Source organism: Prosthecobacter dejongeii (genome assembly GCF_014203045.1).
GTDB lineage: Bacteria > Verrucomicrobiota > Verrucomicrobiia > Verrucomicrobiales > Verrucomicrobiaceae > Prosthecobacter > Prosthecobacter dejongeii.
Genome location: NZ_JACHIF010000001.1, coordinates 1,266,747 through 1,324,417, shown reverse-complemented (window position 1 = coordinate 1,324,417; position 57,671 = coordinate 1,266,747). Strand labels below are relative to the sequence as shown.

Below are 57,671 nucleotides of genomic sequence, written 5' to 3'. Positions count from 1 at the left end.
CCTTGCCACCCACAGTCCAGGTGCCTTAACTTCCCGAGAGAATCTGATTCCAAAGGGCAAACAAACCATCCCATAAAAAAGCGTGCTCAATCTTTGCAGACTGAGCACGCTGAACCAGAACAAGGGCGGAGTTAACCGACCACCGTCAGATTAGAACTTGAAGCGAACGCCGGCTTGAGCACCGAAGACGTTGTCGAATGCTTCGCCATTATCCAGGCCTACGTTACCACCCACGAAGAGGTCCACCTGGGGAGCCACTTCAAACATGAGGCGAACGAACGCATTGTATTCAGAAGTGACGAGGTCATTGCTGTTGTAAGTCACACCGACGTGAGTTTCAAAAGCACCGAACTTCATGCGGAAATGTGGGGTCACATAGACACCCCAGTCATCGGTTCCGAGGTTGAAATCCGCCAGAGAAAGGTCGGCATAGCTAGCCCCCACTTCAGTGGCGAAGTGAATGTTTTCCGTCAAAGGAATGTAACCGCCGATGCCAGCATTGCCCTGCCAGTAATCGAAGTCCACGCCGACCAGATCGATGTCTGTCCAAGACCCGCGCAGGGCCAAATACAGATGATTCACTGGGCTGAATTCCACGCCGATACCTGCGCCGTGACCATCCACATCCACGCCGAGGAAATCGGCAGATGTGTAGTTATAACCCAGGGAAAGATTGGAATAAGAAATGAGGTTTTGTTCCACCACGGTTGGCTCGGGGGCCACCGGGGCAACGGGAGTCCCCGCGTAAACGGAGGCGGCAGCCAGCAAGCTGGTCAGTGAGGTGAGATAGGTTTTGGTCATGATCGTCTGAGTTGGTCGGTTTTGGGTTTAGCCCGCTACTGAAAAAATTTTGAACAGTCGCGGGACAGACATGATCTAATGAATCACGCCTGCATCCATAGGATCGCAGGAGGCATCCCTATCTGGATGTATCTTTTTATTGAAAAAGATCCGATTAAGCTGCGATGTGATCCACTTCCGGCAGACTCAGCACTGATAAAATGGTTCGCCGTAATTGATTCATCTCGATGGGTTTGATCAAGTGTGCGTGAAAGCCCGATCTGCGGGAACGGTCCACATCCTCCTCCATGCCATATCCACTGAGGGCGATGCCCCTCAACCCATGCTGGCTGCGAAGTTTCTCCATCAGTTCATTGCCGCTACCATCTGGAAGACCGAGATCACTGATGACTAGGTCAAAACGATTGGCCTCTGCCTCAGACTGGGCAGCCGTGATGGTGCCCACTGAGGTCACCCGGTAACCCGTGCGGATGAGCAGCCGCGTGAGTACCTGAAGCGTGGCCTCGTGGTCTTCGACTAACAAAATGTGTAGAGGTGGTACGCTGCCCATTTCCTCTGGCATCAGCGCTTGTGGAGAGTTCCCCATTTTACGTTCCCCACTGTTGCTGATGCCTGCTGGAGCTTCCGTGGCTCCAGGTAGCTCCACAATGAAAGTAGATCCGCGATCCGTCCCACCGCTCTCGGCACTGATGGTGCCCTGATGCAGGTCCACAATCGCCCGAGCAATGGATAAACCGAGACCGAGCCCCCCAAAGCGATGTTCCCCAGATTCATGCGCCTGCTCAAAGGGCTGAAAAATGCGTTCAATGGCGCCTTCCGTGATCCCGATGCCCGTGTCCTTCACCTCAATGCGTAGCCGCGGGGTTTCGCCTGGCTCACCCTCATCCCGTGTGCGGATGGTGATCTTTCCACCTTTAGGGGTAAATTTCACCGCATTGCGCAGCAGATTCCAAATCACCTGCTGAAAGCGCGAAGGATCTGCCATCAGGCCACATTTCTGTGCATGAAACTCACGCTCTAGCACCAGTCCTTTTTCTTGGGCATCATCTCGCACGATCTCCATCGCCAGACTGATCAAGGAGTGGGAATCACACAACTGAGGCCGCAAAGGCAGCTTCCCTTTGGCGATGCGAGTGAGGTCTAACAAATCGTCAATCAAGCGAGCTTCCAGACCGATGTTGCGCTCGATCATGCTGAGCTGCGAACGCACCTCCTGTGGCAGGCGCTCATCCTCACTCAAAGAAGTCGCTGCCATCAGCACCGGGGTGAGCGGTGTCCGCAATTCATGGGACAGAGCCGCCAGGAAATTATCCTTGGCACGGCTGGCCTGCTCCAGTTCACGCGCGCGCTCCGCCAGCATCTGGTGCCAGTGCAGCGTCTCCACCATCAAGCCGCACTGGGCTGACACCCATTCCAGCGTGCGGAAGTTATCCTGCGTCCAGTGCATCTCCTTTGTGCTACACACGAGCAGCACCCCATGGGTAGCGCCTGCCATGCGCACCGGCGTCGCCAGCACGGAACGAACGACACCTTCCGCCATGAACGGCGCTGCCAGCTCCGGTGCCTTCACCAGATCCGTCACATACGCGGTGCGGTCTTCCTCTAACACGCGCCCAGCGAGAGAACTCTCCAGCGGCCACGCTTTTGGCAGCTCCGTCAGCGGGCCTACATAGGCCTGGGCCACGAGGTCCAGCATGTCTCCATTCCGCTGCAAAAGCGCGACGGCCACGGCAGGTTCCCCCACCACCTTCAAGGTTCGCTCGCAAAGGCTATTCAAGGACTGTGCCTGCGATTCCTGATTCCGCGTGGCATCTAACATTCCCTGCAAAATATCTTCGCGATTGCTCAAGCGCTGGTTGGCCTCCACCAACTCCTCATTCTGCCGAGAGGCCTCCTCCGCCTGCGATTCGATCTCTTCCTTCTGCTGCTCCAGCTCCTCGTTCTGGGCTTTGATCTCCTCGTTCTGCTGAAAAAGCTCCTCCGTCTGCGCTTCCAACTCCGCATTCTGCGCACTGATCACCGCATTCTTTTTCTCCAATCGTGCACGCAAACGAATGATCCCATGAATCATTGAAGCCCCGACCACATTGTTAAAAATCGTGGCGGCGAGAAACCACTTCTGCTCGTCTGGACTCAGCACATGATCGGGTAGGATCCAAAACGTCTTCGCGATGGAAGCCGTGATAAACATTCCTGCCATGGCCCAGACTTGCCAGGACAGCCGCGTCCACACACACACCATCAAAGGCACCACGTAAGTGAGAGGCAGCACCATCTCCCGAAAAACATAAGTGCGGATGTAAATCCAAAGAAAGCCAACCGCGAAAGCAGCCAGCGTGGCAGGTAAAAGAGTGGGGCGGGACAGGCTCATTTTCCGTGCTTTCCTTTCTTCTGATAAAGGCATGGGGCCACACGGATGAGCCCGAGACCCGGCGGTGGATAGTCTGCCTTGCCCACCATGAGATAACCCCCAGGTCTCAACTCCGCCACCAGGCTTTGCCAGACCGGGTAAGCCGCTTCACGTTCCAGATAAATCGCCATATTTCGCCAGAGAATGAGATGCCAGGGACCTGACTCCGCCCCAGCAAAAAGATCCGCCTGCTTCCACCGGATCACATCCTGCAGGTCCTGCCGGATGAATGCGCCCATCCCATCCCGGCGGAAGTGGGCGGCCCTCACACGTTCAGGCAGGCGCTCCATCTCCTCATGGCGGTATCGGCCCGCCTGGGCGCGGTGGATAGCATCCGCACGAAAGTCCGTCCCACAAAGCTCTGCCTGTGGCAAAAAACCCATCTCAGCCATGAGGCTAGCCATGGAGTAAAGCTCCTGCCCATCGGAGCAGGCCGCGCTCCAAACACGGATTTTTCCCTGCGCCAAGCGCCAAGCATCGCTCAACACTTTCCGAGTCTGCTCAAAGACATCTTGGTCACGGTAAAAATCCGTCACGCCTAGAAGGACCGCGTTGAGGATCTCCATTCGCGCCTCAGGGGACTGCCGCAATTTAGCAATCGCAGGCCCGACTTCATGCACTTGCAAAAAACGCAAGCACGCCGCCAGACGTCGCTGCAAAAAACTGAGTCGGTAGGCTCCTCTCGGTAGTCCTGTCAGCTCAAACAACTCGCCAAAAAAGAACTTCGCCTCCTCGCTTTCAACCTGTGTCCCTGCGATTCGCTCTGGCACTGCCGCGCGAAGCTGGGTCACCCTCCCGGTTTTCGGGAGAGCGATCGTTCCTTCAAAAAACAAGTAAGCAGACATCGTTTTAAAGATAGAACCAAGCGGACACTTTCGGGTCACCCTCCCCAGTCTGATATAAGTTGCAAATCATATCCAAAATCTTGGAAGGCATTCCCGCAGCCGCTTTAAATCTTCATCCGCCCCTCCTCCTGGCGTTTCATCATATCGCGGATCTCCGTCAGTAAGGCCACGTCTGGAGGCATCGCCGCCGGGGGTTGTTCCTTTTTAAGCATCAAGTCGAGCAGCTTATTCGTCGGCTTCACAATGAGGAAAAAAACGATCATGGCCGTGATCATAAAACCCACGGTTGCCCCCACAATGGAGCCGATGTCTAAGAGCACCGGCACCAGTTTTTCAGTCTTCACTTCCTTTCCGTTCACTTTTTCGGTGATGGTGGTCATCCGTTCCCAGATTTTAAATTTGAGATGGGATGTGCCGAGATCGTTGCCCCCAAAGATGGCCAGGACCGGCTCTACGATGCCCTTGGTAAAAGCTGTGACGATGTTGTTAAAGGCCGAGCCGATGATCACACCCGTGGACAGACTAACCACATTTCCCTTCAGCACGAATTTTTTAAATTCATCCAACACAGGAGGGGAAGCGAAGGGCGGCATTCTCATGGGCAATTTTTAGAGTAGAAAGGCTCCTTTTTTCCAAAAGAGGAGCACCATGCCATCGCATGCCATCATGTCGCTGCGTGTATCCATTTTGTGGCAAAACACAGTTTCTTGCACGTCCGTTCGCCGTCAGCCTCCCGAATATTGAGGAGAATGAATATTCCTCCGCATTCGTTGACTGGTAAAGTTGCTCTCATCACCGGTGCAGGCTCAGGCATTGGCAGGGCCTCGGCCATCGCTTTATCACAGGCGGGGGCCTCTGTAGTCCTGGTAGGTACCACCTTGGCAAAGCTCCAAGACACCGAAGAACACATCCGTCAGGCAGGCGGGCAGGCCCTGTCTGTAGAGGGCGATGTCGCCTCCGCCAAGGACATGCAGGCAGCCATCCAGGCCTGCTCTCAGAAGTGGGGACGACTGGATATCCTGCATCACAATGCAGGCACGAACGGCACCTGGGCTCCCTTTGAAGATCTCCAAGAAGCTGAGTGGGACGCTACACTTAACACCAATCTCAAAGGCACCTTCCTGACTCTCAAACACTGTTTCCCACTTTTACGGGCGCAGGGCGGGTCCATCATCGTCACCGCATCTGTCAATGGCACTCGCATGTTTAGCAATGCTGGAGCCTCTGCCTATGCCTGCTCTAAGGCAGCTCAACTAGCCTTGGTGAAAATGCTCGCGCTTGAATGGGCTCGCCATCGCATCCGTGTCAATGTCATCTGCCCAGGCACCATTGACACCGCCATCCATGATGAAACCGAGCAGCGGGATCTGGACCGCATCCGCATTCCGGTGGATTTTCCTCAGGGCAGCATCCCTCTCAAAAAGGGCGAGGCAGGCAGCTCTGAAGAAGTTGCGCAGCTTGTTTGGTTTTTGGCCTCAGAACTTGCCAGCCACATCACAGGCACGGAGGTATTTATTGATGGCGCACAATCTTTGATCGAAGGCTGACTAACCAACTTTATGTCATCATGAAAGATTTCTTCGCTCAAATGGCCTCACGGGCGGCACGCGCCTTGGGTCACCCTTTTGCTTTCTTACTCGCCACCGCTGTGGTCATCGGCTGGGCATCTCTAGGGCCCTCCCTCGGCTACTCCGAAAACTGGCAACTCGTCATCAATACGGGGACCACCATCATCACCTTCCTCAGCGTCTTTCTCATCCAGAACAGTCAAAATCGTGAGTCTCTGGCCATGCAGTTGAAACTCGATGAAATCATCCGGGCCATCAAAGATGCACGCAACGAGATCATTGATCTCGAAGACCTTCCTGAAGAACAGCTCGAAAAATTGGCCGCCCAATTTCGCCGCGCAGTTCCAACAGAAAAAACATCTTCCGCAACTTCCCAACAACCATGAATTCACACCCCCTGTTCTCCCTGGTAGCAGGCTTGCTTAGCACGCTGCTCATGGTCTCCTGCGCCGGATCAAAGTCTTACCCGCCACTCGCCACCGTGCCTGAGGTGAATGTCCAGCGCTATGCGGGGCATTGGTATGAGCAATTTCGCCTGCCCAACAGCTTTCAAAAAGACGGAGCCAGCGCCGAAGCCCAATACACCCTCCTTCCAGATCAAAGCCTGCGGGTGGTCAATACTGAGACGCGAGCAGACGGCCGCCAGAAAACCGCCACTGGTCGCGCCACCGCAGTGTCAGGCAGTAGCAATGCGCGTCTCCGGGTAAAATTTGAAGGCTTAGCGTCTCTGGCCCCTGCGGCGGAAGAAGGCAACTACTGGATCCTCCAGCTCGCTCCTGATTACTCCGCCGCCTTGGTTGGCACCCCAGACCGCAACTACCTGTGGCTGCTTTCTCGCCAAGCCAATCTCCCCGATTCCACCCGCCAAAAGTATGCTGATGAAGCGCGCCGACTCGGCTTTAACACCACGCGTCTTCTTTACCGTCCCCGTTAATTTTCACCTTTAAATTCTCACCCTATGAATCCCCACGCCCACCAAGAACCCACTCCCGAACAGGCCCCTGATCTGGATGAATTGCCCATCCATCAACCCGATGAATTCGAAGACGTGCCTCTTCCCCGCAAAGTCACACGTGAAACGGATGCCCTCAGTGACCAGGAAGACCTGAACCATGGCGACGAAGGCATTGATGACCCCGCACCTGAGACCGACGAAATGGGCGACTGATTCACGCTTTAAACAAAAAAGGCGGGCTCCAGATGGGGCCCGCCTTTTTTTTGTTTTCGAATCCACTCAACGCAAAAAGATCACAAGCAAAACGATGAGGAGAATGAGGCCACCGCTCGGGTAATAGCCCCAGCCTGAACTGTAAGGCCAAGTGGGCAATGCACCGATCAAAAGCAAAATCAAGAGAACGAGTAAGATTGTATTCATAGTTAGGCAGGGGTTTCACTTTGAAATCGCTTTCTCTTGGCGCATTGGATGCCACACCCAAACCAAATAAAAAATGACTGCGACCATTGAGCGACTAACAAACGATCTAGTTGTGTTATGAAACCCTCTCTCGGTAGTAAACATGTGGCGATCTTGGCGACCAATGGCTTTGAGCAGTCGGAACTCGAACTGCCGCTGCAAGCACTAGAAAAAGCTGGCGCTAAAGTCAGCATCATCTCTCCTGAAGCCGGGGAGATCCAAGGTGTGCACCACGATGAAAAGGGGGATACCTTCGCGACAGATATCCGTCTAGATCTAGCCGACCCTCTCGACTTTGATGCCCTACTCCTACCAGGGGGCCTAGCCAATCCCGATACCTTGCGCGCGATGCCGGAAGCCATTGATTTCGTGCGGGAATTTGGGCTACAAGGGAAACCTATTGCAGCCATTTGTCATGGTCCGTGGCTGCTCATCGAAGCAGGGCTCGTGGAAGGGCGACGCCTCACCTCCTGGCCAGCGATCCAGACCGATGTGCGAAACGCGGGTGGCGAGTGGGTAGATGCCGAGGTGGTTGTGGACCAGTCCCTCATCACCAGCCGCCAGCCAGAAGACTTGCCCGCCTTCAATCTTAAAATGATCGAAATCTTTGCTCAAGGCGAAGGCACCGTCGTGGGCGTAGGCGCGGTGGCTCCTGAAGAAGATTAATCCTCACCCTCTCACATCTTATGAACTCCGAAGAAGATCCTGTCCAATCATCCACCGCTGAAGCCCTCAACGAACAGATCGAAGTCCAAGCGAAATTGAGAGTTGGTGGAATGTCCATTCAATCAGCCGATGAAATCACTCGCCGCATCGAGGCTTTGGATGCCGAATGGGATATCGAACGCTGGCTAGGTTGCCAAGCCTCTGCCCTGGCTCTGTCAGGTCTTTTGCTGGGCCTTGTCCGTCATAAAAAGTACTTTCTCCTACCTACTTTGGTTCTGCCGCTTCTTCTCAATCATCACCTCAATGGCTGGTGCCCGCCCTTAGCCGTTTTCCGCCGCCTTGGCATTCGCACCCGTAAAGAAATTGATCATGAGAAGTATGCCCTCAAAGCCCTTCGTGGTGACTTCGCCAATATTCCTCCTTTCAATGCGACTGGAGAGCAAAATGCAGCCGCTCAAGCATGGCAAGCCGCCCGGCCATAAAACAGGTCAAGGAATCTCACCTCATCCTTTTTTGGAGAATGTTAAACGCGGATGGGCCTCCACACGCGAATCCTAAAAGATGTCTTCTCCAACTTTTTCCAAAGCTACCACCAGAACCATCATGCGCATCGCGGTGGTAGATGACCACTCCATCATGCGCGCCGTGTATCGGAGCTTGATAGATGACTGCCCAGAACTTCTCATGGCCTGGAGTGCCTCCAACGTTGAGGAAGCGCGGCTGCATATCGAAAAAGACGAGATACCAGACGTCATGATCATGGACGTCACTCTCCCAGACGGTCTCGGTTATGACCTTGTGAAAGAGATCCTTCATCAACATCCCGATTTGCCCATCCTCATGGTCTCTGCCCATGATGAAAAGTCGTACGTCACGCAAGCCTATGAAGCAGGGGCACGAGGTTACCTTGTCAAAGATTCCTCACCTGCAGAACTGATGGATGCCCTGGAGACCGTGATGAGTGGCGAAAGCTATTTCAAACCCGCTCTCGACGCTTAGTCGGCTTATGCCCCAACCTCTGACTTTTCATAATCATGTCCATCAGCAGTCTTTGGCAGGATTTTAAAAAAAGTCAGCCAGGAGAACGATTCGAAGACTTCTATCGTCAGCGCCAGGCGGACCGTAGCTCCAGCTTTCCCTGGAAACGAATCCTGTATGTTTTCTTGGGCATCATTCTCTCCATGGGTGGTGTGGTGCTGTTAGGCATGCCTGGACCTGGGCTGCTGGTCATTGCGCTGGGTTTAGCCCTGGTGGCTGGTGAATCCCTCACTTTAGCCAAAGGCATGGATAAATTGGAGCTACAACTCCGGAAAAAGAGCCAACAATTCAAAGAATGGTGGACTCGTTTGCAACCCCTTCAGCGCGGTCTCGGCATTGCCGCCTGCGCCGCGCTATTAGTAGCCCTTGCAGGTTGTGCATACAGCCTGTGGCTCTAGGCCAAGGGAGTTGTTTATGAGGAGGCTGTGACCCATCACGACCTCATATCACTCTTCATGATCTGCCAGGCCAAAGAGAGGCCCCCGCCACAGGCCAGAAGGAAGAGCAGCATGGCGAAACCGGGGTAGCCAAAAATACGGAAGCTGGTCTCGATCCTCATCAGCATGGAGGCCCCCACGATGAGCGAGGCTAGAATGAGACCTAATGTGATTCGATTGGCCACTTTTTGCAGTCCCGTCATCACCACTTTTTCATCAATCGTGTCGAGATGGATCTTCAACTTGTTGTTAGCCACCACTTCCAAAAATTGGTTCAGGCGCCCAGGTAGTTTTTCGATCAATTCCTTCGCATCCAACAAAGAGTTCAAGAGGTTGCCAGGGGAAAGGCTCTTGAAGGTCTTCGCGCGCATGAGTTCAGCCGAATTGCGGCGAATGGACTCATTGGGATCAAAAGTAGGGTCCAGCGTGCGTCCTACCAAATCTAGATTCAGCAGTGTCTTGCCCAGCATGGTCAGCTCTTCTGGCAAGCTTAGACCAGTGCGTGCGGCGACTTGAGTCACGTGCATGACGATCTTACCCACTTCCAGATTTTGCACCGTTGCGCCTTGTTGCTGACTGACGATTTCCGCAATATCCCGAAGGAAACTAGCCTCATCAAAATGATCTTTTTCCGTTCCCATCGCCTGGGCCACGGCCGCAGCACGGTCACTCTGACCTTCACTGATGGCCAGCAGCAGCTTCAGCAACTGATCCTGCATCTGCGGCCCTACGCGGGCAATCATGCCGAAGTCTAACAAGGCCACCTTGCTATTATCTGCTGTCAGAAAAACATTCCCTGGATGCGGGTCGGCATGGAAGATTCCCAGGATCAGAATTTGATGCAGGTAGGAACGAAAGACTTCCTCAGCCAGAGCATGCCCATCCACCTCCATGCGTGCGATCGGGTGCAACTTGGTGATCTTGCTGCCGTCCACATACTCCATGGTCAGGACCCGGCCTGAGGAGTAGTCATCCACCGGTGCGGGGATGACCAAACGTTTGAAGTCAGAGAGCTTCTCCCGCATGAGCCGCATTGTCTGCGCCTCCTCACGGTAGTCCAGCTCCCTTAGCAGCGCCTTGCGCAGTTCACTGACGATCTTGGTGAATTCAAAACGCTTCCCCGTCTCTGTATGCTTATCCAGAAATTCGGCGATCTCCCCAATCGCAGCCAAGTCTGTGGCCACCTGCTCTCGCACATCAGGCCGCTGCACCTTCACAGCCACTTCCTGCCCGCTACGCAGCACCGCATAATGCACCTGCCCCAAGGATGCAGCCGCCATCGGAACTGGATCAAAGGACTGAAACGCCTTCGAAATCCGTGCGCCAATCTCCACATTCACAATCGCTTCCACCTTCTCATACGGGAAGGGTTGGATGTTATCTTGAAGCATGCTCAGTGCCTCCATGTATGCAGGAGGAATGAAGTCTGAGCGGGTCGAAAGGAGCTGCCCCAGTTTGATAAAAGTGGGTCCTAGCGCTTCCAGATCTTTGGCCAGTTCTTTCGCCCCAGGTGGCACGGGCGGCGGGGGTGCAAAGTCCAGCGGATCATCCACAATCGGAGCACTTTTAACGAGGTCTCCATGGCCATACTTGACCATCAAAGTCAGCACTTGCTTGTAACGCTTCAGGTGTTCTGGATTGAGGGATAGAGTCATGGTGAAAAGGCGTGCATTTAGCAATCGCCTCTCCCCTCTCCCGTGGTCGTACGTAGCTTCTGAAGCTGCCTCCGTAGCAAGGAGATGAGCGCATTTACATCCGCAACGGCGAAATAACCCATGCTGCAAGGGGTACCTTCCCCAGCTTCATCCCAGCGCTGTTGACCTAACCTTTCATGCGTATGCTCCGCCTCCCACATTTCGCTCCATCCCTCTTTGAGGATGAACCTCAAAGCACAGGGCACGGTCTGGCCACACTGGCTCTCACTGCCGCGATTAGCGGCACCCTCGCCGTCATTATCAGCAAGAACTTCCTCGAAACTGAGAGGAAGATCACACATCATATAGAAACTGACTACGGTGTCTGCGATGAAGCCTTCGCGCGCACCATGAGTCACCTTCTCGGCCCGCCATTGGTCGCTGGGAATAAGGTCACTCTCTTGCAAAACGGAGCCGAAATTTTTCCCCGCATGCTCGAGGTCATTCGGCAGGCTAAGTACAGCGTGACCTTCGAGAACTTCGTCTGGACAAAGGGACGGATCGTGGATCAGTTCTCTGCGGCTTTTGCCGAATGCGCCCGACGCGGAGTTAAAGTGCATTTCCTTCAGGATGCCATGGGCTCCAATTGCCTCGACAGCCGCTGCATGCAAGACATGCGTGATGCGGGAGTGGAGGTAGAAATTTTCCGACGCTACAACCTAACTAACTTTAATCATCGCACCCACCGCAAGCTCTTGGTTGTGGATGGTCGCATTGGCTTCGTTGGTGGAGTGGGTATTTCAGACCTGTGGGATGGCCATGGCAACCAAAGTGATCACTGGCGAGATACTCAGTATGAAGTGGAAGGGCCCGTCGTCGCCCAGATGCAGCAGGCTTTCTTGGATAACTGGATGCAGACGCGCGCCCGGGTGCTGCATGGAGATCTTTATTTCCCAGAACTATTCCCCTGCGGCAATACGCCCTGCCAGATCTTCAAGAGCTCCGTCAGTGAAGGTGCAGACAGTGCACGACTCATGTTTCTGCTTTCCATCGCTGCCGCTCGGCAGTCCATCCGCATCGTCAATCCCTATTTCATTCCAGACATGCTCGTGCTGCATTTGCTCAAGGAGGCCAGAGAGCGGGGTGTCAGCGTGGAAATCATCGCCCCGAGTGAGCGTATTGACCAGCGCGTGGTGCGCTATGTGGGACGTGCTCGTTGGGGTGGTTTGCTGCGCAGAGGAGTGCGGTTCTATGAATTCCAGCCGGCCCTGCTTCACAGCAAGTATTTTGTGGTGGATGAACAATGGGTCTCCGTGGGTTCTTGCAATTTAGATGATCGCTCCCTTTGTCTGAATGAAGAGGCCAATCTCAATGTCTGGGATCGTCAATTTGCCCAGCAACATTTTGAGGTTTTTGAAGCTGATAAAAAGCGTTCTCGTGAGATCACCTGGCAAGAGTGGCGTCAACGTCCTCTTCGGGAGAAGATCCTCGGCCATGTGGCGGGTATCTTACGGTCCCAACTTTAACTTCACGGTTCTACGCCTCGCTATTCAGCACCAAGTCCGCAATCAACGGTAAATGATCGGACGCTACCTGAGTCTGTCGATTGTTGGGCACTTCTACTTTCCGGGCGGTGAAATGCCGATTCATAAAAATATAGTCTAACCTCGTCACTGGCCAGCGCGATGGAAAGGTAGAGCGCGGCCAAGAGCGCAACGTCCAGCGCTGCACATCCTTGAGCTGTCTAGTCAGCGTGCGATAGACCAATGACCCCGGCAGAGCATTGAGGTCCCCACACAGCACAAAAGGATGCGTATTGAGACTACCCTTCATCCAGTCGGGCCCTAAAAGGGCTGTGACCTGAGCCAAACGCTCACTCCAACTCAGCCCGAGATGCGTGTTCAATAAGTGCACCGGCCTCCCCTCCACCTCTAGCTCCACCAGCAAAGCTCCGCGTGGCTCAAAAGCTAAACGTGAAGAAGATGTGGGCAGCATCCCTTGCCGCAGCAACGTCATCGGCAGGCGACTCAGCACCGCATCTCCATACTGCTCTGAAAGATGATGCAATGTGGGATGAAAATGATACTCCATTTTCAGAGAATTGGCCAAATGTCTCACTTGATGAACACCCCGGCTGCGTCGGCGCTCCACGTCCAACTCTTGCAGAGCTACCACATCTGGAGCTGCGGCCGCAATGACCGCTGCGATGCGGCTCTCATCCAAAAAACCATCCGTGCCCACGCAGCCATGCACATTATAAGTCATCACTCGCAGGCACCGGGCTTGCACTGGCACGGCTTCATTCATATGCTTTGTCCCTCAGGTGGCGCAGTAGGGCTAGCGACTGCTGGTGGAGGTGCCATTTCACCCATTTGTTTCAGAGCTTCCTCACGATCTTTATCAGTGACGCGTTGGCGATCGTCCTCCACAGCAAGGTCAGCCGCGAGCTGCTCAATCTGATCGGTTCCGCCTAATTGATCCAGTTCGTCTTTGGAGTTTTGATGGGACTTCGTTTTCATGGTGGAAAGGGTTGCCTTAGGATTCGTCATCCGCTCCCTTAATGGCTCTGCATATTTTGTTATACTGCATATCGCCCGGTCTGCATAAAAGTACGTCCAAGCTAGGACGGCATGGCGAATTCATGCTGTAGCAGCCGTGCCTCAAAAACCCAAGAAGTGCGGCAGTCAATAACCCCACCCCAACAAAAAATTCAGTTATGAAAACATCCTTCCTCACCGCAGCTTTTGCAGGTCTCGCTATGCTGGCTACTTCTGTTTCCGCAGCCGACTCCAAGAGCTCCCTCACGCCTGCAGATGAAAAATTCGTCAAGGCCGCTTCACAACATGGCATGGGCGAAGTTCAAATCGCCGCACTGGGCGTCAAAAAAGGTGCTCGTGAAGATGTGAAAGCCCTGGCCGAAAAAATGGTCTTGGCTCACACCACCATGAACACTGAACTGACTGCCCTGGCCAAAGCCAAGGGTGTAGAGCTTTCGACCGTCACAGATCCTGCAGACACCGAAATCCTTAAAGAACTGGAAAACACGAATACAGGCGAAGCCTTTGACAAGGCTTTCTTGAACCGTCTGGAGGCCGATCACAAAGAGGCGATTGATCTCTTCACGGAAGCTTCTGAAGACTCCAAGGATGCCGAAGTGAAGACCTGGGCAGGCAAGGCTCTGCCAGACCTTCGCAATCATCTGGACGCCGTCCAGACCGCCATTAAGAAGTAACCTTCACCTTCAAAAAGAAGCCTGTAGTGCTTCACCCAACTGGCGGTGATGGAGGGACTTTCAGGCCCGGCCATCACCGCCAGCTTCATGTTAAAATTGAACGCTTCTTTGGTTATGCCCACCTTTCTACCCACGAAAAAAACAGCCGCACTGCTCACCCCCGTCTTTGCCATGCGGCGTGCCAATGACATGGGCATTGGCGATACCCGTGCCGTCTTGGAATCCATTGATTTCTGTGCCTCCCACCAGTTCGGCATTCTCCAACTCTTGCCTATTCATGAAACGGTGGGTGACCACAGTCCCTATAACCCCATCAGTTCACGCGCACTATCGCCAGCCTTGTTGACCCTAGAGCCGGACTGGGTGCCTGGACTGACCCAAGAGACTTTAGATTCCCTGGCTCCAGCTTCGTGGCTGGATCAACTTCGTGAGGGACCAGTGAAGCATCTTTCCGTTCATCCACTGAAACTTCAGATCCTGCAGGAGGCCGCCGACCACTTTGAAACTCAGTCAGATCATCCTCCTGAATTGCTGCAGAGTTATGCAGAATTTCAGCTTCAATCTTCGACTTGGTTACCCGGCTACACCCTGTTTCGAACCCTGGTGCAAGAATACGGCGGGAATGCCCACTGGGAGCAGTGGCGGCCTGAACATCATACCGTCGCGGGGGCTGAAAACTGGCTAGCCACCCACCCGGAACGCGAGCGTTTGGAGGCTTGGCGGCGTGGCTTTACCTTCATCCAATGGGTGGCCTGGCGGCAATGGTTGGAAATCCGCCGTTATGCGGACAAAAGGGGCGTCCTTCTCATGGGCGAGATGTCCTTTGGTGTGTCCAGAAATAGTGCGGATGTGTGGCTACACCCCACTTTGTTTGATAGAGACTGGAGCATGGGCACACGGCCAGTGTCGTACTTTGATACCAACAAAGATTCGGAACGCTGGGGGCAGAACTGGGGCCTCCCACCTTATCGGTGGGAAAACCATCGGTCCGAGGACTTTGCCTGGCTGCGAGGGCGCCTGCAATCCGAGGCACAATTTTTCCACCTCTGTCGTCTCGACCATCTGCGCGGCTACTTTCGCGGTTACATGTTTCCCTGGCAGGGTGGTGCGCAGCATGCCGAATTCGCCACCTTAACCGAAGAAGAGGTGAAGCTGAAAACGCACGGGCTGCTGCCACGTTTTGTCCCCGGACCGGACGAACAAGAAAACACCGCCCAGATGAATGATCTGCAAGGGCGTGAAATCATCTCTGTGATGCAGGCGGCCGCTGGAAATATGGGCTTGATCGCTGAGCTCATGGGGCTCATGCCCCCCTACATGCGTCAGGCGCTGGATGACCTGCAAGTGCCGAACCTTACCTTTCCTCTCTTGGAAAAGGACGCCGATGGAAAATTGCTGCATCAGGATACCTTTCGCCCACTCAGCCTGGTGGCGTATGGCAACCATGATCATGCCCCTATCGCAGCGGTTTATAGCCGACTGCATGAACAAAACGGAGAAAACGCAGGCCCGTCCGATGACCTGAAGAATCTTCTGCAGTTTGCCCACTGGGATGAGCCAGCACCTGAAAGCCTCAACAGCCCGCTTCTTTCCGCCCTGCAGAAATCTCTTTTTGAAACCCCCTGTTTGATCGCTGCTCTCATGTGCATGGATGTGATCGGCACGCCCCAACGCTTTAACCTCCCCGGCAGTTATGGCAGCCTCACCTGGTGTGAACGTCTACAAATGCCGTGGGCTGAGTTAGAGAAACATCCTGTGTATGGCCCGCGTATCCAAGAAGTGGAACGGTGGATTCAAGAAACAGGCCGTGCACCCGTGGCATGATCTGACCCTTACCAAAGGTTTTTTCGCAGGCCATACATGCATGAATCCACCGTGCTGCGATTTTGGGTGAAGGCGTAGAACCACCATTCACTCGCTCTACCGTCCTTTACCTTTCTGACCATGTCCCAGGCATCCCATCCGCCCAGCACCCCTGCGCCCAGCAAAGCGACTCAACCCATCCCGGTTGTGTCCGGTTTGCAACGGCAGGCAGGCAAAGAACATTCAGCCTCCTCCCTCAGCGCCCCTCCGCTGGTTTTGGTGGTGGATGACCAATCTAGGAATCTGCAAATGGTGAAAAAAGTGCTCTCCAGTGATGGCTTCCAAGTCGTCACTGCGGAGAGTGGCGAAGAGGCCCTGCGCTGCATCAGCAACCATTGGCCTGACCTCATCCTTCTGGATGTAGCGATGCCTGAAATGGATGGATTTGAAGTCTGCGAACAAATCAAAGCCAATCCGGCCACGCAGAACATCCCGATCATCTTTTTGTCGGGCGATGCGGGCCACCAGTCGGTCATGACCGGTTTTGCCAAAGGCGGCATTGATTACATCTCCAAGCCTTTTAACAAGTCCGAGTTGCTGGCCCGAGTGCGCACCCATGTGGATCTGCACCGCAGCCAAGTGCGCAACATCATGCAAGTGCAGGAAAGGCGACGCACCTTGGATCTCATCGCTCATGAATGGCATAAGCCACTTCAACGCATCTCCCTTTTTCTTTCCACCGTCTATCGGGACATGGAAGAAGCAGATCGTCCCGGCAGCATGCTGGCCCTCAGCAAAGAAGCCATGCGGGAGACACATCGCATGCTCAGCTCGATCGAAGGTTTCCTTCATGAGGAATCTTCAAGCGCCAGTGCATTCCAAGACGGGTCCAGCCCTCAAGGACTCACCACCGACGATTTAAAATCCATGGTGGGCAAATGGTATGTAACGGCCAAGCGCAAGCTGGTGGAACTTGCCCTCACAGCTCCCAGCCGTCCCCTCCCTATCGCGGGTCTTTCCTTTGCCGTGAACCAGATCGTGGATGCAGTGCTTTCGAACGCCGTCAATTTCACCCCTCATGCAGGCCGTATCGAAGTCCGCATCTCTGAAGCGGATGGCCTCATCATCCTGCGCGTGAAGGATAACGGACCCGGTTTTTCAGATGAATACCTGCGCCGTCAGTTCCAGCCCTACATGCATCATAAGGACGGTAGCACCCAGCCGAGCCTAGGCGTCGGCTTAGCTTCCGCGAAACGCATTGCCGACCGTATCAAAGCCACCCTCACTCTTGGCAATCGAAAACGCGGAGCTGGAGGTTACGTCACCGTCACTTTTCCGAGCACGGCCACTAAATTGTCTGATCTCGAACCCACAACGGAAGAGATCCCCGCCTGATTGGAGACCTCTTATCTGCATTGAGTCTGCTCCATCGCCCCATCAATTCGGTGGGGCGACTTCTACCCCCGCAGCATGACCAATGACGGGCAGGCGACCGCCCTCATGGTACGGCCATACAGCGTGGCATTTACGGCAGTAGAACTTTTTGTTAAACAGGCCGAAGTTACTCGCCCACTCAAGCAGCAGTGGTGTGATGAAATACTTCCGTGTAAACTGCGGATACTCCACCGCGAGAGACCCACACTCTGGGCAACTGAAGATGTGGCGGCAGAGAGGCTCATGCCGGTCCTGCATGTCTTGGATCACCCCCACTGCCTGCGCATAATCTTCTTGTAGGACCTGCACGATGGAGAAGGCTTTGGGTTTTGAGAGGAAGATGAAACGCTGGATGTCACTTTCATCATGTGTACGGGCTTTGATACCTGCGTGGCTTAACGCATCGGCTAGGCGCTCAGCTTCATGCATGCTATCCAGAGTGGCGAGATTGATAAAATTCATGATCGTAAAGGGCTGTTTAACAATAATCGCAATCCCAGACCTGCTTGAGCTTGCCCATTTTTGGCACGACCACCTGAAGTGAGTAAAACGATTCGCGTTTTACAAGGTGCACGATTTCAGCCTTGCATTTCGTCAGTACTCTGGGCGGTAAGCACGGATCGCCAAAAACATAAATCGTTGGTTATCAACGAAAATCGAGTTTGGCTCGGGTGGGTATGGGGTTTGCAATGAAGGGAACTGTCACTGCGCACTCACCTTCAGCGCAACCCCTGAAACCCCTTCCGCTACCCATCTTATGAAAATCGCCCCGACCTCCTCCTTCACTGACATGGACGACGAAGCCCTCATGGCCTGCCTCGCAGCCAAAGAGCCAAACGCTCTGTGGGTAGTGCATCAGCGTTATCACTCCATTTTGAAGTCCATCATCATCTCCGTCATTCATGACGAAACCGAAGCTGACGACGTGCTTCAAGAGGTCTTCATCCAGATCTGGACAAATGCAGCCAACTACTCGGTCGAAAAAGGCAAGGCTGCTGGCTGGCTCATCACCTTGGCACGTCGCCGCGCTATTGATCGCCTCCGCCAGCGTCACTCCTACCAGATGGCTACTGAGCGGTTGGAAAAAGCCTCGAAGCCATCGAATGCTTACGAAATCGAAAGCGCTCAGCATGACATCGAGAACCACGACATCCGCAATTATCTCAACAGCCTGCTGCAGACACTGCCGGTCGCGCAGAAGGAAGTCGTCGTGCTCGCCCACCTTCACGGCATGAGCCAGCGGCAGATCGCCGCCGCCATCAGCCTACCATTAGGCACGGTGAAAACCCGCCTGGAATTGGGCATGCGTAAGCTCTGCCACATCGCGGGTGGAATGCAGCATAAAGTGATGTAATCACACTTTCCGTTAGTCTTGTCTGACCGGTTTTTGGAATTTGATTCCGGAATCCGGTCAGTTGTTTTTTCCCACCTGCACCAAATAATCAAAAGCACGGCGCGCCCGGGAAAGAGTCTCAGGAATGGATTCATGGGCATTCCCCGCCAGTTCCAGAATAAGAGACCCCTTAAACTGGTGAGTCTTGAGCTCTGCCAGCAGCCAGGGCCAATCAATCACTCCTTCACCGGGATTGAGATGGGCATCATAATTCCCTCGGTTATCATTGGCATGAAGCATTTTCAGGTGGCCCGAGAGTTTATGAACCACGGTACCCAGCTCTCCCGCAAGGTTCGCATGGCCCGTATCCAAACAGGTGCCGACATTGCATTCACGAATCTGCCCCAGGAGATAGAGCATGTCACTCGTATGGCCGAAGAGCAGGTGCGGCAGCATGTTTTCCAGGAGTAAGTTCACCCCCAAGTCCATGCATTTTCGCGCCACCAGATTGAGCGACTCCGCGGCATGATTCATGTGCTGAAGGAATTCCTCCTGGGGTGGGCGTCCTTCACGTTCCGGACCAGGATGTAGCACGACGTTACGCGCACCCATAGCCGCAGCCGCCGTGCAGGCCACGATGAGTTCATTCACCGCTCCGCGCCGGGTAGGCTCATGCAGGGAAGTGATATCAATGTGGTCTGCGAAAGGCGCATGAAAAGAGAATGGATGCAGATCCAGCGCCCGCATCCGCTCCCCTGCCTCCCTCACCATGTCATGCTGATGGTAATCCAAATGTTTGGGAAAGGAGCAAATCTCGATCTGCTTGAATCCGCTTTCAGCGATGCCGTCTAGCACCTCAAAAATACTGCGCTGATAAAAACAGCCAGTGGAAAGTCCGATGGGCCATTGGTTCATAACATAGGATGGGTGAGCAGTGTCTGACGAAGCGGTGCGAGGCAGCTCCCCGCATCGCAGGGTGAATGGCAAAAGCCTTTCTCCCGGGTAGAAATGCAATTGAAGTCAATGAGTTCATCCAGGCCTGTGGCACGCAGGCCTGCAAAGACCCGTGTGTAAAAATCAGCCCGAATGCCAGGATTGTAATCCTGCCAATCCACGCCCCAACCATAAGCGCGGTTTTCAAACTTTGACCGGATAAGACCCGCAATGTGCCGCGGATGCCAACCCCTGGCCAGCAAGCTGCGTGTGATGAGTTGCATGCCAGCAGGCTTTAACAATCGATCATTCGGATCCTCCAACAAAGAGCGCATGCATGGGGGGAGGATGTGACTGGGGGTTTGCTCATAAGTCTCATGCCAGCGATCCTTTGGGTCATGGTGATCTGAATAAAAAAAGTCGTGAAAGCGCCGCAGCGAGGAACTCAGGTACTCGTCCAGCAGCTTCGTCGTCCCGTGTGATTGCTCGGGAATCCGCACACAGGCACGCCGGGCCAGATCGCGCACATCGGCCTCCACCTGACGCACTTGCAGGGCCAGTTTGATATCCATCTCATGCAGCGGCACCACTCGCACCAGGGGGATCTGGTCTCTGACTGAAGGATCATCTGTGAGCCCCTGCATCCACGGTTTCAAATAATAAGAGAAGGGCTGGCGGATCATTCTGGAATACAGCGGGTCTCCATATTCAGAAATATCCAACGATACGATTTCCCTTTGACCCGACTTCCCCGGCCCAACGTGAACTGCAGTGATCTCCACGGGGATCTCCATCAGTGGCGCTGCCTCTTGCTTGATCCTTTGGGCCACGTATTCCATGACCAAAGACTGCGCTGCAAAGGCGCTCTGGGCCAGGGCACCTATCTGGCCTGTAAACGGCTCTGGGACAGAAGCGACGCAGGCGTCCCGCAGCTCAGGGGCTGGATCCAGCATGCTCAGGCGCTGCGCGAGTTCACTGTGGCGATCGATCCTCCATACAAAGTGATGGCCCTGCCCTGTGAGGATGTGCAGTGGCCGGATGCCCCAGTGCAGTAGCAAGCACTCGATCACGCGCACCACGGGCTCCTGAATCTCAAAAGCGCGCACAGGATCTACATGAGCCTCTGCTGGAGAATCGAAATGCACATACTCAATATCAAGATGAAAAATGAGCGACTTCGAGTCTGCCAAAGAGCGCGCAATATCCAGATCACGCTCGAGAAACCAATCCAGCTCCGCTGGAACACGCAACTGAGAGCGGCGGAATTGGCAGCCATCCGAGTGCGTCAGATAGGTAGCCGTCACCTGATCGAGAGTCTCACCACCGAGAAACTCAATCAGCCGCTGTCGGATCGCATCATCCCGATAAAAAGGCGTCATCCAAATGAATCGGATGCGCCGCAGCCTGCGCGTGCGGTTATGAAAGTTTTCTGCCCCGCCGAACCAATATCTCCATACTTTCTCAAAGAAAGCCGATTTAGCTGTCAGTGCGGATTATGCCGTTGCATTTTGCATATCTTAAATGATTGCAAAACGCCCTAAAAACACAATATCCAATTCACATGTTCCCTGTGGAACAGGCTTAAAACCAAGGGGATATGCCTCAAGAAACTCTGGCACAGGCTGTGCAAGGGTTTGAGCATGATAGCCAGTGATCACGGTTGATTGTGCTCCCTGATAGCAGTCCACTCTTTGCTTCACCATGCCCGCGACTTCTAAAAATGACCCGAACGAGTTAAGATCCAAGATCATGGTCGTGGATGATCAGCCCCAGAACGTGAAGCTGGTGAGTGACCTCCTAACACTCGCCATGGGTTACGAAGTGATCGAGGCAGAAAGTGGTGACCAAGCACTGGCGCTGCTGCAAAAAACCGTTCCAGACCTCATCTTGCTGGATGTTTTGATGCCCGAACGCGACGGCGTAGAAACCTGCAAACTGATCAAGGAAATCCCGGAACTCACAGACATTCCCATCATTTTCCTCTCAGCAGCGGATGATAAAAACCTCATCGTGCAGGCGCTGGAAAGTGGTGGGGTGGACTACGTCACAAAACCATTCAGCCGTGCCGAATTGCTCACACGCGTCAGGACTCATCTAGCACTGAAAATGGCGCGAGACTCCCTGAAAGCTTTGGCTGAAGATAAAGATGAGCTCTTGGGCATCCTAACGCATGATTTGAAAAATCACTTGGGTGGTATGCAGATGAGTGCCCAGCTCTTGCACGACCGTTTGGAGCGTCACCCCACGGATGAAAAGTGCGAGCACTTAGTGGGAAACATCCTTTTAAACACCACGCAGATGCTGGCTTTCGTGAAGGAGTTCCTGGCCAATAGCCTCACGGAAAGGATGATTCAGTTCAATGCCGAACCTGTGGATCTGGCACAGGCCGCGAATCAGGCCGTGCGTCAATATCAGTTGGCCGCAGAACGAAAGGAAATCGAATTCATCTGCCAGTTTAACAGCAGCAGCAGCACCATCGAAGCTGACCCTACAGCCTTGAAACAAGTGCTCGATAACCTCCTGTCGAATGCCATCAAGTTCTCCCCAAGCGGTAAAAAAATCCACGTCAGTGTCTCCCCCATGAACGGGGACTGCGTGGAGTGCTGCATCCGGGATGAAGGCCCTGGATTTACCGATGCGGATAAGCAGCACATGTTCCGCCGATACGCCCGATTAACGGCCCGTCCAACGGCGGGTGAACCAAGCACCGGATTAGGCCTGAGCATTGTCAAAAAATTGATCGAGGCCATGCACGGCCATTTACTTTTAGAATCAACTTTGGGTGAGGGTGCCGCATTCACGGTACGCCTGCCAAAGATCCGCCCAAGCAAACGGGCCAGTCTGGAACCCCGTTTCTGACCCTCTTTTAAAACCATGGATTTCCTTGTAATTGATGACGAGAAAAGCATCCGCGATGCGACGTGCATGCTGATAGACGATGAAGGCCACTATGCTGAGCCTGTGGTAAACAGCGCCGGAGCACTGGCCCGGCTGAAGGAGGAAAAGTACGATGCCATTTTGTTAGACTTGAATCTGGGACCTGAAAATGGCCTGGACCTTTTGGACCTTTTGGTGAAACACCACCCCCAAGTCCCAGTGGTCATGTTCACCGCCCAGGGCACCGTCAAAATAGCCGTTGAGGCCGTACGGCGTGGGGCGTTGGATTTCCTGGAAAAGCCTTTTACTCGTGAAGAATTTCGCGCGGTTCTGGCCCGATTGACCCGCTTTAGGCAAATGAGCCAGCGGATCGAAACTTTAGAAAAAGAGGTCAAGGAAGTACGCCAGCAAAGTGGCCCAGAGCCACGTTTTGACTTTGAAACTCCTGTGATGAAGTCCGTCATGGACGTGCTGATGCGCGCAGCACGCGCGCCGGCAGCCATCCTGATCCTGGGTGAAAGTGGCACAGGCAAGAGCGTAGTAGCCAAGGCCATCCACCAGCAAAGTCATCTCAAGGATAAACCCTTTGTCACCGTGAGCTGCCCAGCTCTCTCCAAAGAACTGCTGCAGAGTGATCTTTTTGGCCACGTCAAAGGAGCGTTCACTGGTGCTATCCGGGACACGTGGGGCAAGATCAAACAAGCGGAAGGAGGGACCCTTTTCCTTGATGAAATCGGCGAACTGCCGCTAGAGATCCAGCCACAGCTCCTGCGCCTGCTGCAAGAGCGCGAATATGAGCGTGTGGGCGAAACCGTGACTCGCAAAGCGGATGTGCGCATCATCGCTGCGACGAATCGCGACCTGAAAGAAAGCGTGCGTAACCGCACCTTCCGTGAAGATCTTTTCTTCCGACTCAATGTGATCTCCGTGGAGATGCCACCTCTCAGACATCGTCAGAGTGATTTGCTACGCATCGCTGATTACTACACAGAGCATTTTGCGGCACAGGTGGGCAGAAAGCTTCATGGAGTTTCAGAGGCGGCTAAACGTCGGATCGCGAATTACAGTTGGCCAGGCAACTTGCGTGAACTGCGCAATGCGATTGAACGGGCTGTGATCCTAGCAAATACGGATCAACTGGAAGCCGATGATTTCCCTACTGAAGTCCATGGAGGTAACAGCTCCGCTGGTTCCTCATCCGGAGGAGCTCAAGGAATGTCCAATAGCAATGGGCTAGACTTCAGCGCTTGGCAGGGCATGACGCTTCAGCAGATCGAAGAAGCTTACATCAAGCAGACTTTAGAAACAGCAGGTAGCCTCGCGGAAGCAGCGGTTATTCTGGGCATTGACCAAGCTACCCTCTACCGCAAAAGGAAAAAAATGGGCTTGGATGGCAAAGCGGCGCACTGATTCCTTCCGCCAAAGGAAGGTCTTAAAAAGATAAGTTGCTCTGAATTCCACCATTAAAAAAGCCAGCCGAGTGCACTCTTCAGTGACTCGGCTGGCTTTTTATGATCAGGATTAGCGGGCTGCTTTCTTACGAGCAGGCGCCTCAGATTCGTCTTCTTCATCCTCATCTGAAGCATCGCCATCATACTGGCTCAGGAGAATGGTAGCCACACTGGTGAGTTCCTCATCGGCAGCACCTTCTTCCTCGATGGTTTCTGTGAGGAGGGCGATGTCATCGGAATGGCCAAGCTGCTCCGCAAAAGTACGGGCATTGCCGTAGCCTGCCATTTCATAATGCTCTACACGCTGGCAGCCTGAGATGATGCCCAAGTCGCGAAGGATGTCATCGCCTTCTTCTTCGAGCATGCCTTCACACTCTTCGAGCAGGCCTTCCATGCCTTTGCACTTTTCGCTTTCGCGTTTTTCGTCATGGCTGGCCAAAATGTCGTTGAGGCGTTCGACATGGGTCTTGGTGACTTCAAGATGGGCTTTGAGAGCTTCTTTCAGCTCCTTCGATGCAGCTGCTTTAATGACTTTTGGCAACGCACTTTTGATTTGCATCTCGGCGCTGTGCAGGTCCTGCAGTTCGTGGATGTAGAGGCTTTGAAGGGATTCGAGTTTCATGATGTTTATTGGGTTAGGCTTGAAGAGAGATTAAAGTTCTTCAAAAATCTTTTCGACCTCCACACGCTCTTTACCCAGGCGCTTTTGAACACGGCCATAGAGTTCATCTTCTTTGCCTTCGACATAGAGGAGATCGTCATCGGTCAGCTCAGCATACTTTTGCTTCAGCTTGCCTTTGGCCTCATTCCAGGTGCCTTTGATCCTGAGTTTATTGCCTTCGCTGTGGACTGCGGCAGCAACTTGGTCTTTGAGTTCGATGGCAGATTCTTTGATCTGTTCAGCAGCATCCCGGCTTTCTTGACGAATGACTGCTCTTTCCTTTTGATCACAAGCCGAAAGGACAAGAGCGAGGGCGAAAAGAGTGAGTGTAGTTTTCATGGTGGAGGTGAATCGAGAGCATCTTCTGCAAGATGCATTCCAGATACCTCTTTGCATAAGGGATGCCATCCCCCAGCGCACGACGCCCCCCGTTAATCGCGCCTTCGGTTAGGCCAAAATGCTGTAGCTAGCACGCACGGGCATGCAGACTGCCTCGCAGTTAGCACACTTTACCATCTCAAATGTGCGTGGCCTCGCTTGTGCAAGGAGACAGATAAACTGTCACTTCTTTGTGACCAACCTCCTCCTTTATGAATGCGGACAACCCCCAGCCGCCCGGATTTTCTTCCGGACTTTTAAACTCTTATCCTCCCCGCGCTGCTGCGGCATCCGTGCCTTCAGCAGGGCTGACGGCCCTCTTTCTCAACCTGATGAAAGTGACGCACGATGGCGAGAATGGATTCCAACATGCGGCGGCACATGTGCACGATCGAGCCTTGCGAGATGAATTTCATAAATATGCCCGGGAACGTCGCAGCATGGCCAGTGAGCTATCTCAGCTGATGAATCTGGCCGGTGAGGAAGTGGTGCCAAGCACGGGTTCGACGACGGCGATGTTTCACCGCAGTTGGATGAGCCTGCGAACGGCCTTGTCCGAAGAACCCGATGACCAGTCCATCCTAGATGAAGTGGAACGAGGTGAAAATGCAGCCGAGGAGGCTTTTGAAGAAGCCCTCCAGCCCGCAGAGCAGCTGCCTGAGACAGTGCGGTTTGGCATCCAGTCTTTGGCGCAGAAAGTGCATCGTGCCCATGATCGAGTGCGCAGGCTACGTGACAGTGGGCTGTATCAAAAGCCACGAGTGCCTGGAAAGAACGAACTCACGAACCCCGACGCAGAGAGCTAGGCAGGATGCCCAGGCGGTCTCGATACTTGACCACCGTGCGACGGGACATGCGTATGCCACGGTCTGCCAGGCGCTCGACGATTTCTTTGTCATGAAGAGGCTGAGAGCGATCTTCCGCTTGAATGATTTCCTTCAAGGCAGCTTCTACAGTACGGCCACTCACGGCCTCGCCCGAAAAGGTTGCCATGCCAGAGGTGAAAAAGGAACGCAGCTCAAAAACACCATGCGGAGTGTTAGCAAACTTTCCAGCGACGGTCCGGCTGACGGTGCTTTCGTGGATGCCGATTTCATTGGCAATGTCTGCCATGGTCATGGGCTTTAAAGAAGACGGACTGATCTCAAAAAAATCTTCCTGACGAGCAACGATGTGCTCAGCCACTTTTTGGATGGTCTGCTGGCGCTGTTGCAGCATGTCGATGAAAAAACGACCACGTTTGATGTGGTCGCGGATGAAGTCTCGAACGTCCTTTTTTCCATCAGCCTCAGCCATCATGCTTTTGTAGAACTGGCTGATGCGAAGGGACGGCGTCACTTCTTTGTGAATGGTGACGGTCCACTGACCCGACTGTTTTTCGATGGTCATCTCTGGCTGCACGTGAAAGCCGATGGTGGGTGTTTCATCGAAGTCCTTTGCAGGGCGAGGATTGAGAGCTGTAATGCGCTGAGCAGCATCCTGCACGTCATCAACTTCCACATCAAAGTGCATGGCGATGTCCTCAAATTTACGCCGAGACAGCAGGTGGAAGCATTCATCGAGAATGTGGTACTCCAGGGTCTTGGTGCGTTTTTCCCGCTCGAGTTGCACCATGAGACACTGCCGGAGATCTCCAGCACCTAGACCAGGTGGATCGAGAGTGAGCAGCATGTCTTGGGCAAATTCCAGTTCTTCCAAGGGCCTTCCCTCTTCTGCGGCGATCTCGACCAACGGTTTTTTTAACCAGCCGTTGTCATTCAAATGACCGAGCAGGCGCAGGATGTCTTCTTTCTCTTCGTCATCGAAACGCATGCCTAACAATTGACCTTCGACATGTTCGGCAAGAGTCACTGGCTTGGTCAGGGATTCCATGACGAACTGGCGGCGTTCTTCATCCTCAGGGGTGGCGAGGCTACGCGCTGGTGCAGGGTTCCACTCCTCATCTCGCTGAGCCAGTTTGCTCAATTCCTCATCCCAGGGATCTTCGATGGGATCTTCCGCCGAAGATTCCAAACTGGCATCTATGCCACCTTCGAGCTCCAAAACGGGGTTTTGCTGCATTTCCTGCCGAACAAGGAGATCCAGCTCATGAGTAGGGGTTTGCAGAACAGCAAGTTTCTGCCGGAGTTCCAGCGACAGATGCTGTGACAGTTCTGGGGCTTGCAGGAGGGAGTTGGAAGACACGACGCGTAGAATGGGGATCAGAAACGAAGTCAGAAGACAACCATCTCATTGAGAGACAAATCAATGGCGTATTCGTTTCACAACTTTTGCAAGAATCATGCCCAGCGGATAAAGCTTTGGCAGGGGTAATCCTACAGGCATTTGGGGATGATGAACTGTTTGTTTTGCAAACTGCAAGGGATGGGCGAGTGCATCCTGCAACACCGAAATCATCACCATCGGATGCCTTACGGCACAGGTCTTGCAGTGTTTTTCTCCCCTTACTGCTCCCATGACTTTCAAGATCATCTGTGAACTCGACTACACGGCCACCGCACCGCTGACTTTTTTACTGAACATCCGTGCTCAGAAAAATTCGCGGCAGAGAATTGTGGACGAAACCTTCCACCTCACGCCTTCGATGCCACACGTGGAGCACACAGACCACGTGACAGGAAATCGGTTTGATCAAATCACGGCGCAGATCCCAGGCCTATACCACATTCGTTATGAGGCCACCGTCGAGAATAGCCCAGAGCTGGTTTATCGCCACAATCTGGCAGACACGGAGGTGCATGAGTTTCCTTTGGAGGTGCTGAGCTGTTTGTATGCCAGCCGTTATTGCCAGTCGGATCGTCTCGGAAATTTAGCCGCTCAGCAATTTGGGGACTGTGAGACACCTTTAGACCGGGTGCTGGCAGTGATTAAGTGGATCGAAGAACACATCTCGTATGTCAGTGGTTCCACGGATGCGAGCACTTCAGCCGTGGATTCACTGGTGGAGCGGCGAGGAGTGTGCCGGGATTTTGCGCACCTGGGCATCGCCATGTGCCGGGCGATGAATATCCCAGCGCGCTATTTCACGGCCTATGCGCATGAGCTGAATCCTCCGGATTTTCATGCCTGCTTTGAGACCTGGATCGGCGGGCGCTGGTTGCTGTGGGATGCCACAGGCTTGGCCTCGCCAGACGGGGTGGTGCACATCGGCACAGGACGAGATGCGGCGGAAGTTTCCGTCTGCACCTCGTTTGGAAATTTGCAGTTAGACCGCCAGAATGTGAGCTGCGAGGCACTGGATAAAGATTACCGCAAACTGACGGTGGAAGAACTGCAACGCGTCTTCATCTGCCACACGTAATTCATTGCAATCCCGTCCCGGCGGGATGACCTCAGAGGTTGCTTTTATGAGACGTTTTCACATCGAGCATCGCACGGTGTATCGCTACTCTGAGCCGGTGCGCTTTGGCCTGCATCGTCTGGTATTGAGACCCCGAGAAGGCCATGACATCACCGTGGTGAGGCACGACCTCATCGTTCAGCCAGAGGCGAAGTTTTTTTGGCTGACCGATCTGTATGGCAACAGCATCGCCATCGCTGAAATGCCTAAAATGGCCGATCGTCTCGAGATTGTGAATCGGGTGATCCTCGAAAGAGCTTCCAGCGCAGAAGATGAGGCACCCAGGCGTATCAGCCGCCCATCTTTGGTAAGCTTACCCGTGGCGTATCCACAGATGGAGCAGCCTGTGGTGAATGGCTATCTACAGCCGGTGTATCCGGAAGACCAACCGGTCATCGGCCAATGGACGGCGGCGCAGATGGAGAGTCATCCCGCCACGACAGCGGTGGCAGCCGTGGCCCATCTGAACCGCTGCATTCATCAACAGATCCGTTATCGGCGAAGGGAAGAACGAGGGGTGCAAACTCCAGCAAACACTCTGACCTTTAACACTGGGTCATGCCGAGACATGGCAACTCTGCTGATGGAGGCCTGCCGTTCTCTAGGATTGGCCGCGCGATTTGCAAGTGGTTACCTGGATGCGGCGGCAGCCACAGCAGGCCGAGGATCTACCCATGCGTGGGTGGAGGTGTATTTTCCTGACAATGGCTGGTGTGGCTTTGACCCCACCGTGGGGGAGGCTTTGTCCCCCAAACACGTGACTTTAGGGGTGAGCGCTCACCCGCGCGGGGTGATGCCTGTCAGCGGGATTTACGATGGCCCACCGGGCTGCTACCTGGGCATGGAGGTGGCAGTGACGATCCGCGAAGGGCCTGGAGATGTGATGCCTGAAGCAGCGGTGAAAGTGACGGGCCTCTCCTGATCCAAGCTGAAGAAGCCACGACTGCAATCAGGATTAGAGTCTTGACGATCTAGAGCTCAAGCTACTTTGGCCGGAGCGGATAAGAGCTCTTTGCGTGTTGGGCCTAACCATGGATTGCACTTGGGTTAGACCGCTCAACAAAAACCGCCCTCCCACCAGAAAATGGAGAGAGGGCGGCTGGGGTTTTTAAAGTTGCGAAAGTGACAGGCTAGGCCGGTTACACCTCTTCGATGTAGCTGCGGATTTTTTCCTTGGTTTCACCCGTGCGTTGCTGGAGACGACCGAGGAGTTCATCTTCCTTGCCTTCTTCAAAAAGAAGGTCGTTGTCGGTGAGCTCAGCGTACTTTTGCTTCAGCTTACCTTTGGTTTCGTTCCAGGTGCCTTTGATTTTGAGCTTGGTCATAATGTTCAAGGGTTGGTGTTTTGAGGGGAAGATTACTTCCCTCAATGCCTCTCTTTTGCTCAAACCGTGCCAGAGGCTTTCCGGCGTAATAAGCCCTTGGTAATCAAGGCTTAAAGAAGTCCGAGATAGGTTATGCAAGGTGCTCTGTTTGCCGAATGCACAGTCTTGGTTAGGTATCTTGCAAGGAAGCAAGAGCTGTCTCCAAGGCTTCGATGCGAACAGGTTTAATCAAATGGGTGACAAAACCTGCGGCGCGACTGCGCACAAGGTCCTGCTCCATGCCAAAACCACTGACGGCAATGCCTTTGAGCGGCAGTTGATCCGCCAGTTCTTTCATGAGTTCGTATCCCGTGCCATCTGGCAGGCCGAGGTCTGAGATCAAGAGGTCAAAGTTATTTTGCTGGGCACATTCACGGGCTTCCTGAAGGGAGCCTGCGGTGTGCACTTCATGCCGACGCCGACGCAGGAGGGAGGAGAGGGCGGTGCGGGTAGGCTCGTGATCTTCGACCAAGAGGATACGCAAGGGCGGACGCGGGGCGGGGGCGGGTTTCTCCGCCGGTGGCAGGGGAATAGGGGAAGAGGTGCGGGAGGGGTGGGCGCTGCTGGCCTTCGAAATGCGGGGCAGCTTCACCGTGAAGGTGGCCCCATGACCGCGACCGCTGCTGGTGGCCTGAATGTGGCCCTGATGCAGCTCGACCAACATGCGGGTGATGGCCAGGCCGAGGCCGAGGCCCCCGAAGTGTTGAGAGCCTCCTTTGAGGGCGTGATCTCCCTGGGAGAAAGCATCAAAGATGCGCTGGATCTCCTCTTCAGTCATGCCGATGCCAGTATCTGTGACTTCCACAGTCACGGCGTCTTCCTCCTCTAGAGCCCGAGCGGTGATCTTGATGATGCCGCTGGCTGGAGTGAATTTGACGGCATTGTTGAGGAGATTCCAAAGAACCTGCTGGAGACGCACCGCATCGGCCAAAATGTCCAGCGGGGTGGGTGAGAGATCAAGCTGGAGGTGGACTTTCTTACCAGCGATCTCGCTCTGGATGGTGGCCAGGGCATCCTGGATGACTTCTTTGAGATCCACGGGCTGGAGATCGAGCGCTAACTTACCCCGGGTGATACGGGTGATGTCCAGGAGGTCGTCAATGAGGCGGGCTTCGAGGTCCACATTTTTGCGGATGGTCTCAAAGTCTGCGCGGGCACTTTCGGGGATGTCGAGGCTTTTGCTGCCTTCACTGGCGAGGAGCAAGACGGGGCTCAGAGGGGTGCGTAGCTCATGAGACAGACGCGCGAGGAAGTCATCCTTTGCCCGTACGGCTTCCAGTGCGCGGTCTCGGGCCTGCTCCAGGTCATGCTCTGCCTGCTTGCGCATGGTGATGTCTGTCAAGACGGTGACGATGCCGACGACTTCGCCTTCAGCATTACGCTCGGGAACGAAGATGACGTGACCCCAGCGGGAGCCGAGGCTCTCATAAGGAATGGCCATTTCAAACTCGACCCGCTCGCCCTTAAACGCGCGCTCCATCATGCTGAGTGCGCTGCGATAGGCACTTTCACTGACGACGTCGCTGGCGTGTTTGCCGATGACGTCTTGGGGCTCGAAACCATAACGCTGGGCGTAAGGTCGGTTGACAAATTTATAGCGGTGCTGCTGGTCAAACTGAGCCAGGAGGACGGGGGCATGATCCGTCACGAGACGGAGCTGCTCTTCGCTAGCGCGCAGGGCGTTTTCGGCTTCGCGACTGTCTGTGATATCTTGGGTGATGATGAGGCCGGCGATGACTTGCCCCTTGCCATCTCGGATACCGACGACGCTGTTTCGCACCCAGACGTAACTGCCGTCTGGCAGGATGTCCCGCTTTTCGATGATGAAGGAGGCGCCGCCTTGGATCATGGCATCAAAGACCGCCATGTTTTGGGTGCGATCCTCGGGATGAGTGATGGCATGGACATTGAGCCCGATGAGTTCTTCACGGGTGCGCGCGACGATCTCACAGTAAGCGTCGTTGACCATGGTGATGCCGCCTTCAAGATTCGTCTGGACGATGCCGGAGCCTGCCTGGGCAAAGATGGCGGAGAGGCGCGCTTCACGCTCACGGAGGATGCTATCCGTGCGCTTGATGTCTTCGATGTCGGTATTGGAGCCGTACCATTTGATGATGTTCCCGCTCTCATCCATGACGGGCATGGCGCGTGTTTTAAACCAGCGGTATTGACCGTCTGCCCGGCGGATGCGGACTTCCACATCCACAATGCTGCGGGTATGGGAGGCCTGATTCCAGGCAGTCTCCATGAGCGGGCGATCCTCTGGATGGACGGCTTCTGTCCAGCCATGGCCACGCTGTTCCTCCTCCTTCCTTCCAGTATAAGTGCACCACTGGGGGCTGACGAAATCCCAGCCGCCATCCGGCGCACTTGTCCAGACTAGATGCGGCATGGCCTCGGCCATGTCGCGCCAGCGGCGCTCACTGGCGCGTAGGGCACCCTGCACTTGCTTGACCTGATCCAGCTCACGCTGGAGGGAGGTGTAGAGCTCTGCATTATCAATGGCGATGGCGGCCTGGGCAGCCATGCCCACAAGCATACTCTCAGTGGCCTCAGTAAAAATGCCCGGCTCTGGGTGACCAAAGAGCATGCTGCCGATGACTTGGCCCGAGTTTGACACGACGGGGACGGCGAGGTAACTGCGTACCGGGAGATGCCCAGCAGGCATGCCCTTGAAGGGGGTATTTTTCCCATAACGAGGGTCTAACAAAATATCATCCACACGCACGACGCCTTCGCCTTTGAAGGTGGGGGCAAACAGTGCCGTATTACGGGGCATGGGGAACTTGGCAAAGGCCTCACGCGGAGCTCCGGAAACGGTGAACAGGGTTAAGGCCTCTCCGCTTTCATTCGTGACGTTGTAAAAGAACGCGCCAAACTGGGCACCGCTGATCTCGCAGCTCGCGTCGGTGACACTCTGCACGATTTTTTCGAGATCTCTTTCTGCGACCAGGGTGCTGCTGACACGGTTCAGCACGGCGAGGATCTGGGACTGCTGACGCAGGGCTTCCTCCGTCTTTTTGAAGGTGGAGATGTCGAGGCTGATGCCCGCCCACTGGATGATCTGGCCTTTTTCATCCCGAATGGGGATGCCACGCGAGAGGACGGGGTGCCAGTGGCCATCCACCCCTTTGAACCGATGTTCTCTTTCCCAAAGACCTCCATGCTGGGAGGCTGCGTACCAATGGGAGAGCGTGGCTTCACGATCATCCGGGTGAAGCGTCTGATGCCAGCCATCATTGGCGCACTCTTGCTGGGTGAGGCCGACGAGCTTGAGGAAAGAATCGCTGGCGTAGATATTGCGGCCCTGGGCATCGCTGACCCAGATGCCGTAGTTGGTAGATTCGCCAATGCTGCGGTAGAGCTGCTCTCTGCGCACGAGTTCCAGCTCGTTCTTTTTCCGTTCGGTGATATCGCGACCGATTTTGGAAGCGCCGATGATGTGTCCCTCGGCATCTTTGATGGGGGAGATGGTGAGGGAGATATCCACCAGAGTGCCATCCTTGCGCTGGCGGATGGTTTCGAAATGCTGGATGTATTCACCCCGGCGGATGCGGTCTAGGATGATAGGCTCTTCATCCTGGCGATCTTGAGGGAGTAAAAGAGTGACCGGCCGACCAATGACCTCATCTGCGGTATAACCAAAAATGCGCTGGGCACCCATGTTCCAACTGGTGATGAGGCCGTCTAAGTTCTTGCTGATGATGGCATCGTCCGAAGAAGTGACGATGGAGGCCAGACGTTGGCGAGCCTCCGAAGACTGCAACTGCTCCAGCACCAAAGCAGCGGAGTGAGTGACAATGCGGATGAAATTCAACTCCTCTGCATCAAACTGAGTGCGGACGCGACTGGCGAACGAAAGGGTGCCGAGGAGCCTGCCACCAGCGATCAGAGGATGGCAAGCATAGGTCTGGATGCCGAGGCTGCGCACAAGGTCCGCTCTCGGATCCTGAGTGTTTTGGATGTCGTTTGCAACGATGCTCTGACAGGTCTGGGCGACGGTGCCGCAGACGGCTTGACCGAAGTTCAGCCGATGCATGGCGCGGGCAGTGGCTTCGCTGATGCCCGCACTGGAGTGCAGCTCCAAGCTATCCCCCGCTGGAGTCACCATGAAATTGAAGTACGTGTCTGCACGGAGGTGCATGGTGACGCGGGAGAACAGCTCGCGAACGACCGTTTCAGGATTCCGCGCGCTGATGAGCTGAGCGAGGGTTTCTGAAAGGAGCTGCATGCGCTCACCCCGCTGCTGGAGATCCTTCGCAGCACGCGCCTGCTCCACCAGAGGCCGCACGCGGGTAATGACGTTTTCCAGCAGTCTCAGCTCATCTTCCCGCCAGCTCCGTGGCTGCGCGGCACCGATGGAAAGCCAGGTGCGCACCTGGCCAGCCTGAGAAAAGGGGACAATAGCGAAGGAGCGGAGGCCGATTTTTTCAAACCGCTCTGTGATGGCCTGGGTATGCGGATGGTGATGGACATCCTCCACGGGAAGGAGGCCCTGCTGAATGGCCTGCCAGAGCTGCGGAGGGATAAAATCCTGCGGCTGAAAGCGGCCTTCTAACAGCGGCATACCTGGGCCAGCCCAGTCTTCTGTGATGGTGAGCACATTTAGACTGTCGTTAGCCTCGATGAAACCACAGCGATCTAACTGAAGGTGATGACCGACCTCCTCTGAGGCGGTGTGTAAGATGTCTTGAGGCTCATTGAGTAGGCTGAGCTGCTGACTGAGGGCGCTGAGAAAAGTGGCGTGCTGGATGGCACGTTGGCGTTCTTCCAACTCTTGCTTGAGCGCCCTAGCCGTGGCGTGGGATGCAGTGATGTCTTGGAAGATATTGATGGCACCGATGATGCGGCCTTCTTCATCCCATAAAGGGTCAATGCTGACGCTGGCGATGAAGCGGCTGCCATCGGCCCTCTCAACCTCGGCTTCTAGGTTGCGAAAACTTTTCCCATGCAGGACGGCATCCGCCATGGGGCTTTGCTCTGGCGGGATGGCAGTGCCGTCTTCATTGAGAAGCCGATGGAAACCGCAGTAGCGTGTCTCTGGAGACTGCAACAGTGGGGTGTGACGCCATAACTCGGCGGCCCGCTGATTGAAGAAAGTGATGAGTCCCTGACCATTGCAGGTGTAAACACCAGCAGGCAAAAGGGTCAAAAGATGCTGGAGGCGTGCCTCCGCCTGGGTGGCCTGGCGGGCAGCCTGCTGGCGCGACTGAGCGAGGGTGAGGTGAGTGCTGACACGGGATAAAAGCTCGCGCCCATCGAAGGGTTTGATGAGGTAATCATCCGCCCCAGCATCCAGTCCCTCCACACGCGCCTCTTCGCCGGCTCTGGCAGAGAGAAGGATGACGGGGATCATGCGCGTAGCGGCATTTTCCCGCAGTGCCTGCAGCAGGCCAAAGCCATCTAAGTGCGGCATCATGACATCCGTCAAGACAAGGTCCGGAGGGTGCGTCTGGATGAGTTCCAGCGCGGCGCGGCCATCGCCCACCGTCTGCACCTCAAAGCGGGCGGAAAGGAGGTGGCGCACATAATCCCGCATGTCCGGATTATCATCCGCTAACAAAATGCGTGGTCGCGACTGGTCGGCAGAGTGAGATGCAGGTACTTCTGATGAGGCGTCTGTTTCTGCGGGAAGCCAGCGCGCAGCTTCCGTGAGGAAGGAAGTATCCACATGCTTGGCATGGGCGGTGAGGCTCTTGCGCAGGTGAGCTGCTGGCAGGTGGGCTTTCCCGCGAGGCAGGCTGACGGTGAAGACACTGCCTAGGCCGGGCTGGCTTTCTACCTTCACGGTGCCGCCGTGCAACTTTACCAGTTCCCCCACGAGGGCAAGACCGATGCCAGTGCCTTCATGGCTGCGCCCTTCAGCCCCCTGCACGCGGAAGAACCGCTCAAAGAGACTGGCCTGGGCTGCAACAGGGATGCCACTGCCGGTATCCGCCACTTTCAGTTCCACACCTTCCGCCTGATCTGTGAGGGAGAGGCGGATGCTACCCTGAAGAGTGAATTTAAAGGCGTTGGAGAGGAGATTGAGGACGATCTTTTCCCACAAGTCCCGGTCCACGTAAAGAGGCTCGCGCAGAGGCGGACACTCGAGGTGATAGTCCAGGCCTGCCCGTTTCATGGCAGGGGAGAAACTTTCTGCCAAGTCCAGGGTGAGTGCGGCGAGATCTACGGGCTCAAAGGCGGCCTCCATGCGCCCAGCTTCAAGACGAGAGAAGTCCAGCAAGGTATTGACCAGCTTAAGCAGGCGCAGACCATTGCGATGAGCCACAGAAATGAGTTCTCGATAGCCTGGCGAGCTAGGCGGCTCTGCCTGGGCAAGGAGATCTTCCAGAGGCCCGAGCATGAGCGTCAGAGGCGTGCGGAACTCATGACTGACATTGCTGAAAAAGACCGTTTTGGCATGATCCATGGCGGCCAGTTCCTCAGCCCGCTGGCGCTGCCTTTCATAGGCTCGTACATTGCCCAAAGCAGCGGAAATTTGACCGGCCAGGAGTTCGAGAAAGCCCTGATAGGGAGCGTCCAGAGGGCGGTAGGGGTTCAGGCCCACCACCAGGTGCCCGGCTGGCTGGTCTGTGCCTTGCTCATGAATGGGAATGAGGGCGGCTGTGGTGGAAGGCTTATCCCAAGCCGTGAGGGGCAGGTCTGTAAAACGGGAGCCTAGATCCTCCAGACACATGAAGGTAGGGCTCAGCGGCCAGACGTTTTCACTCGCCCCCAAGGTGAGGCGTTCAGGGGCAGCCACATGGCTGGAGGCCAAGCCCTGACAGCAGGAAAGGCGTGTTTCCACGCCGTCGGCCTCGGCAAGGTAGATAAGAGCAAAGGGAAGATCTTGCGGCTGCTGCTCGATGCAGTGCTGAAAGGCCGCGCACAGCTCTGCCTCACTGGTCACGCCAGTCAGTCGAGTGGCTAGGTCACGCAGGAGGGAAAGGCGGCGTTCACTGATGATGCGCTCCGTCTCTTCTGTGACGACACAGAGCATGCCGCCGATGGCACTCCCCTCCCCTGGGATGGGACTGTAGGAAAAGGTGTGGTAGGTCTCTTCCGTGAAGCCACTGCGTTCGAGAAAAAGCTGCAGCCCTTCATCCCAAGTGGCCATCCCTGTGCTGACGACCGAGGTAGCGCGTGAAGCCACCGCCTCCCAAATCTCTTTCCATACTGCAGATGCAGGAGCGCCTAACCAATTTTTCTTCAGGCCTAACGTTGGCAGATACGCGTCATTGCAAAAGAACCAGAAATCCTCTCCCCAGCCTACCCACATGGCAAAGCGGGAGTTCAGCATGAGGCTGATGGTGGTGCGAAGACTCTGGGGCCAAGTCTCCAAAGGCCCAAGGGGATGCTGTGACCAGTCAAACTCCCGGATGCGTCGCCCCATCTCACCGCCCCCTTGAACCCAGGAGGTGGGATTTGGCTGAAAGGGAGGCTGGGCAGATTCCGTCTTCATGCCGCAGCGACCAGGACTGCAGATTCCTTTGGCAAAGTGAAGAAGAAGCGCATGCCGCCCCCTGCCACCGGTTCACAGCCGCAGCGCCCACCCTGGAGTTCGACCAAGCGCCGTGCGATGGGGAGTTCCAGATTTTTAGCACTGTGACCTTGATGGAGTTTTTCAAACGGCCAGAAGAGGCCCAGCCGCTGCTCCTCCTTCAATTCAGGTCCCTGATCCTGCACGCTGAATTCATACTCCGCGGGGAGTTCCTTCCACTGCATTTCGACCGTCATGCCAGAGATGCTGCGCTGCACGGCCTGCTGGAGCAAATTCGCCCAGATGATTTCCAGCCAAGCTGTGACACCCTGGATGTGTGGCCACGTCTCCGCTTCCTGAAGCCTCACACCCGCCTTCATGGCCTGCCGCTCCACGGCCTGCCGCCCGGCCCAGGCCACCTGCCCCATGTCGGCCGTTTCTTTGGGCCGTGGCTCGACCGTGGCCCTGGCGACCTGACTTGTGCGCTCAATCAGCCTCAAGACGGCCTGCGTGGAGTCAAACAGCGGCGTGGTCAGGGCTGCATCTTCTTCAGACTGATCACTGAGGATCTCTTTGAGCAACTCCGCTGTGGTAAAGATGCCACTCAGAGGTGTGCGAAGATCATGACTGATACGGCGGGCAAAAGTGAGCAGGTCTCCGCGCAAGCGTGCATTTTCACGGATCAACTCATGCCGCTGCAAGGCTGCCGAAAAAACCTGAGCCAGCAGAGGTGGGTGCCAGTCTTCCGCCGGAATGACGGTGAGATCCTGGCTATGAACGGAACCGCCGAGACAAACCACAGGCCAACGCGCCAGCCCTTCTTCCGAAGATAATTTGAGCGCCAGTTCCAATTCCCCCAGAGCAGGCTCGACGAGAATCAAGAGAGTCTGAGCCCCTTTCACAGAGAGAATGACCGCTTCATCCACGCCCGAGGCAGTGATCACCTCTGCGCCAGGAAACGCACGACTGATACCTGCCTGGGCAGCCTCCGTGGCGGTGGCATTTCTCTCGGCAAATAGGAGGTAGGCGGTCAGCATGGGCTCAGTTCGTCTGATGGTTCACTTCTATTTCGCGCAGGTTTGGCAATCTGCGCGTGTCTATCGGGCAGAAGGCAATAAAGCCGCACGAATCGCCAATTCCAAAGCCTGAACCTGGATGGGTTTGGTGAGATGGGCGACAAACCCGGCTTCAGTGCTGCGATCAATGTCTCTGTCCATGCCATAGCCCGTCAGGGCGATGCCTTTCATACTGTGCAAACCTGCGAGCTCCTGCATTAAATCGTAACCATTTCCATCCGGAAGACCAATATCTGAGATGAGTAGATCAAAAGACTGCTGCGCTGCAAGCGAGCGCGCCTCTTCCAATGTGGCTGCGGCACTGACCAGGTAGTCGCGCCGCTTCAGCAAATGAGCCAGTGCATTGCGGGTGGGCTCATGGTCTTCAACCAGCAGAACTTTGACCGCCTTCGTGCTCTGCGGTTCTAGAGTCACCTCTGGAGCCGTGGGTTGGAGAGTTAGGCAAATATCCGGCACTAGAGGCAAGCGAATGACAAAAACGGCCCCCTCACCAGGACCCTCACTGCAGGCCAAAATCTCACCCGCATGGCTCTGCACCAGCATCTGGCTGATCGCTAAGCCTAGGCCCAAACCACCAAAACGGTGGGAGCCCCCTTCTCCAGCATGATCTCCTTGAGCAAAAGCATCAAACACACGAGCGAGTTCCGCAGAAGTCATGCCGATGCCTGTATCCGTCACATGGATTTCCACCACATCCGCCTCTAGCAAGGTCCGCGTGCGCACCGTGATGCTGCCACCTTCAGGCGTGAACTTGACGGCATTTTTGAGGACGTTCCAGAACACCTGCTGGAGGCGCACGGCATCCCCCATCACCGTGTGGGCAGTGGCCTGAAATTGCTGCCGCAGAGAAAGGTGTTTGGCATGGATCTCCGCAGCGACGTTCATCATCGCATCCTCCAGCACGGCATGAATATCCACCGGCAGTCTATCCAGCGCCATCTTGCCGCGACTGATGCGGGTGATGTTAAGCAGATCATCAATCAATCGTGCTTCGAGATCCACATTCTTACGGATGGTCTCAAAGATACCCCGCACATGTTCCGGCAGGGCAGCGTCCTCAGCAGCATCACTGGAAAGCAGCAGGATGGGATTAAGCGGCGTGCGCAGCTCATGCGAAAGGGCGGCTAAAAAATCATCCTTAGCGCGTGAAGCCGCTAGGGCTTCGTCACGTGCGTGTTCCAGTTCCATCTGCGCCGTCTTGCGTGCGGTGGTGTCTGACATCACGCCAATCAAACCGTGGATTTGCCCATCCGGCCCACGCTCCGGCACATAGACCACGCTCATCCAGCGCAGGCCTAGGGTCGCAAAGGGAACTTGGATTTCAAACTCCTCCCGCTCTCCTTTTAGCACCCGCTGGAGATGGGGAAGGATCGCAGCAAAGGCCTCTTTACCCAGGACCTCCTGGATGTGCTTTCCAATGACTTGCTCGGGCTCCATGCCGAAGCGACTCGCGTAATGACGATTGACGAATTTGTAGCGATAGTCGCGGTCGCAGAGTACTAAAAGCACAGCGGCGTGGTCGGTCACCACCCGCAGTTGATTTTCGCTCTGGCGGAGGCGTGTTTCTGCATGGAGGCGGTCTGAAATCTCCTTTTCGAGCTGCCGCACATGCGTCTGCAGTTCTTCATTTTTGCGCGCCAATTCATGGCGTTGAGTTTCTAACTCACGCTGGATGGCGGCTTTTTCGGTGGCGTTGTCCACAGCGCGCCTGAGCACGATGGCGTTGGTGGCCCCCTTGGGCAGGAAATCATGGGCCCCACTGCGCAGCGCATCCACGGCCAGTTCCACCTCATGATTGGAAGTCAGCATGACGATGCCAAAAGCATTTTCGCCATGGATCGAGACGATTTTTTTGACCAGGCTTACACCGTCACTGTCCGGCAGGTTAAAATCCAACAGGACGCAGTCAGGCCGCCGTGTTTGAAGGTATTCCAAGGCCTGGGCGGCCGTCGCCACTTCGCCAATTTCGCAGGGAGCTTGAACACCGCGAGTGAGATAGCGGCGAAAGATGACGGCATCCGTCAACGAATCATCCACGATCAAAACATGTAACGGGGAGGAGGCGAGCATGGTTGTCTGGGCCGAGGGTCTTGATCAGGCGGGTAACCCGCTGTCGTCAGGCTTCTCCAAAACGATACCGCCACTGGAAGGACGTGGCAAGCGAACGGCCTCCACCCAGTAGTCCACCAGCAGCTCGACCGCGCGTTTAAAGGCGGTGTAATCCGTCTGCTTCACGAGATACGAATTGGCCCCATTTTCGTAACACCACTCGATGTCTTGTGGGTTGCTAGATGTCGAGAAAATCACTACCGGGATCAGTTTGAGGCGGCGATGCTGGCGCACCGCACGCAGCACTTCTTTACCATTAAGACCGGGAAGATTCAGATCCAGAATGATGAGGGCGGGAAGCTCTGGGAGCGGTTTTTGCGGTAACCTCGGGGCATTTAGGATGGTGAAGACCTGCTCTGCACTCACGCAGCGTTGCAATTTCACAGACACATCCGGCCGGGCCCGGCGGACGATGCGTTCCAGGGCAGCGTAATCCTCATCACTATCCTCAACGATGAGGAAGGAAGGTGTCACAGATTCGCTCATGGTAAATTGGGGTCGGTTTCCAAGGTGAAGAAAAAAGTCGTTCCATGCCCAGGCAGAGAATCTACCCAGATTCGTCCGCCATGACGTTCGATGATTTTGCGTACGATCGTGAGGCCTGCGCCCACGCCACCACCATAGTCCTCGCGGCCGTGCAGTCGTTTGAAAATTTGGAAGATCAGCTGCTGGTGCTCCGCCGCGATGCCGATGCCATTGTCACGAACGTAAAAGACCGTGGGACTATCGAGCTCCCCGGCCTGCCAGCCGATCTCAATCTGTGCTGGAGTCTTGTCGGTGTATTTGATGGCGTTGCTGATCAAATTGGAAAAGACCTCACCCAGGCGATCCGCGTCTCCATAAACCTCAGGCAAGGGGCGTGGGATGTTGATGTGAGCGCCGCTCTCCTGGATGCGGGCGATGAGCATCTCCTTCGCGTCTTCGATGGCCACATTCAGGTCCACACGCCGACTGTTGATTTCTCCCCGTGAGAGACGCGAATAATAGAGCAGCGAGTCCAATAAAGTCTCCATGCGCTCCGTCAACCTCATCATGGTACGGAGGTAGTTGACGCCCTGATCATCCAACTGATCCGCAAAGTCTTCGAGGAGAAAGTTCGAGTAATTGCTGATGCCACGCAGGGGCTCCTTGAGATCGTGAGAAGCCACGTAGGCGAAAGAGTCGAGTTGGCGATTTCTCTCATCCAGCTCCGCATTCAGCCTAACCAGTTGTTCAGCTCTGCGAACCTCCGTTTCCAAGATCGTCTGCCGCAGCATGCGAGCGGCATCAATTTCACAGGCAAGCCAGGGCCGGGATCTCCCCCTCACTTCTTCCTGCCAAAGCTCAAAGGATTTCCGCGGCGTCAATCGGTCCCCATGAGGCCCGGTTTCCATCGGTTTCGTCGGGTCACCAGCCCAGCTCATGGTTTGCTTTTCTTCGGGTCGAAACCAAAGGACGTACGCCGGCGTCTGACGGGATAAACGGGCGGCTAAAACACCACTGGCCAGCTCCGCGCACTTAGCCCAGTCTGGGAACAATTTGGAAAGGTGATCGGTGGCCCAGACGGAAGGCTCGATGCTTTCTGCCAATTGCAAAGACAGGGCTCGCACGCTGTCTTCATCTGGCGTTTCACCGCGCAGATAGACCATGTCATTGAGCAAAAGAGCCGCACCGCCCGCCTCGATGCCGGCGAAGGTGGTGCCTTTACTTTGGATCAATACCGGGTGGAATTCTGCGTGCAGAGCCATGGCATCTGCCAGCAAGCGGTGCTCCTGGTGCAGGCGCAGTTTATACTCATGCTGCTCGTCACTTTCCTTGTTGCTGACCTGGAGGGACAGCATGTGGGCTAAAAACTCACAGGCCATGCGCGTGGTGTGCGAGACGTAGCGAGGAGAGTAATGGTGACAGGCGAAAAGCCCCCAAAGCTCTTCCCCAATGACGATGGAGATAGACATGGAGGCCCCCACCCCCATGTTTTGCAGATACTCTGCATGGATAGGGGACATGGAGCGGCTAACGCAGTAGCTCATGTCCAGTGGCAGGCCAGTATCTGGCCGGAGGGCAGGCACCAGGGCCACAGGCTCGTATTTGACGTCCGGGTTCAGACGGAGCTGAGATTTCACAAACAAGGTGCGGGCCTGTTTCGGGATGTCTGAAGCTGGGTAATGCAACCCAAGGTAGGACTCCAAATCCGCCCGCTTAGACTCCGCGATGACATGCCCTGAGGCATCGTCCGCAAAGCGATACACCATGATGCGATCAAAGCCGGTGAACTCCTGCACGTGCTCTGCCGCACGCTGGCAAAACTCCACCACGGAAGTCGTGCCCTGAAGCTGATTCAGCGTGTGCTTGAGCGAGACATACACCGCCTCATGCACCATGGAAGTCTGGTCTGGCCACTGTTCCAACTCCAAAATCAGCAGGCCTTGATGACGGTGAAGCAGAGCCTCAAAAGTCTGACCCGCAGGGCCCACTTTCAGCGGAGGCAGGTAATGCGGAGAAGCTTCGAGTTGTTTCGATAAAACGTGTTTTTCCAGGTAAGCTGAGTCCGAGTCTCTCAGCAACTCGATTAGGGTCTTCTGCAACAACTCTTCCAGTGGCAAGCCGAGCCGCTCAGGCGCATTCGCACTGGCCTGTAAAATGGATAAACTGGGCTCTGCCAATACCAGGATCAGGGCATGGGGCTGGACCGAACCCGGAATGTGGATGGGCTCGCGGTCACAATTGGTCAGATCAACAGGGTCGGACATAGGCGTGACTTATTGGAACCAACGAGTGAAAGAATCAAATGTCTGCGAGGCCGCCTCAGCCGCCGCAGCCTTCTGTTCGGGATGGCGCAGTGCCCAATCCTCGGCCCAGGCACCAAAATCCCGCCACTGTGGGACGGTGGCCTCCGCATAACCTGAAAAAAAACGTCCGCCCGTCTCGGGAGTAACTTCCAAATGCTGCTTCAACAGACGGGTAATCACCTGCCCACCCAACGTCGAGCCCTCAAGCACATACAGACAGCCGACCGCTGCCCCTGGTGGGGTGAGATCTGGCAAGGCGGTACAACGTGGCAAAGCCGAAATGTCCTGAGCCGTGAGCCCTAGCGCCAGTAAATCCTCGGTTAACCAGGGCGTCTTTCTCCGGGATTCAAAGTCCCACCCTTCTGACCGCCAATCCAGGGCCTGGGCGAGGTTTTCTTCCAGAGGTTCATAAAGAGAAAAAAAGCGCTCCAGCAGTTTCACATAGCTGGTTTTGGATTCAAAATAGCGGACGATGTCCAGTTGCTTTTCCAAGGCCGCATGCACGACGGACGTCTGCGTTTTTAGATCGTGAAGGAAAGCCATGCGAGGTGAGGGGGAGTTTTTTCGAAACTCTATCGTATCTGATCTGCCAAGCGGTCTTGCCCTAAACGCGAAAATGCAGCGTAGGCTTTAGAAGGCCCAAAAAAAAGGCCTAAATTCAAGTGGCTGACATCCACTCGAGAAATCCTACCCGATGCAACGGCGATGAATTCCCAATCTGCGCTCGGCCCTGGAACTCCCTACCCCCTCGGGGCCACCCTCAAATCAGGGGGTGTGAACTTTGCCCTTTTTTCCGCCCATGCAGAAAAGGTGGAGCTTTGCCTTTTCGATCAAGCCGAGGGCGGGCAAGAAACACGGATTGAGCTTCCCGAATGCACGAACCAAGTTTGGCATGGATTCATCCCCGGGATCCAGCCTGGCCAGTTGTATGGCTACCGAGTTTATGGCCCTTATGCACCCGATCAGGGTCATCGTTTCAATCCCCACAAACTCCTTTTAGACCCGTATGCAAAGGCGATCGGTCGCCCCTTGAAGGAGTGGGATGCCAGTCTGTTCGGTTACAATTTGGAAGATGAGGCCCTGGATCTTTCTTTCAATGACCAAGACTCGTCAGCCCATGCCCCTCTCGGTATGGTGGTGGATCCGCATTTCGACTGGGATGGTGACACTCCACCAGAGACCCCCTGGCATCGCACGATCATCTATGAGCTGCATGTCAAAGGCTTCACTCAAAAGCTCACCTCTTTACCTGAAAATCTGCGCGGCACCTATGCGGGTTTGGCATCGGATGAAGCCATGGATTACCTGAAAAAACTGGGTGTCACAGCAGTGGAGTTGCTGCCAGTGCATCACCACCTGGATGATTCATTTTTGCAAGAACGCGGCCTAACGAACTATTGGGGATACAACACCCTTTCTTACTTCGCCTTTGAGCCGACGTACGCCTCCACTCCAGACCCGCACGCGGCCATGCATGAATTCAAAGGCATGGTCAAGCGCCTGCATGAAGCCGGCATCGAGGTGATTCTCGACGTGGTTTACAATCACACGGCGGAAAGTAGTGAGCGCGGGCCCACCCTCTCCTTCCGTGGCGTGGACAATGCCTCCTACTACCGTCTGTCTCAGGAGCATCCTCGTTATTATGAGGACTTCACGGGCTGTGGCAATACGCTCACCATGGAGAACCCCTCCGGCCTACGATTGCTGATGGATAGCCTGCGCTACTGGGTCACAGAGATGCACGTGGACGGGTTCCGCTTTGACCTAGCCAGTGCCCTGGCGCGTGAGCTCTATGGCTGGAATAAACTCAGCTCTTTCTTTGACGCCATCGGCCAAGATCCTGTCCTTTCAACAGTTAAGCTCATCGCCGAGCCCTGGGACATCGGCATGGGCGGTTATCAAGTGGGTAACTTCCCCACCGGCTGGGCCGAATGGAATGGCCGCTACCGCGATGAAGTGCGCCGCTGCTGGAAGGGCAACGACCGTGCCAATGAACTTTCCAAACGCCTCAGTGGCAGCGCGGATCTGTATAACCACAGTGGCCGTGGCCCGCATGCCAGCGTCAATTTTATCACTGCGCACGATGGCTTTTGCCTGCGCGATCTGGTGACCTATAACGACAAGCACAACGAGGCGAATCTAGAAGACAGCCGCGACGGCGCCAACGACAACGAAAGCTGGAACTGTGGCCACGAGGGGGAAACCGAGGATCCCCAGATCCAGGCGCTGCGGCTGCGCCAGGCCAAGAACCTGCTGGCCACCCTCTTCCTCTCCCAAGGGGTGCCAATGATGCTGGCAGGCGATGAACGCTGGCATACCCAGCAAGGGAACAACAACGCTTACTGTCAGGACAACGACATCTCCTGGCTGTCCTGGGACCTGGACGCGACGGCGACAGAGATGGTGGAGTTTACCCGTCAACTCATCGCCCTGCGGCAGGAACAACCCGTGCTAGCCCGCAAGAATTTCCTCATGGGTCAGGCTCTGGAAGAAGGCCAGCCAAAGGATGTCATCTGGTGGAACCCTGAAGGCCGTGAAATGAATGAGGCGGACTGGGACGCCGGCTTCACACGCTGCTTTGGCATGTGGCTCCCAGGCAGCACCCTGCGCGAGATCGGGCGAAATCACCAGCCACGCACCAGTGACTCTGTCTTTGTCCTCATGAACGCTCACTTTGAAGACGTGAATGTCACCCTGCCTCAAGCCGATGGTGCCCCGTGGCAGCTCCGTCTCGCCACCACAGAGTTGAAGCTGGACAAGCGCGCCCGCAAGACGCCCCAATTGGCCTGTCCCTCCCGCTCACTGGCGGTCTTCATCTCAAAACGCGCCGCCTCTTAAAGACGCATCAGGACCATAGATTGCGATCCAGGGTGCGGTAGTTCACCGCTTCCAGGATGCTATCGGCATCGATCCTTTCGGCCTCTTTCAAGTCGGCCAAAGTGCGGGCGACTTTTAAGATGCGATCGTGCGCACGGGCGCTGAAGTTCATCTGCCCCATGGCATGTTCCATGAGGCCGCTACACTCTGCATCCAGCTCGCAGTGCTTCTTGATGAGGCGCGGTGTCATGCCGGTATTGGTATGCACACCAGACAGCCCTTTAAACCGGGCTGCCTGGATGGCGCGGGCTTTTTCCACCCGGTTGCGGATGCTTTCTGAAGACTCCCCTGGCTGCGCATTCGTCAGGGCCTTGAAGTCCACGATGGGCACCTCCACATGCAGATCAATGCGGTCCAAGAGCGGACCACTGATGCGCTGGCGATACTTTTGCACCATGACGGAACTGCAGCGGCAATCACGGCGCGTGTCACCATAGAACCCACATTGACAGGGATTTGAGCGGCGGTGATTCCGAGCAGAAACCGTCAAATCCCACCACTGTCAGAACAAAGGTCTATCGGTTCCGTGCCCTTAGATCAACATTCGGGGTGCAGACCAGACGCCCTTAGTCATTACCACCAAATGGAAGTTGATAATCAAGCTTTCCAGGCGCATTGGGGTAATCTAAACCAGTGACTGGATATCGACGGGTAGACACACCAACGCATGGCCTTCGTGCGAAGGTAATCTCGATACACCGTGGAAAGGAAACATTCCCTATCTCAAATAACTCAGAATAATTATTACCGTGAACATGCGCGATAAAATACTGGAAAGAAAGTTTTCGCACGATATTTAATAATCTAAGGCGGTAAGCCTCTTGACCAAGCCAATGAAATTCGACCGTTAGACCGACCACGTTAATTAAATTTGTTGGCTTTAGATTTTCCAAGACTTCATACTCAGCACCTTCTATATCCATCTTGAGTATGACAGGACTATGGCTGTAGCCAAGCTTTTGTAAATGTTCGGCGAAAGTGCCAAAGGACGGCTTGGATGCGGGCGCGATCCCTTCCGAAAATAATTCAATATTCTCGGTGCTTTTTACCGAGGCAGGCAATTGACGAATGGTATGATCGAAAAGAAATGCTTTTTTGCCTGTTTGGCGCACGAAATGTTCCTCGAAAGAAATGTCCCACCCAACACCATAGGTAAACAGAGCTGTAGCCTCTTCCAGCATGCGCTCAGTTACAACATAACCGCCATCTTCATTCCTGCCCAGTCGCAACAACTCTGAGCTGGATTCCATAGGTTGCAACACCTTTAAAAAAACATCTGATGATAACATATTATATATTTAATACTATTGTCTATGCCGCAATGGGAAGCAAATCAGCCACACTTGCTGATGATAGAGGCATGGCTTTGAAATGTCTTATCAGCAACGATGCGTATAACCCCCTCTCCTAAGTGGTGTGCAGCTAGCTGCCATTTATTTTATTTCAAGTGATGATGAATATCGGGACGATTCCCCCAATCGGCCACATGACGCAGAGAACCGCGATCTGGCGCTCATTCAAGATATCTAGCGATTTCAATAAATAGCCCAGAAGTGCTCCGGCAATGAACCAAAGAAGCAGACAAGCCATAAAGGTATAAAAAGGTTTGTATCATTGAATTAAGGGCAAGTTGAATTGTTGTTTTTGTTAAAAAGGCCCGCCACGCTATTCGTCACTATATCTACAAATCCTCCTAGGTTGGCTGTCGCTGCTCCCAAGACATTTCCGATACTGGGTCCTAGCGCCGATTCACCAGAAGATTTTGTCACAATTCCTCCACTAGTTAAGAGGTTTTTACCTCAAGCAGCTACAGAAATTGAGCTGCTTCAAAAACGTCCTCATAACTTCATGGGATACTGAGAAGCGGCATACTTTGGAATATTTCTCTCATTGGATACGGCATTTTCGGAGACTCTGAAAGCGCGTTATGAAGCATCCCCAAAGTCAACTGTATCGAGTCTTTTTTGTTTAACTCTGCTCAGATTGATGGGTTTCTCGCCTTAACCGAAACCTTTTCTTTAGATAACCGTGAAATCCTAACAACAAGGCAATGAATCCTAGACCCGTGAGGAATCTCAGGTTTCTGATAGTGGGCTCTATAGAGGTTGGCTGACATCGAGCCTTTATCCATACTATAACGGATTGAGGCACAATGGCTTCGCCTAGCTTAGCTGAGTACCAACCAACAATAATAATGTAAGCGCTAAATAAAATACCGAACCACGCTTCCTTTTTCCAATCAGTCGATAATCTTTTTTTCATGGGCATGTATCGCTATAAATATTTTCTGCCAGACCAAACAAAGAGCCCACAGCGCTGGCCAACCCTGAACTCACAAATCCGATCGCGGCATCAGCAGCTCCAACTACCGCTGCAGATCCCGTTATACCAAGTCCACCGGCAATCAGGCCTCCTCCATAACCCAGGGCACCGCCAATAAGACCGCTCGTAATCACACTTGCCGCACCACCGCCTTGTGCCGCAGCTGATAACGATGCCGAAATTCCCCCTGTTATAGCGGCCCCCAAGGCAATATTACCAGTTGCCCCCCCGACCGCGCCTCCAACAAAACCAGCCAAGGCACTGGCAACAGCATCACCAGCTGAGCCGCCGGTTGCAAGGGTTAACCCTGCACTGACAACGGCTCCGACAACTCCTCCTATTAGTGCTGGTATCAAAAAGGCAAAATTACCATAAACATCAACATAGTTCGACGGATTGTTACCAACAAATTGATAAAGATTAAAATTCACAGACGCGAATTCTCCCAATCTATCATGGGAGAGCCATCGTCCCAATTCCGCAGAATAGTATCTGAAGCCGTAGTTTGCCCACCCCGTCGCAAGATCAATAAATTCCGTGTGGAATAACAAATTCCATTGGCTAGAAGAAGCTGCTTGGGGAGCAAAGTTGGAATTGTAATAGGTCGTTTTACCGAATGCACTGAATCCAAATCTCTCTACAACATTTCCGTCTACATTACACAGGGCGATGATATCCATATCGTCGCGAAGTCCATAGAGCCGTTCGCTAAGAATGCCGTTGGTTGTTGGAGATCTATCTCTGAGGATCAATTCCCAACGATCAGACGGATTCCATACATATTGCTGCTCGGGATTTGTGCCACCGTTACTGCGCTCCTCGATGCACCGCCACTGACTGTTATAATAAAAGTGCTTGGTGGTCCCAGAGACCGTGCTGGTCGTTCGTCTATGTTGTCCATCATATCGATACTCAGCCAAGAGGGTCCCTCCCTCATTCTGAATTAAGCACAACCGATTCCAGGCATCCCATACCATTTTTCGGGCAGCTCCTTTCAGGTTTTCTCCGGAAGGTGTCTCTATCATGTTGCCGTTAGCATCATAGTCTGTGTGGCGAGTTTCAGCACTGTCAGGATAGATCTGGGTGATCTGGTTACCCCGGTTGCTGATCCTCCCTTGGTTGATGTCCACGACACCGTCGACTTGACGTTGGTATTGCTGCCAGTTTCCGCTGGCGTCATAGGCAAAGTTTTCCTGCCAAGCTGGCGTGCCTCCAATAGCCGTACGGTTGATATTTAGCACTCCCTGTTGACGTTGAGTCACCTGATCCAATCCGTCATAGCTAAAAACCTGATCCTGAAATCTAGCGGCTGGGGCCAGCAGATCTTTTCGCCAAGTCTTAAATGAGGCACGATCATATCCCCACTGGACATTCACCAGGACATCGGATGGATCATTTATCTTTTGCCATAGTGTCTGCTCCAGACGACCAAATCGGTCATAACCTGTGTAGGGATCTCCGCTGTCACCATCAGGCATTCCTGCTTCTTTCTTCCATCGCCTTTGAATATTTGCTCCGTGAATAGTGCTGACTACGGGCATACTGACACCCACGAACTGGTATTCCGTCAAAGTCTCCATATCGTCATGAACGGAGCGCACCCGATTAAGAACGTCATCAATGCTGCCGCTTTCACCATATTCATACGCAATGGCTCGACCATTAGGATAGATTATGCCTGTGCGTCGCAGTATATTGTCTTGTGTGCCTGTACATTGGTATTCAACTCTGGGGGTATTGTTGTCAACAACGCCGCTATGACTTTGCGCATCTGCAAGCAGGCAATCTATACCGTTATACGTAAGACGGACCTGATTAACAACGCTACCAGCTCCCGGACCGGGCTCGCTACCACTTGTTAGATATTCGACCCGTCCTCGACTATCGTATGTGGTGCTTATACGCCGTACTAACCCATCAACCCCCGGTGCCAGAGTTGTGATTCCATCATCTATCAAACGTCCCAGCTTGTCGCGGCGATAAGCATGAACATTGCCGTTCGGATCTTTGTAACCTGCCAATTCTCCCTGACGATTGTAAGTCATCCGTTCCGTCTGCCCGTTTGAATAGGTCTTACTGACCGCCAAATCACTACGTGCCACTTCACTCGAAACGAGCGTGGTCCCGTAGTCCCATGTTGTTATTTGATCACCTGTCGCCTGATTGCAGACGATCAGGCGAGCTAGGCCACCATCAGGCGCATACTCAAAGCGACTGATGCGACATTCGGCACCTGCTACGTCTATTTCGCCGACAGATTTCGCAGACACGGTAGACGAATTTGCAATGAGCCCCGACTGACGACCAGCCGCGTCCCGAAATGTGACCGTAGCCGTGCCGTTGGGTGCAATGGAGACTGATAACCCTCCGTCAACAGCATATTGTTGCTCCGAAACAAGGATGATATCAGAGGGTAAATGATGCACGGGGGAACGAACAAAGGGAGCCCCCCCATTCGTTCCGCAGTTGACTGAATAACGCAGACGCCCGATCGGATCTCGATACGTAGCTATGAAAGTGTCCCGTGATTTGGGCTGTTCTCCGTGAGGTCCTTTCAATGGGCCAAATCCGTCGGTATCGTCAAACCGAGCACGGCTAGAAGTCTCAACTTCCTGGCCTGCTGGATTATAGACAGTCCAATCTTCCTTAATCACAACATCAAGATCAACGCTGTTGGTATTCACATTCTCTGTAGAGCCAGCTTCCGCTACGGTGTAGACTGCGATAGACCGGTTCATCGAATCGAACACGGTTTTCTTTACCACCTTTGCGCCCGGCTGGGATTGCTTGATTACATTTCCGTTCGGATCGTACCATGTCCGAGCATGCAGGGAGCTTCCGAGGCTGCCATTTGAGTTCACATAAAAGCGCTTTTGCTCATACATCCGCCCATTCGAGTCGTAAGACATCGTTACCTCGTGAGTGCGATTACTTTGGGCAATACTGGTATGATAACGAGACTGCGTAGTCGCACGGCCCAAATTGTCATAGGCAGTCGTGGAAAAGACGTTGGATGATCCGTCGTTAACCTTTACAATGGTCGCGAAATTGCGATAATTATACGTAGTGCTGAGGACCCGATTATCTCCAGAGGTATTATTCACGGGTTCTGTCACCTGGGTTAGGTTTCCGTTTCCACCCGAGCTTCCTCCGTCATACTGCCCCAACCAGACGGGTCTCATGTTGTTTGCCGGATCGCCACCTCCAGATGGATCATTATCAGTTGCGCCAGAGTCATTGGTACCCACCCAGGTTGCAGTGAGCAGACCGCGTGCATCGAGGACGCTTCGGCTGACAGTTCCGCCAGGAGATATTGTGCGCCGGAGGCGACCCATCACATCATATTGGAAACGCTGCGCGTTATAATTTGCGCCCTCGAGCCCTTCTCCTGTGGAAGGAATCACATGGTAAACACGGGTTTCCTGGATTCTGCCCCACGGATCACGGATATCTTCCTTCCATTTTGTCCATTGGTTCTGCGACGGCCATTCACCAGATTTGCCGAATGTATCTGGCCCCAACGGACCACAGAAACAGTCAGGCGTCGCGTCTACCTCCCGCAACGAACGCTCACTCGCGTCCAACTGAAACAATGTCACAGGTCCGGTGATGTGCCAGGAAGCCGCCGCCCCCTCATTGCTGCACCAACCTTTCGCTTGCCACAGTTGTCTGGTAACGTCGCGATATAATGAATAACTTACTGGCCGGACCCAGAGAGCGGCCTCGCCATTCATTCCAATGGTAGCAGGATCAATTTCGATGACCGGCTGCAAAGCTCTCAAAGGTCTTCCAAATACGTCTCTTACATAATCGCTTGTCAAGTGCGCGCCAAAACCAGATTTGGTAACCCAACCTGAAGGCGCGTTAGCAACCAGAGAGGTATTAACGTCCTGGATTTCCTGGATGACCGAGCTGTTGAACAGCGTGAATGAGCGATACGAGATCACGCCTCGGGGATCTTTAAGCCAGGTGGCAAACCCAAATGTATCGTAACTTTCCTGAGCGGACGCAGCTACCCCGGTCCCATTTTGTTCTATGGGAACGACCGGATAAGTTGTGGTTTTTTGCTTGATGGCAAATGTTGCCTCTCCGGCTGTTCCGGTGTACCAGGTATAAGTATATGTTGTACGGTTAGCAGTCGCGGTGCTTCCTGTGACTGGATAGATAACCTCGGCACTAACCGGATAGATTTTATGTCCGAATGCCTCTTTAATGGCATACTGAACGGACCTTAGAATGCTCGGAGAACCAGCGGTACCGTTCTTGACGACCATTTTTTCCAACAATCCTGCCACTGCTCCCAGAGAAGCATTTGTTGTCGAGTAAAAGGTCTGTTCACGGATCAGGCCTTGGTTTGTTTTCAACGTGACAACCAATGGCCCACCCGAATTCGGTTCCGTGACAGAATCCACGGCTTCTGACGATGCCAAAAGTTCCACGTCGAACTTGTGATTGTATTTCGCATACTCATACCACTTGTTTGAAACCCCTTGAGCCAAAATTTTCAGCATCACTAAACCCGCTTTATTAGTATAAACTCGTCGACTGGTTCCATCAGGTAAAAACTCTGTGGTTTTTGTATTCCAGGTATTGACATCCTGAGTACCAGGTTCTGCCGGGTTTATTTCATAGGTAAAGGAGATGGTCTTACGACCGCCCTGGAGAGATTCGATCTTAAGCCGCTTTGCAGTATCGTACTTGAAATGATAGTCGGCATACTTGGATAACGTCGAATCTGAGGCACCTGCGGGATTGTACCCATCTGCAGCCATTTGGTCATAGGCCTGCCCACGGATGGCATATTTGAGACCATGAACAAACCCATCGGACGAAGCTGCTTTGTAGTATCGGTAATATTTACGCTCAATCACTTCCCAGAGCTCACGACCAGCATTGAATTGTTCGACTGCGACGTGCTTCAAGTCTCCGCGATTTCCACCGGTGTCCGTATCGTTGTAGTACTGGTACACTGCACGCTGAACGGGATTTCCGTTAATCACCAATGTAACCACGCTCAAATATCCCAACGAGTTACCTTGACTAAAGTAGTCATACCTATAGCTCACTGCCTGATCGGCATGCAGTTGTCTCATCGCGACAACCTTCCCGCTGCTGTCATGCGAAAATTCACTTCGCCAACCTGCCTTATTAATCAATGCACGTTGCTGCCCAGAAAGTGCGCTCGAGTAAACGGTAGAATTGTCGTAGAAGGCAGTGCGATTGCCTTGACGATCAATCCAAACAAATTCCGATTTAGCACCATCATGATACAAGATATCTTCGGTCCTGTACTGAGATCGATAAACTCCGTCAGTCGTCAATGTAAACCAAAGACTGTTATTAGCGCTATCGACAATGCAAATTTTTGCGGGATGATTATTTCCATACGAAGCAGAGAAAGTGAGAGCTCTGAACTGAGGAATCAGCCAACTGCATCCATTGATACCTAAACTGTTATTGCTGAGAATATTGGCATACTCCCGATCGTGCCCCCATTGGACGCCAAAAGAGTTAAAGGATAAATCAGTTTCTTTGAACTGTAACTGTCCAGATGAATACCGAACTGGACATCCACTCGTAGATGTTGGCGGTCCCATTGTATTCGAATCGGTTGGATCCGAAGCTGTTGTCCCTTGACCGTTTTGTGCATTTCCACCGTTTTGATTCCCGTTGCCTGCGGCCGGAGCTTCGTCGGGGGGTTCCGGCGGTAAATTGGGATTAGGAGAGCCTGAGCTAGATGATCCGGATGATCCTGAACTGGACGATCCTGAACTGGACGACCCCGAACTGGACGACCCCGAACTGGACGACCCCGAACTGGACGATCCTGAACTGGACGACCCCGAACTGGACGATCCTGAACTGGACGATCCTGAACTGGACGACCCCGAACTGGACGACCCCGAACTGGACGATCCCGAACTGGACGACCCCGAACTGGACGATCCTGAACTGGACGACCCCGAACTGGACGACCCTGAACTGGACGATCCCGAACTGGACGACCCCGAACTGGACGACCCTGAACTGCTCGATGAGGACGAACTGCTTGATGAGGACGAACTGCTTGATGAGGACGAACTGCTTGATGAGGACGAACTGCTTGATGAGGACGAACTGCTTGATGAGGACGGGCTACTCGATGAGGACGAACTGCTCGATGAGGACGGGCTACTCGATGAGGACGAACTGCTCGATGAGGACGAACTGCTCGATGAGGACGAACTGCTCGATGAGGACGAACTGCTCGATGAGGACGAACTGCTCGAAAAAGAGAAAACAATCGAACCGTTGTCACCAGTGGTGAAATAAGGCACAGGTGTGTCAGTCGAATCTTCGAGCAAAGTCGGACCAACTTCTACAGCCACCAAAAATCCTGTCCCAGTGGTGGTTGGCACATTCAGGTTTTTGGATGTTAAAAGATCCATAGAGGCGCTGTTTGCCTCCAATGCCGCAAGCCATTGCTCTGACGTTACGTTTAGGGAAGCCTCCGGGAAACCAAACTCCAGGACGGTGGCATCTTCCGGCAGACCGTAATCCGCTGGATCGACTTCAACAACCGTACCAGAATTTTCTATTTCTGCCGCAAACGTCACGTAGGTGCTCATAATGAATATCGATGATATATAACCTGGACACAGGATTTATCTATCATAGGTCAGCAACTTTTTTATCTAAGCAAGAAAATTCTGGCGTTGGGAAAAATTTATTTTATTTTGTGACAAATTCCTGTCCAACCCATCAATTTCACTGCTAAGTGCCATCCATACCCTGATGCAACGAAAGCTCATTCTTAAGAATTTCTTATCGCCCGGTGACATTGTTATGCTCACGGCAGCGGTCCGAGACTTGCACCGGGCACACCCCGGAAAATTCATCACCGATGTGAGAACTCCATGCGGAGATCTCTGGCTCAATAACCCATACATTACACCACTGAAAGATGATGACCCGGATGTGGAAGTGATACCTTGCCATTATCCCATGATAAATATGAGCAATACAGGGGCGTATCACTTTATCCATGGGTTTACCCGGTTTTTAAGTGAAGCCTTGGGTGTTCCCATTCCTGTAACAGATTTTAAAGGTGATATCCATTTATCACCTCAAGAAAAAAGCTGGATGTCGCAAATACACGAAATGACGGGTACCGACATCCCTTTTTGGATTGTTGTAGCCGGAGGGAAAAATGATTTCACTATCAAATGGTGGGACCACCAAAGGTGGCAAGAAGTTGTGGATCATTTCCGTGGCCGCCTGACCTTTGTCCAAGTGGGGGATAAAAACCACAGCCACACCACCTTAAAGCGGGTCATTGATTTGCGCGGAAAGACCGACCTTCGTCAGTTGGTCCGGTTAGTCTATCATTCAGACGGAATCATCAGCCCTGTGACCTCCCTGATGCATTTGGCTGCGGCGGTTGAATTCCGTCGTAATCCAGGCGCTTTTCGCCCCTGCGTTGTAGTGGCAGGAGGACGAGAGCCAAATCAGTGGGAGGCGTACCCAGGACATCAATTTCTGCATACCATTGGGATGCTCTCCTGCTGCGCAATGGGCGGATGCTGGCGGGCGAGAACGTTGCCCCTTGGCGACGGCGATGAAAAAGATCAGTCTCTTTGCACAAACCTCTCGGGCACTCTCCCCAAGTGCATGGATATGATCTCAAGCTCTGACGTCATTCGCTCGATTGAGCTCTATTTGACCGGGCAGCCCAGGGGAAGTCAAAACAGCGCTCAGACGGATGACCTGGTAACGCTTAAAGAAAAGCAGATCCAAAGGCCAATCCCGAGAAAACGCATCATTAATCCGGCAGCAAACAAAATTGAGCTTCGAGTTGTTGGAATGCGTCGATCAGGATGTCATGCAATTATCGACTGGCTATGCAGCCTCTACCCGGGAAAAGTGTGTTTTATCAATGATGTGAACCATCAAGGGATCATCGAAAACACGCGGCGCAGCGACGCGATTACGAAAAGGGCAACTCAAGACATATGCAAGCTTGATGAAAGCAAGGACCTCTTGGTGCATAGTTATGAAGACGTCACATACTCGCAGGCAATTGAAGAGTTTTTGACACCTGACACAACAGGGACAAGCGGCGAAGTAATCGATGTGGTCATCATACGAAACCCATTCAACCTGTTCGCCAGCCGTATAAAACAGTGGCGGAATGATCCAAAAAACCTGTGGTGCATTGAGCTGCTCAACAGAAATTTGAAAGGCGTCCCGGCAATGGACCTTGCTTGGATAAAATTCGCTCAGGAGTATTTAGACCTATTGAAAAACCCACGTCAAAATGTGGTTCTAATTAATTATGATGAATGGTTTTCCAGTGAAAAATACAGATCAACCGTCTGTTCTTTTCTAAAAGCTCCGCATCAGAAAAACAAGCCTGAGACTGTTTTAGGCTACGGATTTGGCAGCTCATTCGATAGCGAAGAGTATAATGGCAAGGCAGATCAAATGGACGTTCAGAATCGGTGGAAACACCTCATGTCCGACAAGTTGTTCAACCTTATGATCCGTCGCGACCAACGCGTCTTAGAATTGACCAAGGAAATTTTCACACTGAGGTCGAAAAGCCTCCAAAAAATCATGAAAAACTTCCCATCACAACCAAAACGCAAGTCAGGCGCAGCAAAGAAGAAAGTGCCTAATCGTCAATCCAACCGCCAATAGCATCAATTAATATTCCATACTGCACGCGTCCCGGCTGGACCCTGGATCCGAATTTGACAACGTTAAGACGGCCCCGCCATCGGTGAAGCAAGATTGTATCGTCTCTCATATTTCATCATTCAGGAGCCGTTAACATGGACTTCGAGAATAGTTATATAGTCTAAATAACTTAATCCTTTGATACGGCAGTGCCAGTATTTCCGTTCCGTGTGCACTCATCAAGCCCACATATGTTAACTTTCAATTTTAATGTTGTTTGGATCTTTGGTTTACCCAGTGCAGGCAAATCCACTTTAGCCAAAGGGCTACAACAACGTTTCATTCAAGCAGAGCAAGCATGCCTGAGACTTGACGGAGATGAATTACGAGAAGGCCTTTGTAGGGGACTTGGATTCAGTCCCGCAGGACGCGAAGAAAACATTCGAAGAGCTGCTGAAGTCGCGGCACTTTCAGCAAAATCTGGCATCTACACGGTAACAGCCTTGATTACCCCCACTGACTCATATCGAAAAGTTGCGCGGATCATTTTAAAAGACGCGCCTGCACTATGGGTCTGGGCTAAGTGTTCATATGATGCATGCCAGTCGAGAGATGTTAAAGGATTATACCGTAAACAACGTGAAGGACATTTGGTAAATTTGACTGGTGCCGACGGCTACTTTGAAGAACCTTCTGCCGACGAAGCGTTGCACATTGACACTGAAAACAATGATGTATCTACCTCCATAGATCTCATTTGGGCTCAATTGACAAAGAAAC

General features: G+C 53.8%; 48 protein-coding genes (2 of these 48 cut by a window edge). 23 read left to right on the top strand and 25 right to left on the bottom strand.

Features of this window, described 5'->3' with window-relative positions:
- A protein-coding gene (locus tag HNQ64_RS05210) for a hypothetical protein (protein WP_184206050.1) crosses the window boundary here: on the top strand, positions 1-29 show its end. 733 nt of this gene lie to the left of the window's left edge; 29 of the gene's 762 nt are visible here — the last part of the coding sequence; its start codon lies beyond the left edge, outside the window; its stop codon occupies positions 27-29.
- 121 nt (positions 30-150) lie between these two features.
- Here HNQ64_RS05210 and HNQ64_RS05205 read toward each other — a convergent pair whose 3' ends face one another.
- The 4 genes from HNQ64_RS05205 to HNQ64_RS05190 all read right to left on the bottom strand — a co-directional run bounded on the left by HNQ64_RS05205 (position 151) and on the right by HNQ64_RS05190 (position 4,649).
- Positions 151-801 (bottom strand): hypothetical protein, encoded by a 651-nt coding sequence (locus HNQ64_RS05205; protein WP_184206048.1) that lies wholly within the window; start codon positions 799-801, stop codon positions 151-153.
- Positions 802-955: 154 nt separating this feature from the next.
- Positions 956-3,172, bottom strand: a complete 2,217-nt coding sequence (locus HNQ64_RS05200; protein WP_184206046.1) for a hybrid sensor histidine kinase/response regulator — start codon at positions 3,170-3,172, stop codon at positions 956-958.
- Positions 3,169-4,056, bottom strand: a complete 888-nt coding sequence (locus HNQ64_RS05195; RefSeq protein ID WP_184206044.1) for a CheR family methyltransferase — start codon at positions 4,054-4,056, stop codon at positions 3,169-3,171. Before HNQ64_RS05195 ends, HNQ64_RS05200 begins: the two co-directional genes overlap by 4 nt.
- Positions 4,057-4,160: 104 nt before the next feature.
- A complete protein-coding gene (locus HNQ64_RS05190; protein WP_184206042.1) occupies positions 4,161-4,649 on the bottom strand; it encodes an MscL family protein in 489 nt (162 codons plus the stop codon).
- Positions 4,650-4,805: 156 nt separating this feature from the next.
- Here HNQ64_RS05190 and HNQ64_RS05185 point away from each other — a divergent pair, with 156 nt between their 5' ends.
- Genes HNQ64_RS05185 through HNQ64_RS05170 form a run of 4 tightly spaced genes read left to right on the top strand, consistent with a single transcriptional unit; the run spans position 4,806 to position 6,792 of the window.
- Complete coding sequence (locus HNQ64_RS05185) at positions 4,806-5,603, top strand: SDR family oxidoreductase (RefSeq protein WP_184206040.1); 798 nt, start codon at positions 4,806-4,808, stop codon at positions 5,601-5,603.
- Positions 5,604-5,623: 20 nt separating this feature from the next.
- Positions 5,624-6,010 carry a low affinity iron permease family protein gene (locus HNQ64_RS05180; RefSeq protein WP_184206038.1) on the top strand — a complete coding sequence of 129 codons (387 nt, stop codon included), beginning with the start codon at positions 5,624-5,626 and terminating at the stop codon, positions 6,008-6,010.
- Entirely contained in the window at positions 6,007-6,558 is a 552-nt protein-coding gene (locus tag HNQ64_RS05175; protein WP_184206036.1) for a lipocalin family protein, read from the top strand. The genes HNQ64_RS05180 and HNQ64_RS05175 overlap by 4 nt, the downstream gene beginning before the upstream one ends.
- 24 nt (positions 6,559-6,582) lie before the next feature.
- Positions 6,583-6,792, top strand: a complete 210-nt coding sequence (locus HNQ64_RS05170) for a hypothetical protein (RefSeq protein WP_184206034.1) — start codon at positions 6,583-6,585, stop codon at positions 6,790-6,792.
- Between the two features lie 66 nt (positions 6,793-6,858).
- Here the strand turns inward: HNQ64_RS05170 and HNQ64_RS05165 are convergent, their stop codons facing one another.
- Positions 6,859-6,999 carry a DUF3309 domain-containing protein gene (locus HNQ64_RS05165; protein ID WP_184206032.1) on the bottom strand — a complete coding sequence of 47 codons (141 nt, stop codon included), beginning with the start codon at positions 6,997-6,999 and terminating at the stop codon, positions 6,859-6,861.
- Positions 7,000-7,116: 117 nt separating this feature from the next.
- Here HNQ64_RS05165 and HNQ64_RS05160 point away from each other — a divergent pair, with 117 nt between their 5' ends.
- From HNQ64_RS05160 to HNQ64_RS05145, 4 genes are all read left to right on the top strand, one after another.
- Positions 7,117-7,704, top strand: coding sequence for a type 1 glutamine amidotransferase domain-containing protein (locus HNQ64_RS05160; RefSeq protein WP_184206030.1), 588 nt, complete (start codon positions 7,117-7,119; stop codon positions 7,702-7,704).
- A gap of 20 nt (positions 7,705-7,724) precedes the next feature.
- Complete coding sequence (locus HNQ64_RS05155) at positions 7,725-8,186, top strand: hypothetical protein (protein WP_221305335.1); 462 nt, start codon at positions 7,725-7,727, stop codon at positions 8,184-8,186.
- A 79-nt stretch (positions 8,187-8,265) separates the two neighbouring features.
- Positions 8,266-8,703, top strand: a complete 438-nt coding sequence (locus HNQ64_RS05150) for a response regulator (RefSeq protein WP_184206028.1) — start codon at positions 8,266-8,268, stop codon at positions 8,701-8,703.
- A gap of 35 nt (positions 8,704-8,738) precedes the next feature.
- Complete coding sequence (locus HNQ64_RS05145; protein ID WP_184206026.1) at positions 8,739-9,140, top strand: hypothetical protein; 402 nt, start codon at positions 8,739-8,741, stop codon at positions 9,138-9,140.
- 35 nt (positions 9,141-9,175) lie between these two features.
- On the opposite strand, the gene HNQ64_RS05140 is transcribed toward HNQ64_RS05145, so the two are convergent.
- Entirely contained in the window at positions 9,176-10,834 is a 1,659-nt protein-coding gene (locus HNQ64_RS05140; RefSeq protein ID WP_184206024.1) for an ABC1 kinase family protein, read from the bottom strand.
- 182 nt (positions 10,835-11,016) lie between these two features.
- Between HNQ64_RS05140 and HNQ64_RS05135 the strand changes: the two genes are divergently transcribed.
- The gene (locus HNQ64_RS05135) at positions 11,017-12,339 is read left to right on the top strand and encodes a phospholipase D-like domain-containing protein (protein ID WP_184206022.1); all 1,323 of its coding nucleotides are present in this window, start codon (positions 11,017-11,019) and stop codon (positions 12,337-12,339) included.
- A 10-nt stretch (positions 12,340-12,349) separates the two neighbouring features.
- On the opposite strand, the gene HNQ64_RS05130 is transcribed toward HNQ64_RS05135, so the two are convergent.
- Positions 12,350-13,120, bottom strand: a complete 771-nt coding sequence (locus tag HNQ64_RS05130; protein WP_184206020.1) for an endonuclease/exonuclease/phosphatase family protein — start codon at positions 13,118-13,120, stop codon at positions 12,350-12,352.
- On the bottom strand, positions 13,117-13,332 hold the full coding sequence (locus HNQ64_RS05125) for a hypothetical protein (protein ID WP_184206018.1): 216 nt from the start codon (positions 13,330-13,332) through the stop codon (positions 13,117-13,119). The genes HNQ64_RS05130 and HNQ64_RS05125 overlap by 4 nt, the downstream gene beginning before the upstream one ends.
- Before the next feature lie 197 nt (positions 13,333-13,529).
- Here HNQ64_RS05125 and HNQ64_RS05120 point away from each other — a divergent pair, with 197 nt between their 5' ends.
- The 3 genes from HNQ64_RS05120 to HNQ64_RS05110 all read left to right on the top strand — a co-directional run bounded on the left by HNQ64_RS05120 (position 13,530) and on the right by HNQ64_RS05110 (position 17,243).
- Complete coding sequence (locus HNQ64_RS05120) at positions 13,530-14,045, top strand: DUF4142 domain-containing protein (protein WP_184206016.1); 516 nt, start codon at positions 13,530-13,532, stop codon at positions 14,043-14,045.
- Positions 14,046-14,159: 114 nt separating this feature from the next.
- Positions 14,160-15,869 carry a 4-alpha-glucanotransferase gene (locus HNQ64_RS05115; protein WP_221305334.1) on the top strand — a complete coding sequence of 570 codons (1,710 nt, stop codon included), beginning with the start codon at positions 14,160-14,162 and terminating at the stop codon, positions 15,867-15,869.
- Positions 15,870-15,989: 120 nt separating this feature from the next.
- Positions 15,990-17,243: an ATP-binding response regulator gene (locus tag HNQ64_RS05110; RefSeq protein ID WP_184206012.1), complete on the top strand. Its 1,254-nt coding sequence runs from the start codon at positions 15,990-15,992 to the stop codon at positions 17,241-17,243.
- 42 nt (positions 17,244-17,285) lie between these two features.
- Here HNQ64_RS05110 and HNQ64_RS05105 read toward each other — a convergent pair whose 3' ends face one another.
- Positions 17,286-17,744 (bottom strand): hypothetical protein, encoded by a 459-nt coding sequence (locus HNQ64_RS05105; RefSeq protein ID WP_184206010.1) that lies wholly within the window; start codon positions 17,742-17,744, stop codon positions 17,286-17,288.
- Between the two features lie 295 nt (positions 17,745-18,039).
- On the opposite strand from HNQ64_RS05105, the gene HNQ64_RS05100 reads away from it, so the two are divergent.
- The gene (locus tag HNQ64_RS05100; protein ID WP_184206008.1) at positions 18,040-18,636 is read left to right on the top strand and encodes an RNA polymerase sigma factor; all 597 of its coding nucleotides are present in this window, start codon (positions 18,040-18,042) and stop codon (positions 18,634-18,636) included.
- Positions 18,637-18,693: 57 nt separating this feature from the next.
- Here the strand turns inward: HNQ64_RS05100 and HNQ64_RS05095 are convergent, their stop codons facing one another.
- Together HNQ64_RS05095 and HNQ64_RS05090 are read right to left on the bottom strand one after the other, a co-directional pair.
- Positions 18,694-19,530 (bottom strand): sugar phosphate isomerase/epimerase family protein, encoded by an 837-nt coding sequence (locus HNQ64_RS05095; protein WP_184206006.1) that lies wholly within the window; start codon positions 19,528-19,530, stop codon positions 18,694-18,696.
- Positions 19,527-20,927: a hypothetical protein gene (locus tag HNQ64_RS05090; RefSeq protein WP_184206004.1), complete on the bottom strand. Its 1,401-nt coding sequence runs from the start codon at positions 20,925-20,927 to the stop codon at positions 19,527-19,529. The genes HNQ64_RS05095 and HNQ64_RS05090 overlap by 4 nt, the downstream gene beginning before the upstream one ends.
- Before the next feature lie 322 nt (positions 20,928-21,249).
- Between HNQ64_RS05090 and HNQ64_RS05085 the strand changes: the two genes are divergently transcribed.
- A complete protein-coding gene (locus tag HNQ64_RS05085; protein WP_184206002.1) occupies positions 21,250-22,407 on the top strand; it encodes a hybrid sensor histidine kinase/response regulator in 1,158 nt (385 codons plus the stop codon).
- Between the two features lie 15 nt (positions 22,408-22,422).
- The gene (locus HNQ64_RS05080; protein WP_184206000.1) at positions 22,423-23,835 is read left to right on the top strand and encodes a sigma-54-dependent transcriptional regulator; all 1,413 of its coding nucleotides are present in this window, start codon (positions 22,423-22,425) and stop codon (positions 23,833-23,835) included.
- Between the two features lie 111 nt (positions 23,836-23,946).
- Here HNQ64_RS05080 and HNQ64_RS05075 read toward each other — a convergent pair whose 3' ends face one another.
- Both HNQ64_RS05075 and HNQ64_RS24450 read right to left on the bottom strand, forming a co-directional pair.
- Positions 23,947-24,498, bottom strand: coding sequence for a ferritin-like domain-containing protein (locus HNQ64_RS05075; RefSeq protein ID WP_184205998.1), 552 nt, complete (start codon positions 24,496-24,498; stop codon positions 23,947-23,949).
- A 30-nt stretch (positions 24,499-24,528) separates the two neighbouring features.
- Entirely contained in the window at positions 24,529-24,876 is a 348-nt protein-coding gene (locus HNQ64_RS24450) for a CsbD family protein (protein ID WP_184205996.1), read from the bottom strand.
- Between the two features lie 251 nt (positions 24,877-25,127).
- On the opposite strand from HNQ64_RS24450, the gene HNQ64_RS05065 reads away from it, so the two are divergent.
- Complete coding sequence (locus HNQ64_RS05065; RefSeq protein ID WP_184205994.1) at positions 25,128-25,721, top strand: PA2169 family four-helix-bundle protein; 594 nt, start codon at positions 25,128-25,130, stop codon at positions 25,719-25,721.
- Here HNQ64_RS05065 and rpoN read toward each other — a convergent pair.
- Complete coding sequence (rpoN, locus tag HNQ64_RS05060; RefSeq protein WP_184205992.1) at positions 25,696-27,099, bottom strand: RNA polymerase factor sigma-54; 1,404 nt, start codon at positions 27,097-27,099, stop codon at positions 25,696-25,698. The genes HNQ64_RS05065 and rpoN overlap by 26 nt on opposite strands.
- A 60-nt stretch (positions 27,100-27,159) precedes the next feature.
- Positions 27,160-27,387 carry a hypothetical protein gene (locus HNQ64_RS05055; protein ID WP_184205990.1) on the bottom strand — a complete coding sequence of 76 codons (228 nt, stop codon included), beginning with the start codon at positions 27,385-27,387 and terminating at the stop codon, positions 27,160-27,162.
- Here HNQ64_RS05055 and HNQ64_RS05050 point away from each other — a divergent pair.
- Together HNQ64_RS05050 and HNQ64_RS05045 are read left to right on the top strand one after the other, a co-directional pair.
- The gene (locus tag HNQ64_RS05050) at positions 27,371-28,216 is read left to right on the top strand and encodes a transglutaminase-like domain-containing protein (protein WP_184205988.1); all 846 of its coding nucleotides are present in this window, start codon (positions 27,371-27,373) and stop codon (positions 28,214-28,216) included. The genes HNQ64_RS05055 and HNQ64_RS05050 overlap by 17 nt on opposite strands.
- A gap of 46 nt (positions 28,217-28,262) precedes the next feature.
- Entirely contained in the window at positions 28,263-29,177 is a 915-nt protein-coding gene (locus tag HNQ64_RS05045; protein ID WP_184205986.1) for a transglutaminase family protein, read from the top strand.
- A 217-nt stretch (positions 29,178-29,394) separates the two neighbouring features.
- Here HNQ64_RS05045 and HNQ64_RS05040 read toward each other — a convergent pair whose 3' ends face one another.
- From HNQ64_RS05040 to HNQ64_RS05010, 7 genes are all read right to left on the bottom strand, one after another.
- Positions 29,395-29,580, bottom strand: coding sequence for a CsbD family protein (locus HNQ64_RS05040; RefSeq protein WP_184205984.1), 186 nt, complete (start codon positions 29,578-29,580; stop codon positions 29,395-29,397).
- Positions 29,581-29,749: 169 nt separating this feature from the next.
- Positions 29,750-37,063: a PAS domain S-box protein gene (locus HNQ64_RS05035; RefSeq protein WP_184205982.1), complete on the bottom strand. Its 7,314-nt coding sequence runs from the start codon at positions 37,061-37,063 to the stop codon at positions 29,750-29,752.
- Positions 37,060-38,118, bottom strand: coding sequence for a sensor histidine kinase (locus HNQ64_RS05030; RefSeq protein ID WP_184205980.1), 1,059 nt, complete (start codon positions 38,116-38,118; stop codon positions 37,060-37,062). The genes HNQ64_RS05035 and HNQ64_RS05030 overlap by 4 nt, the downstream gene beginning before the upstream one ends.
- 60 nt (positions 38,119-38,178) lie before the next feature.
- Positions 38,179-40,227 (bottom strand): hybrid sensor histidine kinase/response regulator, encoded by a 2,049-nt coding sequence (locus HNQ64_RS05025; RefSeq protein WP_184205978.1) that lies wholly within the window; start codon positions 40,225-40,227, stop codon positions 38,179-38,181.
- A 24-nt stretch (positions 40,228-40,251) separates the two neighbouring features.
- Positions 40,252-40,752 (bottom strand): response regulator, encoded by a 501-nt coding sequence (locus HNQ64_RS05020; RefSeq protein ID WP_184205976.1) that lies wholly within the window; start codon positions 40,750-40,752, stop codon positions 40,252-40,254.
- Entirely contained in the window at positions 40,749-42,995 is a 2,247-nt protein-coding gene (locus tag HNQ64_RS05015) for an ATP-binding protein (RefSeq protein WP_184205974.1), read from the bottom strand. The genes HNQ64_RS05020 and HNQ64_RS05015 overlap by 4 nt, the downstream gene beginning before the upstream one ends.
- A 9-nt stretch (positions 42,996-43,004) precedes the next feature.
- A complete protein-coding gene (locus HNQ64_RS05010; protein WP_184205968.1) occupies positions 43,005-43,577 on the bottom strand; it encodes a biliverdin-producing heme oxygenase in 573 nt (190 codons plus the stop codon).
- A gap of 162 nt (positions 43,578-43,739) precedes the next feature.
- Between HNQ64_RS05010 and glgX the strand changes: the two genes are divergently transcribed.
- Complete coding sequence (gene glgX, locus HNQ64_RS05005) at positions 43,740-45,872, top strand: glycogen debranching protein GlgX (protein ID WP_184205967.1); 2,133 nt, start codon at positions 43,740-43,742, stop codon at positions 45,870-45,872.
- Positions 45,873-45,879: 7 nt separating this feature from the next.
- On the opposite strand, the gene HNQ64_RS05000 is transcribed toward glgX, so the two are convergent.
- From HNQ64_RS05000 to HNQ64_RS04990, 3 genes are all read right to left on the bottom strand, one after another.
- Positions 45,880-46,401: a magnesium chelatase subunit ChlI family protein gene (locus HNQ64_RS05000; protein WP_184205966.1), complete on the bottom strand. Its 522-nt coding sequence runs from the start codon at positions 46,399-46,401 to the stop codon at positions 45,880-45,882.
- 76 nt (positions 46,402-46,477) lie between these two features.
- Positions 46,478-47,161 carry an FkbM family methyltransferase gene (locus HNQ64_RS04995; protein ID WP_184205965.1) on the bottom strand — a complete coding sequence of 228 codons (684 nt, stop codon included), beginning with the start codon at positions 47,159-47,161 and terminating at the stop codon, positions 46,478-46,480.
- Between the two features lie 1,008 nt (positions 47,162-48,169).
- The gene (locus HNQ64_RS04990; RefSeq protein WP_184205964.1) at positions 48,170-53,830 is read right to left on the bottom strand and encodes an RHS repeat domain-containing protein; all 5,661 of its coding nucleotides are present in this window, start codon (positions 53,828-53,830) and stop codon (positions 48,170-48,172) included.
- Between the two features lie 73 nt (positions 53,831-53,903).
- Here HNQ64_RS04990 and HNQ64_RS04985 point away from each other — a divergent pair, with 73 nt between their 5' ends.
- The 3 genes from HNQ64_RS04985 to cysC form a co-directional block, all read left to right on the top strand.
- Positions 53,904-54,545, top strand: coding sequence for a hypothetical protein (locus HNQ64_RS04985; RefSeq protein WP_184205963.1), 642 nt, complete (start codon positions 53,904-53,906; stop codon positions 54,543-54,545).
- 462 nt (positions 54,546-55,007) lie between these two features.
- A complete protein-coding gene (locus HNQ64_RS04980) occupies positions 55,008-56,912 on the top strand; it encodes a glycosyltransferase family 9 protein (protein ID WP_184205962.1) in 1,905 nt (634 codons plus the stop codon).
- A 230-nt stretch (positions 56,913-57,142) separates the two neighbouring features.
- Positions 57,143-57,671, top strand: the 5' portion of a protein-coding gene (gene cysC / locus HNQ64_RS04975; protein WP_184205961.1) for an adenylyl-sulfate kinase. The gene runs 8 nt beyond the window's last position; 529 of the gene's 537 nt are visible here — the first part of the coding sequence; its start codon is at positions 57,143-57,145; the stop codon falls past the right edge of the window.

Bases quoted from the DNA above. Each gene is read 5' to 3' on its own strand.
- HNQ64_RS05100 (WP_184206008.1), top strand. From the start codon at position 18,040: ATGAAAATCGCCCCGACCTCCTCCTTCACTGACATGGACGACGAAGCC.
- HNQ64_RS05150 (WP_184206028.1), top strand. From the start codon at position 8,266: ATGTCTTCTCCAACTTTTTCCAAAGCTACCACCAGAACCATCATGCGC.
- HNQ64_RS05145 (WP_184206026.1), top strand. From the start codon at position 8,739: ATGTCCATCAGCAGTCTTTGGCAGGATTTTAAAAAAAGTCAGCCAGGA.
- HNQ64_RS05180 (WP_184206038.1), top strand. From the start codon at position 5,624: ATGAAAGATTTCTTCGCTCAAATGGCCTCACGGGCGGCACGCGCCTTG.
- HNQ64_RS05185 (WP_184206040.1), top strand. From the start codon at position 4,806: ATGAATATTCCTCCGCATTCGTTGACTGGTAAAGTTGCTCTCATCACC.
- HNQ64_RS05045 (WP_184205986.1), top strand. From the start codon at position 28,263: ATGAGACGTTTTCACATCGAGCATCGCACGGTGTATCGCTACTCTGAG.
- HNQ64_RS05050 (WP_184205988.1), top strand. From the start codon at position 27,371: ATGACTTTCAAGATCATCTGTGAACTCGACTACACGGCCACCGCACCG.
- HNQ64_RS05205 (WP_184206048.1), bottom strand. From the start codon at position 801: ATGACCAAAACCTATCTCACCTCACTGACCAGCTTGCTGGCTGCCGCC.
- HNQ64_RS05125 (WP_184206018.1), bottom strand. From the start codon at position 13,332: ATGAAAACGAAGTCCCATCAAAACTCCAAAGACGAACTGGATCAATTA.
- HNQ64_RS05110 (WP_184206012.1), top strand. From the start codon at position 15,990: ATGTCCCAGGCATCCCATCCGCCCAGCACCCCTGCGCCCAGCAAAGCG.
- HNQ64_RS05015 (WP_184205974.1), bottom strand. From the start codon at position 42,995: ATGTCCGACCCTGTTGATCTGACCAATTGTGACCGCGAGCCCATCCAC.
- HNQ64_RS05065 (WP_184205994.1), top strand. From the start codon at position 25,128: ATGAATGCGGACAACCCCCAGCCGCCCGGATTTTCTTCCGGACTTTTA.
- HNQ64_RS05085 (WP_184206002.1), top strand. From the start codon at position 21,250: ATGCCCGCGACTTCTAAAAATGACCCGAACGAGTTAAGATCCAAGATC.
- HNQ64_RS05035 (WP_184205982.1), bottom strand. From the start codon at position 37,063: ATGAAGACGGAATCTGCCCAGCCTCCCTTTCAGCCAAATCCCACCTCC.
- glgX (WP_184205967.1), top strand. From the start codon at position 43,740: ATGAATTCCCAATCTGCGCTCGGCCCTGGAACTCCCTACCCCCTCGGG.
- HNQ64_RS24450 (WP_184205996.1), bottom strand. From the start codon at position 24,876: ATGAAAACTACACTCACTCTTTTCGCCCTCGCTCTTGTCCTTTCGGCT.
- HNQ64_RS05090 (WP_184206004.1), bottom strand. From the start codon at position 20,927: ATGACGCCTTTTTATCGGGATGATGCGATCCGACAGCGGCTGATTGAG.
- HNQ64_RS04990 (WP_184205964.1), bottom strand. From the start codon at position 53,830: ATGGGACCGCCAACATCTACGAGTGGATGTCCAGTTCGGTATTCATCT.
- HNQ64_RS05165 (WP_184206032.1), bottom strand. From the start codon at position 6,999: ATGAATACAATCTTACTCGTTCTCTTGATTTTGCTTTTGATCGGTGCA.
- HNQ64_RS05130 (WP_184206020.1), bottom strand. From the start codon at position 13,120: ATGAATGAAGCCGTGCCAGTGCAAGCCCGGTGCCTGCGAGTGATGACT.
- HNQ64_RS05170 (WP_184206034.1), top strand. From the start codon at position 6,583: ATGAATCCCCACGCCCACCAAGAACCCACTCCCGAACAGGCCCCTGAT.
- HNQ64_RS05075 (WP_184205998.1), bottom strand. From the start codon at position 24,498: ATGAAACTCGAATCCCTTCAAAGCCTCTACATCCACGAACTGCAGGAC.
- HNQ64_RS05120 (WP_184206016.1), top strand. From the start codon at position 13,530: ATGAAAACATCCTTCCTCACCGCAGCTTTTGCAGGTCTCGCTATGCTG.
- HNQ64_RS05095 (WP_184206006.1), bottom strand. From the start codon at position 19,530: ATGAACCAATGGCCCATCGGACTTTCCACTGGCTGTTTTTATCAGCGC.
- HNQ64_RS05020 (WP_184205976.1), bottom strand. From the start codon at position 40,752: ATGAGCGAATCTGTGACACCTTCCTTCCTCATCGTTGAGGATAGTGAT.
- HNQ64_RS05055 (WP_184205990.1), bottom strand. From the start codon at position 27,387: ATGATCTTGAAAGTCATGGGAGCAGTAAGGGGAGAAAAACACTGCAAG.
- HNQ64_RS05200 (WP_184206046.1), bottom strand. From the start codon at position 3,172: ATGAGCCTGTCCCGCCCCACTCTTTTACCTGCCACGCTGGCTGCTTTC.
- HNQ64_RS05010 (WP_184205968.1), bottom strand. From the start codon at position 43,577: ATGGCTTTCCTTCACGATCTAAAAACGCAGACGTCCGTCGTGCATGCG.
- HNQ64_RS05105 (WP_184206010.1), bottom strand. From the start codon at position 17,744: ATGAATTTTATCAATCTCGCCACTCTGGATAGCATGCATGAAGCTGAG.
- HNQ64_RS05190 (WP_184206042.1), bottom strand. From the start codon at position 4,649: ATGCCGCCCTTCGCTTCCCCTCCTGTGTTGGATGAATTTAAAAAATTC.
- HNQ64_RS05040 (WP_184205984.1), bottom strand. From the start codon at position 29,580: ATGACCAAGCTCAAAATCAAAGGCACCTGGAACGAAACCAAAGGTAAG.
- HNQ64_RS05025 (WP_184205978.1), bottom strand. From the start codon at position 40,227: ATGCTCGCCTCCTCCCCGTTACATGTTTTGATCGTGGATGATTCGTTG.
- HNQ64_RS05195 (WP_184206044.1), bottom strand. From the start codon at position 4,056: ATGTCTGCTTACTTGTTTTTTGAAGGAACGATCGCTCTCCCGAAAACC.
- HNQ64_RS05155 (WP_221305335.1), top strand. From the start codon at position 7,725: ATGAACTCCGAAGAAGATCCTGTCCAATCATCCACCGCTGAAGCCCTC.
- HNQ64_RS04995 (WP_184205965.1), bottom strand. From the start codon at position 47,161: ATGGAATCCAGCTCAGAGTTGTTGCGACTGGGCAGGAATGAAGATGGC.
- HNQ64_RS05140 (WP_184206024.1), bottom strand. From the start codon at position 10,834: ATGACTCTATCCCTCAATCCAGAACACCTGAAGCGTTACAAGCAAGTG.
- HNQ64_RS05115 (WP_221305334.1), top strand. From the start codon at position 14,160: ATGCCCACCTTTCTACCCACGAAAAAAACAGCCGCACTGCTCACCCCC.
- HNQ64_RS05160 (WP_184206030.1), top strand. From the start codon at position 7,117: ATGAAACCCTCTCTCGGTAGTAAACATGTGGCGATCTTGGCGACCAAT.
- HNQ64_RS05135 (WP_184206022.1), top strand. From the start codon at position 11,017: ATGCTCCGCCTCCCACATTTCGCTCCATCCCTCTTTGAGGATGAACCT.
- HNQ64_RS05080 (WP_184206000.1), top strand. From the start codon at position 22,423: ATGGATTTCCTTGTAATTGATGACGAGAAAAGCATCCGCGATGCGACG.
- HNQ64_RS04980 (WP_184205962.1), top strand. From the start codon at position 55,008: ATGCAACGAAAGCTCATTCTTAAGAATTTCTTATCGCCCGGTGACATT.
- HNQ64_RS05175 (WP_184206036.1), top strand. From the start codon at position 6,007: ATGAATTCACACCCCCTGTTCTCCCTGGTAGCAGGCTTGCTTAGCACG.
- HNQ64_RS05030 (WP_184205980.1), bottom strand. From the start codon at position 38,118: ATGCTGACCGCCTACCTCCTATTTGCCGAGAGAAATGCCACCGCCACG.